General features: G+C 41.8%; 63 protein-coding genes and 1 tRNA gene (2 of these 64 running past the window's edge). 24 read left to right on the top strand and 40 right to left on the bottom strand.

The window, feature by feature from the left end; translation table 11 throughout:
• Together WCY03_RS10900 and WCY03_RS10895 are read left to right on the top strand one after the other, a co-directional pair.
• On the top strand, positions 1-328 hold the 3' portion of the coding sequence (locus tag WCY03_RS10900) for a DUF488 family protein (protein ID WP_345992850.1). 26 nt of this gene lie to the left of the window's left edge; the window shows 328 of its 354 coding nt (coding positions 27-354); its start codon lies beyond the left edge, outside the window; the stop codon is at positions 326-328.
• A 32-nt stretch (positions 329-360) separates the two neighbouring features.
• Positions 361-825 (top strand): DUF420 domain-containing protein, encoded by a 465-nt coding sequence (locus WCY03_RS10895; protein WP_345992849.1) that lies wholly within the window; start codon positions 361-363, stop codon positions 823-825.
• A gap of 20 nt (positions 826-845) precedes the next feature.
• Here WCY03_RS10895 and WCY03_RS10890 read toward each other — a convergent pair whose 3' ends face one another.
• From WCY03_RS10890 to leuC, 20 genes are all read right to left on the bottom strand, one after another.
• Positions 846-1,580 carry a DUF4395 domain-containing protein gene (locus WCY03_RS10890; RefSeq protein ID WP_345992848.1) on the bottom strand — a complete coding sequence of 245 codons (735 nt, stop codon included), beginning with the start codon at positions 1,578-1,580 and terminating at the stop codon, positions 846-848.
• A gap of 142 nt (positions 1,581-1,722) precedes the next feature.
• Positions 1,723-2,166 (bottom strand): MOSC domain-containing protein, encoded by a 444-nt coding sequence (locus WCY03_RS10885; protein ID WP_345992847.1) that lies wholly within the window; start codon positions 2,164-2,166, stop codon positions 1,723-1,725.
• Positions 2,167-2,655, bottom strand: coding sequence for a thioredoxin fold domain-containing protein (locus WCY03_RS10880; RefSeq protein WP_345992846.1), 489 nt, complete (start codon positions 2,653-2,655; stop codon positions 2,167-2,169). It abuts the gene before it with no gap.
• Positions 2,656-2,714: 59 nt separating this feature from the next.
• Positions 2,715-3,017 (bottom strand): thiosulfate oxidation carrier complex protein SoxZ, encoded by a 303-nt coding sequence (soxZ, locus tag WCY03_RS10875; RefSeq protein ID WP_345992845.1) that lies wholly within the window; start codon positions 3,015-3,017, stop codon positions 2,715-2,717.
• A gap of 47 nt (positions 3,018-3,064) precedes the next feature.
• Positions 3,065-3,517 carry a thiosulfate oxidation carrier protein SoxY gene (locus WCY03_RS10870; RefSeq protein ID WP_345992844.1) on the bottom strand — a complete coding sequence of 151 codons (453 nt, stop codon included), beginning with the start codon at positions 3,515-3,517 and terminating at the stop codon, positions 3,065-3,067.
• A 20-nt stretch (positions 3,518-3,537) separates the two neighbouring features.
• Complete coding sequence (locus WCY03_RS10865; RefSeq protein ID WP_345992843.1) at positions 3,538-4,710, bottom strand: c-type cytochrome; 1,173 nt, start codon at positions 4,708-4,710, stop codon at positions 3,538-3,540.
• The gene (soxC, locus tag WCY03_RS10860; RefSeq protein WP_345992842.1) at positions 4,691-6,019 is read right to left on the bottom strand and encodes a sulfite dehydrogenase; all 1,329 of its coding nucleotides are present in this window, start codon (positions 6,017-6,019) and stop codon (positions 4,691-4,693) included. The genes WCY03_RS10865 and soxC overlap by 20 nt, the downstream gene beginning before the upstream one ends.
• A 260-nt stretch (positions 6,020-6,279) precedes the next feature.
• Positions 6,280-6,561: a hypothetical protein gene (locus WCY03_RS10855; RefSeq protein WP_345992841.1), complete on the bottom strand. Its 282-nt coding sequence runs from the start codon at positions 6,559-6,561 to the stop codon at positions 6,280-6,282.
• The gene (locus WCY03_RS10850; RefSeq protein ID WP_345992840.1) at positions 6,558-6,725 is read right to left on the bottom strand and encodes a hypothetical protein; all 168 of its coding nucleotides are present in this window, start codon (positions 6,723-6,725) and stop codon (positions 6,558-6,560) included. Before WCY03_RS10850 ends, WCY03_RS10855 begins: the two co-directional genes overlap by 4 nt.
• A gap of 39 nt (positions 6,726-6,764) precedes the next feature.
• Positions 6,765-7,358, bottom strand: coding sequence for a DUF2231 domain-containing protein (locus WCY03_RS10845; RefSeq protein WP_345992839.1), 594 nt, complete (start codon positions 7,356-7,358; stop codon positions 6,765-6,767).
• A gap of 77 nt (positions 7,359-7,435) precedes the next feature.
• A complete protein-coding gene (locus tag WCY03_RS10840; protein ID WP_345992838.1) occupies positions 7,436-8,494 on the bottom strand; it encodes a hypothetical protein in 1,059 nt (352 codons plus the stop codon).
• 20 nt (positions 8,495-8,514) lie between these two features.
• Positions 8,515-8,784, bottom strand: a complete 270-nt coding sequence (locus WCY03_RS10835; RefSeq protein WP_345992837.1) for a DUF493 domain-containing protein — start codon at positions 8,782-8,784, stop codon at positions 8,515-8,517.
• The gene (moaC, locus tag WCY03_RS10830; protein ID WP_345992836.1) at positions 8,765-9,235 is read right to left on the bottom strand and encodes a cyclic pyranopterin monophosphate synthase MoaC; all 471 of its coding nucleotides are present in this window, start codon (positions 9,233-9,235) and stop codon (positions 8,765-8,767) included. The genes WCY03_RS10835 and moaC overlap by 20 nt, the downstream gene beginning before the upstream one ends.
• Positions 9,236-9,291: 56 nt before the next feature.
• Entirely contained in the window at positions 9,292-10,566 is a 1,275-nt protein-coding gene (locus WCY03_RS10825; RefSeq protein ID WP_345992835.1) for a response regulator, read from the bottom strand.
• Positions 10,567-11,739, bottom strand: coding sequence for a HAMP domain-containing sensor histidine kinase (locus WCY03_RS10820; protein WP_345992834.1), 1,173 nt, complete (start codon positions 11,737-11,739; stop codon positions 10,567-10,569). It abuts the gene before it with no gap.
• A gap of 57 nt (positions 11,740-11,796) precedes the next feature.
• Positions 11,797-13,491, bottom strand: coding sequence for an EAL domain-containing protein (locus WCY03_RS10815; protein ID WP_345992833.1), 1,695 nt, complete (start codon positions 13,489-13,491; stop codon positions 11,797-11,799).
• Positions 13,492-13,541: 50 nt separating this feature from the next.
• On the bottom strand, positions 13,542-14,303 hold the full coding sequence (locus WCY03_RS10810) for a response regulator transcription factor (RefSeq protein WP_345992832.1): 762 nt from the start codon (positions 14,301-14,303) through the stop codon (positions 13,542-13,544).
• Complete coding sequence (mobA, locus tag WCY03_RS10805) at positions 14,300-14,890, bottom strand: molybdenum cofactor guanylyltransferase MobA (protein ID WP_345992831.1); 591 nt, start codon at positions 14,888-14,890, stop codon at positions 14,300-14,302. The genes WCY03_RS10810 and mobA overlap by 4 nt, the downstream gene beginning before the upstream one ends.
• Positions 14,890-15,996 carry an OmpA family protein gene (locus WCY03_RS10800; RefSeq protein WP_345992830.1) on the bottom strand — a complete coding sequence of 369 codons (1,107 nt, stop codon included), beginning with the start codon at positions 15,994-15,996 and terminating at the stop codon, positions 14,890-14,892. Before WCY03_RS10800 ends, mobA begins: the two co-directional genes overlap by 1 nt.
• 10 nt (positions 15,997-16,006) lie before the next feature.
• On the bottom strand, positions 16,007-17,275 hold the full coding sequence (leuC, locus tag WCY03_RS10795; RefSeq protein WP_345992829.1) for a 3-isopropylmalate dehydratase large subunit: 1,269 nt from the start codon (positions 17,273-17,275) through the stop codon (positions 16,007-16,009).
• Between the two features lie 183 nt (positions 17,276-17,458).
• On the opposite strand from leuC, the gene WCY03_RS10790 reads away from it, so the two are divergent.
• Positions 17,459-17,812 carry a hypothetical protein gene (locus tag WCY03_RS10790; RefSeq protein WP_345992828.1) on the top strand — a complete coding sequence of 118 codons (354 nt, stop codon included), beginning with the start codon at positions 17,459-17,461 and terminating at the stop codon, positions 17,810-17,812.
• A gap of 21 nt (positions 17,813-17,833) precedes the next feature.
• Here WCY03_RS10790 and WCY03_RS10785 read toward each other — a convergent pair whose 3' ends face one another.
• On the bottom strand, positions 17,834-18,052 hold the full coding sequence (locus WCY03_RS10785) for a cold-shock protein (RefSeq protein ID WP_345979872.1): 219 nt from the start codon (positions 18,050-18,052) through the stop codon (positions 17,834-17,836).
• A gap of 225 nt (positions 18,053-18,277) precedes the next feature.
• Between WCY03_RS10785 and WCY03_RS10780 the strand changes: the two genes are divergently transcribed.
• The 3 genes from WCY03_RS10780 to WCY03_RS10770 all read left to right on the top strand — a co-directional run bounded on the left by WCY03_RS10780 (position 18,278) and on the right by WCY03_RS10770 (position 20,547).
• A complete protein-coding gene (locus WCY03_RS10780) occupies positions 18,278-19,423 on the top strand; it encodes an MFS transporter (protein WP_345992827.1) in 1,146 nt (381 codons plus the stop codon).
• Positions 19,424-19,553: 130 nt separating this feature from the next.
• On the top strand, positions 19,554-20,120 hold the full coding sequence (locus WCY03_RS10775) for an arylesterase (RefSeq protein ID WP_345992826.1): 567 nt from the start codon (positions 19,554-19,556) through the stop codon (positions 20,118-20,120).
• 85 nt (positions 20,121-20,205) lie between these two features.
• Entirely contained in the window at positions 20,206-20,547 is a 342-nt protein-coding gene (locus tag WCY03_RS10770) for a hypothetical protein (protein ID WP_345992825.1), read from the top strand.
• 55 nt (positions 20,548-20,602) lie between these two features.
• Here the strand turns inward: WCY03_RS10770 and WCY03_RS10765 are convergent, their stop codons facing one another.
• The 9 genes from WCY03_RS10765 to WCY03_RS10725 all read right to left on the bottom strand — a co-directional run bounded on the left by WCY03_RS10765 (position 20,603) and on the right by WCY03_RS10725 (position 28,810).
• The gene (locus WCY03_RS10765) at positions 20,603-22,336 is read right to left on the bottom strand and encodes an ankyrin repeat domain-containing protein (RefSeq protein ID WP_345992824.1); all 1,734 of its coding nucleotides are present in this window, start codon (positions 22,334-22,336) and stop codon (positions 20,603-20,605) included.
• Between the two features lie 110 nt (positions 22,337-22,446).
• Complete coding sequence (locus WCY03_RS10760) at positions 22,447-22,863, bottom strand: secondary thiamine-phosphate synthase enzyme YjbQ (protein ID WP_345992823.1); 417 nt, start codon at positions 22,861-22,863, stop codon at positions 22,447-22,449.
• The gene (locus WCY03_RS10755) at positions 22,863-24,071 is read right to left on the bottom strand and encodes an NAD(P)/FAD-dependent oxidoreductase (RefSeq protein ID WP_345992822.1); all 1,209 of its coding nucleotides are present in this window, start codon (positions 24,069-24,071) and stop codon (positions 22,863-22,865) included. Before WCY03_RS10755 ends, WCY03_RS10760 begins: the two co-directional genes overlap by 1 nt.
• A gap of 55 nt (positions 24,072-24,126) precedes the next feature.
• Complete coding sequence (gene nhaA, locus WCY03_RS10750; RefSeq protein WP_345992821.1) at positions 24,127-25,455, bottom strand: Na+/H+ antiporter NhaA; 1,329 nt, start codon at positions 25,453-25,455, stop codon at positions 24,127-24,129.
• A gap of 406 nt (positions 25,456-25,861) precedes the next feature.
• Positions 25,862-25,950: transfer RNA gene (locus tag WCY03_RS10745), tRNA-Ser, on the bottom strand.
• Between the two features lie 17 nt (positions 25,951-25,967).
• Positions 25,968-26,543 (bottom strand): histidine phosphatase family protein, encoded by a 576-nt coding sequence (locus WCY03_RS10740; RefSeq protein WP_345992820.1) that lies wholly within the window; start codon positions 26,541-26,543, stop codon positions 25,968-25,970.
• Positions 26,540-27,271 (bottom strand): adenosylcobinamide-GDP ribazoletransferase, encoded by a 732-nt coding sequence (locus WCY03_RS10735; protein ID WP_345992819.1) that lies wholly within the window; start codon positions 27,269-27,271, stop codon positions 26,540-26,542. The genes WCY03_RS10740 and WCY03_RS10735 overlap by 4 nt, the downstream gene beginning before the upstream one ends.
• The gene (locus tag WCY03_RS10730) at positions 27,268-27,768 is read right to left on the bottom strand and encodes a bifunctional adenosylcobinamide kinase/adenosylcobinamide-phosphate guanylyltransferase (RefSeq protein WP_345992818.1); all 501 of its coding nucleotides are present in this window, start codon (positions 27,766-27,768) and stop codon (positions 27,268-27,270) included. The genes WCY03_RS10735 and WCY03_RS10730 overlap by 4 nt, the downstream gene beginning before the upstream one ends.
• Complete coding sequence (locus WCY03_RS10725) at positions 27,758-28,810, bottom strand: nicotinate-nucleotide--dimethylbenzimidazole phosphoribosyltransferase (protein ID WP_345992817.1); 1,053 nt, start codon at positions 28,808-28,810, stop codon at positions 27,758-27,760. The genes WCY03_RS10730 and WCY03_RS10725 overlap by 11 nt, the downstream gene beginning before the upstream one ends.
• Positions 28,811-29,079: 269 nt before the next feature.
• Between WCY03_RS10725 and WCY03_RS10720 the strand changes: the two genes are divergently transcribed.
• From WCY03_RS10720 to WCY03_RS10705, 4 genes are all read left to right on the top strand, one after another.
• Entirely contained in the window at positions 29,080-30,684 is a 1,605-nt protein-coding gene (locus tag WCY03_RS10720; RefSeq protein WP_345992816.1) for a methyl-accepting chemotaxis protein, read from the top strand.
• A gap of 14 nt (positions 30,685-30,698) precedes the next feature.
• Positions 30,699-31,574, top strand: a complete 876-nt coding sequence (locus WCY03_RS10715; RefSeq protein ID WP_345992815.1) for a radical SAM/SPASM domain-containing protein — start codon at positions 30,699-30,701, stop codon at positions 31,572-31,574.
• Positions 31,575-31,688: 114 nt separating this feature from the next.
• The gene (locus WCY03_RS10710) at positions 31,689-33,035 is read left to right on the top strand and encodes an NAD-binding protein (RefSeq protein WP_345992814.1); all 1,347 of its coding nucleotides are present in this window, start codon (positions 31,689-31,691) and stop codon (positions 33,033-33,035) included.
• Positions 33,028-34,470, top strand: coding sequence for a TrkH family potassium uptake protein (locus tag WCY03_RS10705; RefSeq protein WP_345992813.1), 1,443 nt, complete (start codon positions 33,028-33,030; stop codon positions 34,468-34,470). The genes WCY03_RS10710 and WCY03_RS10705 overlap by 8 nt, the downstream gene beginning before the upstream one ends.
• Here the strand turns inward: WCY03_RS10705 and WCY03_RS10700 are convergent.
• Positions 34,467-35,855 (bottom strand): cobyric acid synthase, encoded by a 1,389-nt coding sequence (locus tag WCY03_RS10700; protein ID WP_345992812.1) that lies wholly within the window; start codon positions 35,853-35,855, stop codon positions 34,467-34,469. The two genes, WCY03_RS10705 and WCY03_RS10700, sit on opposite strands and share 4 nt — an antisense overlap.
• A gap of 170 nt (positions 35,856-36,025) precedes the next feature.
• On the opposite strand from WCY03_RS10700, the gene WCY03_RS10695 reads away from it, so the two are divergent.
• The gene (locus tag WCY03_RS10695) at positions 36,026-37,630 is read left to right on the top strand and encodes a methyl-accepting chemotaxis protein (protein WP_345992811.1); all 1,605 of its coding nucleotides are present in this window, start codon (positions 36,026-36,028) and stop codon (positions 37,628-37,630) included.
• On the opposite strand, the gene WCY03_RS10690 is transcribed toward WCY03_RS10695, so the two are convergent.
• Together WCY03_RS10690 and WCY03_RS10685 are read right to left on the bottom strand one after the other, a co-directional pair.
• Positions 37,613-38,041 carry a hypothetical protein gene (locus WCY03_RS10690; protein WP_345992810.1) on the bottom strand — a complete coding sequence of 143 codons (429 nt, stop codon included), beginning with the start codon at positions 38,039-38,041 and terminating at the stop codon, positions 37,613-37,615. The genes WCY03_RS10695 and WCY03_RS10690 overlap by 18 nt on opposite strands.
• Positions 38,038-39,003, bottom strand: a complete 966-nt coding sequence (locus WCY03_RS10685; protein ID WP_345992809.1) for an iron ABC transporter permease — start codon at positions 39,001-39,003, stop codon at positions 38,038-38,040. The genes WCY03_RS10690 and WCY03_RS10685 overlap by 4 nt, the downstream gene beginning before the upstream one ends.
• Before the next feature lie 146 nt (positions 39,004-39,149).
• Between WCY03_RS10685 and WCY03_RS10680 the strand changes: the two genes are divergently transcribed.
• Positions 39,150-40,478: a hypothetical protein gene (locus WCY03_RS10680; RefSeq protein ID WP_345992808.1), complete on the top strand. Its 1,329-nt coding sequence runs from the start codon at positions 39,150-39,152 to the stop codon at positions 40,476-40,478.
• Positions 40,479-40,486: 8 nt separating this feature from the next.
• On the opposite strand, the gene WCY03_RS10675 is transcribed toward WCY03_RS10680, so the two are convergent.
• From WCY03_RS10675 to WCY03_RS10660, 4 genes are read right to left on the bottom strand one after another with little or no spacing between them, the layout of a single operon-like run.
• Entirely contained in the window at positions 40,487-41,212 is a 726-nt protein-coding gene (locus tag WCY03_RS10675; RefSeq protein WP_345992807.1) for an ABC transporter ATP-binding protein, read from the bottom strand.
• Positions 41,205-42,023 (bottom strand): helical backbone metal receptor, encoded by an 819-nt coding sequence (locus WCY03_RS10670; protein WP_345992806.1) that lies wholly within the window; start codon positions 42,021-42,023, stop codon positions 41,205-41,207. The genes WCY03_RS10675 and WCY03_RS10670 overlap by 8 nt, the downstream gene beginning before the upstream one ends.
• Positions 42,024-42,032: 9 nt before the next feature.
• Positions 42,033-43,952 carry a TonB-dependent receptor gene (locus tag WCY03_RS10665; RefSeq protein WP_345992805.1) on the bottom strand — a complete coding sequence of 640 codons (1,920 nt, stop codon included), beginning with the start codon at positions 43,950-43,952 and terminating at the stop codon, positions 42,033-42,035.
• Positions 43,953-43,999: 47 nt separating this feature from the next.
• The gene (locus tag WCY03_RS10660; RefSeq protein ID WP_345992804.1) at positions 44,000-44,320 is read right to left on the bottom strand and encodes a hypothetical protein; all 321 of its coding nucleotides are present in this window, start codon (positions 44,318-44,320) and stop codon (positions 44,000-44,002) included.
• 61 nt (positions 44,321-44,381) lie between these two features.
• Between WCY03_RS10660 and WCY03_RS10655 the strand changes: the two genes are divergently transcribed.
• From WCY03_RS10655 to WCY03_RS10605, 11 genes are all read left to right on the top strand, one after another.
• Positions 44,382-45,716 carry an NFACT family protein gene (locus tag WCY03_RS10655; protein WP_345992803.1) on the top strand — a complete coding sequence of 445 codons (1,335 nt, stop codon included), beginning with the start codon at positions 44,382-44,384 and terminating at the stop codon, positions 45,714-45,716.
• Between the two features lie 9 nt (positions 45,717-45,725).
• On the top strand, positions 45,726-46,037 hold the full coding sequence (locus tag WCY03_RS10650; RefSeq protein ID WP_345992802.1) for a hypothetical protein: 312 nt from the start codon (positions 45,726-45,728) through the stop codon (positions 46,035-46,037).
• 49 nt (positions 46,038-46,086) lie between these two features.
• A complete protein-coding gene (locus WCY03_RS10645; RefSeq protein ID WP_345994088.1) occupies positions 46,087-46,842 on the top strand; it encodes a phosphatidate cytidylyltransferase in 756 nt (251 codons plus the stop codon).
• 3 nt (positions 46,843-46,845) lie between these two features.
• Complete coding sequence (dxr, locus tag WCY03_RS10640) at positions 46,846-47,910, top strand: 1-deoxy-D-xylulose-5-phosphate reductoisomerase (RefSeq protein WP_345992801.1); 1,065 nt, start codon at positions 46,846-46,848, stop codon at positions 47,908-47,910.
• 1 nt (position 47,911) lies between these two features.
• Positions 47,912-48,925 (top strand): HAMP domain-containing sensor histidine kinase, encoded by a 1,014-nt coding sequence (locus WCY03_RS10635; protein ID WP_345992800.1) that lies wholly within the window; start codon positions 47,912-47,914, stop codon positions 48,923-48,925.
• Positions 48,922-49,461 carry an alpha/beta hydrolase gene (locus WCY03_RS10630; RefSeq protein ID WP_345992799.1) on the top strand — a complete coding sequence of 180 codons (540 nt, stop codon included), beginning with the start codon at positions 48,922-48,924 and terminating at the stop codon, positions 49,459-49,461. Before WCY03_RS10635 ends, WCY03_RS10630 begins: the two co-directional genes overlap by 4 nt.
• A gap of 57 nt (positions 49,462-49,518) precedes the next feature.
• Complete coding sequence (locus tag WCY03_RS10625) at positions 49,519-50,529, top strand: DNA adenine methylase (RefSeq protein WP_345992797.1); 1,011 nt, start codon at positions 49,519-49,521, stop codon at positions 50,527-50,529.
• Positions 50,526-51,503, top strand: coding sequence for a tRNA (adenosine(37)-N6)-threonylcarbamoyltransferase complex transferase subunit TsaD (gene tsaD / locus WCY03_RS10620; protein WP_345992796.1), 978 nt, complete (start codon positions 50,526-50,528; stop codon positions 51,501-51,503). Before WCY03_RS10625 ends, tsaD begins: the two co-directional genes overlap by 4 nt.
• Positions 51,504-51,720: 217 nt before the next feature.
• Positions 51,721-52,224 carry a thiol peroxidase gene (gene tpx, locus WCY03_RS10615; RefSeq protein WP_345992794.1) on the top strand — a complete coding sequence of 168 codons (504 nt, stop codon included), beginning with the start codon at positions 51,721-51,723 and terminating at the stop codon, positions 52,222-52,224.
• 123 nt (positions 52,225-52,347) lie between these two features.
• Positions 52,348-53,094: a TIGR04219 family outer membrane beta-barrel protein gene (locus WCY03_RS10610; protein ID WP_345992792.1), complete on the top strand. Its 747-nt coding sequence runs from the start codon at positions 52,348-52,350 to the stop codon at positions 53,092-53,094.
• Positions 53,095-53,138: 44 nt separating this feature from the next.
• Positions 53,139-53,804, top strand: a complete 666-nt coding sequence (locus tag WCY03_RS10605) for a polysaccharide deacetylase family protein (protein ID WP_345992790.1) — start codon at positions 53,139-53,141, stop codon at positions 53,802-53,804.
• A gap of 3 nt (positions 53,805-53,807) precedes the next feature.
• Here the strand turns inward: WCY03_RS10605 and WCY03_RS10600 are convergent, their stop codons facing one another.
• From WCY03_RS10600 to WCY03_RS10590, 3 genes are read right to left on the bottom strand one after another with little or no spacing between them, the layout of a single operon-like run.
• The gene (locus WCY03_RS10600) at positions 53,808-54,596 is read right to left on the bottom strand and encodes a UDP-N-acetylmuramate dehydrogenase (protein WP_345992789.1); all 789 of its coding nucleotides are present in this window, start codon (positions 54,594-54,596) and stop codon (positions 53,808-53,810) included.
• A complete protein-coding gene (gene fliQ, locus WCY03_RS10595; RefSeq protein ID WP_345992787.1) occupies positions 54,597-54,863 on the bottom strand; it encodes a flagellar biosynthesis protein FliQ in 267 nt (88 codons plus the stop codon). It abuts the gene before it with no gap.
• Positions 54,863-55,726: an MqnA/MqnD/SBP family protein gene (locus tag WCY03_RS10590; RefSeq protein ID WP_345992785.1), complete on the bottom strand. Its 864-nt coding sequence runs from the start codon at positions 55,724-55,726 to the stop codon at positions 54,863-54,865. The genes fliQ and WCY03_RS10590 overlap by 1 nt, the downstream gene beginning before the upstream one ends.
• A gap of 191 nt (positions 55,727-55,917) precedes the next feature.
• Between WCY03_RS10590 and recA the strand changes: the two genes are divergently transcribed.
• Positions 55,918-56,212: the beginning of a recombinase RecA gene (gene recA / locus WCY03_RS10585; protein ID WP_345992783.1), read on the top strand. The gene runs 749 nt beyond the window's last position; the window shows 295 of its 1,044 coding nt (coding positions 1-295); its start codon is at positions 55,918-55,920; its stop codon lies beyond the right edge, outside the window.

Here is a 56,212-nt window from a genome sequence, read left to right as displayed (position 1 = left end):
TGAGACGCCGGAGCAAAATGACGGCTTTCGTATCCTTGTAGACAGAATCTGGCCAAGAGGGGTGTCCAAAGATTTTGCGCATATCGATTTTTGGGCTAAAGACGTCACGCCAAGTACGTCTCTTAGAAAATGGTTTTCGCATGATCCTTTAAAATGGGATGAGTTTAAAAGGCGTTATATCAACGAGCTCGACGATAATCCAAAAGCCGTAGAAGAGTTCATAAAATATCTGCAGCATGACAGAGTCACCTTTGTATTCGGTGCAAAAGACACGCTGCATACACATGCGATAATCTTAAAAGAGTATATAGAAAATAAAATCAATTGATGTTTTTTTAAATAGATACAAAGGAATAAAATATGTTCAGCTCAGGTTTTTTAGGTACGGCAGCACCGTTATATCTGGATATTGTTACCCTCTATTTTGCGATACTGCCGTTTTTGATGTTTTTGTGTATCTCGTTTGCGATCAAGAAAAAATATGACAGACATTTCATCTGTCAATCTATCCTTTTTGCAGTAACGCTGGTCGTCGTTGCGATATTTGAGGTCGGTATGAGAATGTCAGGCGGTATTATGGAGTTTATGAAGACGTCAGGTGTTTCTTACGGATTTATGATGACCTTTTTGATCGTACATGTGGGCATAGCTATTGTCAGTGTCGTATTGTGGTCGGCACTTATCTACAGTGCCGTAAAAAATTATAAAGTAGAGGCAAAAGGGGTGCCGGCATCACATCCCAGAATCGGACGGTACGTCTTTTTGGGAATGACGGTAAGCTCTTCAATGGGAATCGTTATCTACTATCTGCTTTTTATATATTAGCGGATAAAGAGTTTCGCAGATCAGTCGTCTCCGAACTCTTTTTCCAGCTGCTTCTGGTACGCTTCATCTTTCTCTTTTTTAAGCTGTGCTTTTGTCAAAACCGCTTCATGGAGAAATTCACCGAAGAAAGTTTTAGGCTGTTCGTAAGCCAAAAAGACGTAAGTTCCCACGATAAGTCCAAGCATCGCTAAAGCAGTGATCACTTTTTGCAGTGGATTGAAAGTCTGCACAGGATCCTTTTTGCGCAGTTCGCATACCCCTCCGGGACAATATTCCGCATTCTTTCTTGTGATGACTTTGTATATCATACAGCCTACACATATGGAAAAAGCGCTTTCCAAGAACATCAACGAAGCGCAGAGCACACAGATCAGGACTTTATAAAAAGTGATCTCCCAGTGAAGAACGAACCACCAGACCATGGGCAGCGAGATAAACCAGCCTATGGTCCATGCAAAGCGTTTTTGCAATCCGCCTACATATTCAGGTTTTTGATTTTGTACGAAAAATCTTCCCAAAAGCAAAGAGGGAACATATTTTGGACTTATCATTCTTAGCGTAAAGTCGACCCACAAAAATGCCAGATATATCCTTGCTACCATCGTATGGTTGAATCCTATACCGACAAAGATAATGATGGTCCCCATTACTCCGAGTATTCCTGCTGCAGCTCTGGCTTCTCTCTCGTTTACGACTGTAATGTCATACCCGGGAACCTTTTCTCCATAATCCCATAAAAAACTTTGTAAGCTCAAAAATATCCTTTTGTTACTTTATTATCTCGTCTATTTTGTTTAAAGAAGCTTATATGCTTCTCGTAAAGGCTCTTGTTTTGGATTCTATTTTATCTTTAATAAGAAAGAACCCAAAACAAGAGATCATAGATCTGCAAACAGATCAGACATATAGCATATCGTCTGTTTTTATACTTCCGGCATTGACGGCTTTTATAAATATACCTCTGTCGTCTTTTAGAAGCTTAGGCAGTTTAGGATCGATTTTAGAGAGTCCGTTGCATAAGGTGCAGTGCTGGGTTATCTCAAAAACAAGATCGCCGATTTTGAATGTTTCACCAAGATCCATATCTTTTATGTTTCCGTCTATGAGTATATTTTCTCCCAAAGCGCCGTAATCGATATCTATGCCGGCATCTTTTGCCAGTCTGTATGCATCAAGAGATGTTACTAGTATCGCACGGCAGATATCTTTGCCGTAAAACTTGTCACCGAGTACACCGCTGTCGTCCAAGATCAGCTCATTTTTGTTCAATCTGGAAGGTTCAGAAGCCCTGGAGATATATAAACTCACCACTTTGGCCAAAGTATTCGTTGTCGTTAACATTTATTTTTTCTCTTTATGTCCGATTTTGCCGACATAATCTTCAAAATCGATGGTTTTGAAAAGATTGCCGCTTATATATTGGAGCAGGAGAATGAATCTGTTTTTATCGATCACTCCCGGCTGAGCATAAACGATCTTTTCGTTCTTATCAAAAAAGATCGAAGTCGGATACATGTCGTATCCTATAAGCCTTGCAAACTCTTTACCGTTGCCTTTGAAACTCTTGTATACAACATGATCTTTGTCTAAGATATCAATGTGCTCATAGATGAACTTATTGCCTAAAATCTTTTTTACTTCATCATCATTTATTGTAAAGGTAAGCATCTCTTCACAGTACACACAATCTTTTCTATGCAGATAGAGAAAGAGATGTTTATGGGACTGATTTGCTTTTTTTACGATATCGTCAATATTGATATCTCTTGAAAAAAGTGATAGATGAAGTGTTGTTAGAAGCAAAAAAGCTTTGAATATTGATTTATACAAGTTTCTACCTCTGTTAATGGTGAAGAGATACGAAAACCGCAGTTTCCGTATCTTTTTTGTTATTTGATCTTTTCAGTCTTTGTGACCGTATTGCCTTTTAGGTCAACCCAGCTCATTACCAGTTCGTCACCTTTTTTTGCACCTTTAAAAGCGAATTTAAAGATAGGGTTTTTTGATAAGAATTGACTTGTAGACGCTTCGAACACTACTTTGCCGTTCACTTTTGCATCGATATGAGTAATGAAGTTCGCATTGTTTCTGTCGCCTGTTTTTTTCTTTGCTACATCGTATGTCATCATTTCATGTTTAGCCAGAGCTTTAACGTCAATAACATCACCTTTTAGTTTTGCTTTAATTTTCATAAATATTCCTTTATCTTTATAGTTTTCATATTTGCTGTAAAGGCGGATCAGCCTTCACAACCGCCAAGAGCAACACTAAGTGTTTTGCTGGTTGAATAAAGATTTCCGTCTTTGCCTTCAACGACTACAGTAATAGTTCCACTTTTTTTCATTTTCATTTTGATCGAATAATCGATAACGCTATCTGGATAGATTGTATAAACTATGACGGCGCTTTCAGGGTTGACGTTTTGGAATACTGCAACAGTTTTTGCATCGATATCCGTTTTAAAACTTACAGGGATCTGACCGCCGTTGCTTGCAACATCGGGAGTAGTAAGTTTTACTGCATCGCTTTTAGTTGCATTTTTTCCGTATAACTTTGCGATAGCGTCTTCAACAGTTTTTGCTGTCCATACATCCGGTTTAGATTTTCTGAAATCCTCAGCACTAAGAGTTGCAGGTACGGTAGCGGCAACAGCAGCCAAAGCACCTAGACTTAAAAATTTTCTTCTTTGCATTCTTTTTCCTTTTTTTTGATTTACTTGCTGGCGTTAACCATATAGTCGACTACAGCTTCAAACTCTTTGTCCGACAAACTTGTTCCGCCTTTTGGAGGCATACCGTTGATACCGTTGATACCGTTTTTATAAACTTCTTTTATACCTTTGACCAAGAAAGGTGCCCACTCTTTTTTATTACCGAATACCGGTGCTCCCATTCCGTCTGCACCATGACACATTTTACAAGACTCTTCATAGGCTTTTTTAGCTGCCGCGTTTGCGTCGCCTTTACTCTCCTGTGCAGGCAAATCTCTTGCGACTGACATAGGCGGTAAAAAGTCTTTCGTCTCTATTTTAATATGAGTAACTTTATTATCACCTTTAATACAATCTTTCATACAGCGGTTGGCAACAGTTTGTGCACCGATATTTTTCGGATCGTTAAAGAACGCGCGAGCGTTGTCCGTTCCATGCGGTCCGTCGATCTTAGGCACGAAACCGTCCTGATTAGGCATAACGATCTTCATAAACTTTTCTCTGTCTAAAACATAATCGTCATCAACAGGCTTGCCGTCGATCTTCATTTCGTTTATATTTAAGATATAAGCTACAAGAGCATACACTTCATCATCGGTCAAGCTTTTTGGAGCCGGATGAGGCATACCCTCTTTAATGTACCACCAAAGAGTGCTTGCCTGCGGCCAGTATGTTCCAAAAACACGCTGCGGACCTTCCATTCCAGGTTCGGTTCTTTGGTTTTTAAGTGTTTTTTGCCCTTTGTAAGCATTTCCTTTAGCAAGAGCGGGATATCCGCCTCCGCCTGAGCCGAAATCTCCATGGCACATAACACATTTTGCATCATAAAGATCACTTCCGTCAGAAACCGACCCGCTTCCTTCAGGAGGAGGGGCAAACGGAGTCACGGATGTTGCCCATGCGTCCAACTCGTTTTTAGTCGGTTTGCGTCCGTAAGTGTATCCGCCTTTTAAAGTATCCGTATTGACACGGTATACAGAAGTCTCGCCGTTTACGACAGGATATGTGACCCCGCCGTCAATAACAGCTTTTCCGTTTGCGTATACATGCGACACGCTTGCATTTGCGGCAGTATTCGAGCTAGGAGCCGCTTCTCCAAAACAAGCTGTCAATCCGATTGACACTGCAGCAATAAGTGAGATTGATGCTAACGATTTACGATCTAATTTGAACATTGTTTACCTCCCCGTTTGCCGTTACTTCCCAAGTAGCGATACTGTTTCTATGATAAACCGATTCGACACCCATATAGGCTACTTCTTGAGCAATAGTAGGCTGCATACGTCCGGCATCGTCCATAGCGCGGCTTCCGATAACAAGAGGTTTTCCTTCGTATCTGTACATGAAGCTGAATCTTGTCCAGGCTTTTGGAAGAACCAAACCTTTTAGTTTTGCAGGAGTCCAGTTCTTACAGCCGTCAAATGTGATATCAACACCTGTTATCGTGCCGTATCCGCTCCAAGCCAAACCTTCGATCTCGACAAGATCGCCGACTTTCAGATCGGTCCACGGTTTTTCAGGACATGGCGAAGTGATGACCGAATTCACTTCATTTGCGTAGAAGTGTTGAACAGCTTTTCCGCTTGGTTTAAGCGCCGTATATTTTGCCGTTTCCTCTTTACAGTAGAACGGTTCAGAGGAGAACTCTAAGCGTTTTAGCCATTTGACACACATGTTGCCTTCCCAGCCAGGAAGAAGCAAACGTACGGGATACCCTTGTTCCGGACGAAGCGCTTCGCCGTTTTGTCCCCATACTATCATCGCATCGTCAAGTACTTTGTCTATCGGTACGGTACGTCCCATTTCCGAGTTGTCCGATCCCTCTGCAAGCATCCATTGCGCTTCGGGTTTAAGTCCGAGATCTTCAAGGATGGTTTTGATGTAAACACCGGTCCATTGCGCACAGCTCATCATACCTTTTGCGAATTGGATAGAGTTGAATTGAGGCCCTCTCCACTCCGGTCCGCCGTTTGCAGGACATTCGATAAAGTGAATACGGCTGACGCTCGGATATCGTTTAAGCTGGTCCAGAGTAAGAACTAAAGGTTTCTCGACAAGACCGTGAATCATCAAACGAAATTCATTTGGATCTACATGGGCAACACCGCCGTGAGCTCTGCTGAAGAACAAGCCGTTTGGAGTTATTATGCCTTCTGATTCATGAATAGGACACATAGCGATTGAAGCATACCAGTTACCCGAAGATAATAGCTTTGTGTTCCTTCTGATGTTGTTGTGCTCATACTCGGATGGCATTCCGTAACGATTTTTTGTAACGGGATCGCCAAACTTTATACCCCAAGGTACATCGTTTATGATTGCCGGATCATCAGCCAGTGCTTTCGTGCCTGCAAATATGCTGGTTCCAGCAAGAGCAGTAGCGGAAAGCGCTGCCGATTTTCTAAAGAAATCTCGTCTATCTAATGTATGCTGCATATCATTAGATAAAGATTCTTGATTTTCTTGAGAATTTATATCTTTCATGTTTCTTCCTTTATAAGCTTCTAGATATAACCAATTCAGTCAAAAGTGATAACTAAAGAGTTGAACCACTATCTAAAACGCAATATGATTGTCGGTTTTATGTAACTTATTTGTTTGTATCACAATTATATCACATCAAATGATACAATAATTTGAATATTTATGTGATAAATTTTTGAGATTTCAAAAAGTTTTGTTACTAAACAACACATTAGTAAAACTTATTCAATTTAAAGCATATTGTTTATTGATTTTTTTTATTAATTATAGTTTTTATTGTCTACTATCCCGAGGATGATATAAGTATTGTTTATATTATCTATAAAAAAAGGTATGGTAAATCCTTGGTTTTCTATATCTTTGATATTCTCATCGTCAAAGTAGATAGACTGCTTGTATTTCTTTACTTTTGTCGGCATATTTATGATTATCGTGTCGAGATAAAGTTTAAAACTTTTTGCAGCCTGTATATCACTGCCGAAATAAGAGTCGAGTATGGCTTTTAATTGCTCCTCGTACAGTTGTGAACTAAGTATCTTCATTTTTTGTCTCCGTAAGCCAGCCATTGGTTTGTTCTTTTTATGGTTTGGACATATGGAGTGAACTCCGATTTTCCTTCGGTATAGTTTTTCAACTCTCTTTGCAGTTTCTTCTGCATATCGAGAAAAAATTTGTTTTGGGGTGTTTCTTGATCTTTATTTTGCATAGTGTTCTTTTATGTCAGTGTAGTCGGGAGATAGTGAAATTAATCACTATCTGCGTCAGCTTTTTTTTCTGAAGGTTTTAAATTTTGGATCTTTGCCGGTGTTTCTTTGGAAATAGCGCTTATCTTCTTCTTGACAAGACCGATAGCCGCTTCCGCATCGTCCGCCATCTGGAGGTCGTCGTTGTTGTTTACGTAATTCGTAAGCTGATACATCTGAAACGGCTGTCCGTATTCATATACGATCTCTCCGCCGTCTTTGCCTTGTAAAAATACGGTACCCGTTGCCCCAAGCAGTAAAAGAACGGCTAAGGCTTCAAGCCCGAACTTTTTCAATTTACATCCGAGCAGTTTTAAGAGTGCAATGACACCCATCGCTATAGCAAGGTACCCTCCAAGCGCTTTATGCTCTAAAAGCTCTTTTTTTCCTTCGGGACTTAGATAGTCATAGATCAGCGGTCCCGCATGTGTCCCGGTATACCAGACTCCAATGACGGCTAAAGCCGCTATCAGCGTAGCGCGGGAAGATATCTTTGACATTCCTTCTGTTTTGGTAAAAAGATAGATGACTCCGAATACCGAAGCGACAAGCGGCAGAATGATTGCAAAGTGTACAGTTGCTGGATGTAACATCATAAATAACTCCTACGTCGTTTATTTTAAGTTTCAGGATATTATATGACAAAAAAATATGAGATAACTTAATCTTATTTTTAATCTTTTTTATCAATCACATTTTTAGCTGATTTGATAGCATTCTCCAGTGCCGATCTTGCTACGCCCCAGGCTTGGATACCCATTCTTTTGGCTTCTTGTGCTCGTCCCGATTTTAAGACTTTCGAACCTCTTTGAATAGCATCTTTTTTAATGGCGCTGAATTTGTCTTTCATAACCTCCACGGTCTCTTTTGAGATATGGACAAGCTCTTCGAGGTCGTATTTCATGCTGCTTGCGACCTCTTCGATTATCTTTTTCGTTTGGATCGAGTTTGCAAAAGAGATACTGCTGAGGACTTGAGTGAAAACGGCGTCGGTATGGATCAGTTCATCGTAGGTGTTGTCGTAATCGCTTATAAGAATAGCTTTGACCTCGTCGGGCATATAAAGCAGCTGCTGTTTAAATCGATAGATCGATTTGATCAGGCCCGATTTCGTTCCCATGAGAGTCGATTTGAGTATGATACCTGCCTGATTCGGTGTTGCTTCAGCTACATCTACGGCCGTTTGGATTATATTGGAAAGTATTTTTCTGATCCTTATACTGTTTAAGGGGCCTTCGTTTATGGTTTCGTATGTTATCTCTTTTATGACCTCTTCAATGGTGTCTTCGGTATCGTTGTCGTTCTTTTCCAAAGCAGTGAGTATCGCGGATTCTACCATTTCGTTAAGCATGTCAAAAAGATCGATCGACTGCAGTTTTATCTGATGAAGTTTTGATATGGTCTGTTTGGGTGCACCGTTTAAGGCTTCCTCGATACTGTTAAACAGATCATGTTTGGAAGTTTGAAGCTCGTGCGATTTTTTATCTATGCGTCTTTGTATCTGCTCTTTTTTTGCAAGCAGTTCCTCTACTTCGTCATGCAGATACAGTGTTTCGGTATCGATCACCGTGGAGGTGATGATCTTGAGTTCATGCAGAGTCAGTTTCTTTGCATCGATGTTCCATTCCTGTTCTACATGTTCTAAAAGTTTTTGGATGCGTTCTTGCAGCGATGAACTTTCTATGTTTTTATAACTGGCTTTGATGTCTCTTTCAAACTGTTCGATGTTCATACCCGTTCCTTATTCTATATTTATAAGACCATCTTGATATGCTGATGATTTTTTAATGCTTCATATATAAAAGTCCTCTCATCTTCGTTGTTGATAACAAGATCGAGGTTCATACTGACATACTTTCCTTTTTTGCTTGTATTTGAGAGTTTAAGGATATGCGGCTTTTCCAAAATGATCTCCTTGACTGCTATTTGGATATGCTCCTCATGCTCTCCGATCACTTTATAACACCAGCTGCAAGGGTATTCAAGGACAAGTTTTTCCTTGCTATCGTTTATAATTTCCACTTTTTCCTCCCTCTTTGGATTCAAGCTGGACATTTTTTATCACCATCCCTTTGTCGATAGCCTTGACCATATCGTAGATCGTCAAAAGGCCGATGCTCACACCCGTAAGGGCTTCCATCTCCACACCTGTTTGTCCTGTCAGTTTTGCGGTAAGTATCAGTTTAAATCCCGGAAGCTGCGGCAGTTCTTCGACGTCGCAGTTTATTCCGCTTAGATTGAGAGGGTGACACATAGGGATGAGATCGCTTGTTTTTTTCGTTCCCATGATGGCGGCGATCACCGCAGTTTGTAAGACGGGACCTTTTTTCGCTTTTTCATTCACTATGGCGTCATAAGCATCTTGGCTCATCTGTATGATCCCGCTTGCGACGGCGATCCTTGTAGTTTGGTTTTTATCCGAAACGTCGACCATTTTCGGTCTGTCTTTTTCATCTAGGTGCGTTAAGTTCATTTTTTTTCTTTTCGTTTTTTAATATTATAGCAGACGGGATATTAATAAATAAAAACTTATTTTAGAAGCATATACAATTTATTTTCTATATCCGCCAAAATTTTACTAACCTCTGATTTTTTATCTAAAGAAATGGAAATAAAATCGAGGGTTATGGGTTCGCTTGTAAAGAGTTGTGTATAGTTATTTGTTCTATAAAACTCCTTTATTCTCTCTTTTACAGATTCGCTTATGTCGTTTTTTGCAATGGCGACATAGTGATTCGAGGTAAAATAATATATTTTCAAAGTATCGTTTTGCAATTCTTCTTGAAATGAGCTCAGGAGTTTCTTGGCGATAGTCTGGTAGATGTCATGTAAATTGACCGCTCCAAATCGTTGAATGAACTTTTCAATATGTTTGAGCCCGAAACAGATGATGGTGTATTCATCTTCGTTATCCATGTTTATAAGGGGACGGATATCTTTTACAAAAGATTCTCTGGTAAACAGACCTGTAAAATTGCTGTTGTTGATATTTTTCAATTTATCGAGTTCTACGCTCATCTCTTCAACGTTGAAAAAACATAAGAGTGTCTTGTTTGTTCCCTGTACGGACGTTACGTTGATGGTGTACCTTTGTGTTTTTTCTGTATCTCCCATTATTAACGTTCTTGTTGAGCCGTTATCTTTTCTTAATATATCGGAAATCGTCAGGTTGTCCGATGATGAGAGATCTTTGTCTTTAAAGATGGTTTTTAAAGGAAACTCTTTAAGGCTGTTTTTAGAGTCTTTGATTCGAAAATACTCTATAAATTTTGCATTTGCATATAAAATATCGGGTCCGTCTAAAATAATGACAGGTAAGGAGAGCTTTTCTAAAAGAATATCCTTTATCTTCAATTCTTCGGACAACTGATGTTCAAGAGCGGCTTTTTTCTTTTCGTTATGGAGGTTTACCACTATTTTAGAGATGGTCACAAAAAATTTTTTTATGTCCAGAGGTTTCATTATGAACTTATCCACGCCTATTTCGATCATCTCGATCAAATATTTCGAGTCGTTGTATGCAGACGTGATGATGATCGTCTGGTTGTCATTTATCTTTTTGATCTCTTTGGTCATTTCGATACCGTTCATTTCCGGCATCGTGATATCGGTGACGACTATGTCATATGGCTTTTTTTTATAAAGCTCCAGTCCCTCTTTTCCGTTTTGTGCAGTATCGACGTGTGAAAAGATCTTTTGCAACAACTTTTTTACTTCAGACGATATCAACAGATCGTCTTCGACATAAAGGAGATGGATGTCTTTGGCTATTTTTTGCAGGTTCAATATTAAGTTTTTTGTCATTTATGATTCCTCATTGATCGGAAGTTGAATGGTAAATTCGCATCCGTTCTTAATATTTTTCACGAATATATCGCCGTTTAGGTGTTCGTCTACAATGATTTTAGACATATACAGACCAAGACCGCTGCCGTTCTTTTCTTTTTTTGTTGAAAAATACGGTTCAAATATCCTTTGTAGAATATCGTCATTTATTCCTCCGGCATTATCTTTTAGCTTTATTTTTATGGATTCGTTGTTTTTTTCACACTTTATCGTGATGGACGGCTTGTCTGTTTTTTTGTCTTCAAATGCGTCTTTAGAGTTTGAGATTATGTTCAGCAGAACTTGGATCAACTCATTTTTAAACGTATATATAGAGATATCGCATGTGCCCGATATCTTTATCGATATCTCTTTTTTCTTCAGCTGTTTTTCTACCAGAGAAACGGTCTTTTCAATGAGTTCATTGATGCTGAAACTCTCTTTCATCTTACTTTCTTTAAAAAAATCTCTAAAATCATCAATGGTGTGAGACAGATACTCGACCTGCTTGTTGATGTTTTGCAGTTCTATCATCAACTCGTCAGTATTGAGTTCATTTAGGACCAGATCCAGTTCTATATTGTTTGCTATCATACCTATGGCAGTTATCGGCTGGCGCCATTGGTGAGCTATCATTTCTATCATTTCGCCCATTATGGCTTGTTTTGATTTGAGTATCAGCATCTGCTCATGCTGTCTTATCTTTTGTACGGCTTCTTGGATCTTTTTTTCCAAATCTTCGTTAAACTCTTCAAGTTTTTGGACTCCGTTACAGGCGCTTACGGCAATATTTATCTTGTTTTGAAAATTACCGAAAACAGATGCTATGGTTTCTATGTCTTTTCTTTTTTTGTCATATGAAAAAATAAAATAACTGTGTTTAAGGGGGAGTATTACTGCTTTTGTATCGTCAAGTTCTTCAACGATATATTTTTTATTCAGCATTTTTGATTTTGAAAAACGAACCATAATATCTTTTCCCAGATGTACGGAAGGTTTTTTATCTTCGAATCTTTTATAAAAAGAACCTGATAGCGCATTTGTCTTACGGGTAAAGGTTATGATGATCTCAGAGACCATTGTATCCAGATCAAGTGTATTACCGATAGAGTTTAAACAATCATATGCCATATTTAATTGTTTTATCGACATGCCTCACCTGCAAATGAATTTTAATAAGTATACATAAATTATATCAAAAAGCGTATCTTAGGCGCTTTCAATATAATTGATATCCGGACGGCCGATATAATATCCCTGTACGGCATCCACATCTAATTTTTTAAGTATGTCGTATATCTCTTTTGTGCTCACATGTTCTGCAATAACCTCTATGTTCAGTTTATGTGCAAAACCGATGATAGTCTGTACTAAAGTGAAAGCGGCTTTGTCGTTGACAATATTGACGATCAGGTTGCCGTCTAGTTTGATATAGTCCGGATTGATCTTTAAGATATATAAAAAGTTGGAATATCCGGTTCCAAAATCGTCAATGGCCACCTTTACACCATGTGCTTTGAATCTTTTTAAAAAAGATTCCAGTATATCCATATCCTCTATAAGATCACTTTCTACTATTTCAAAGATCAGTCTTTGCCCTATTTTGTTTTTTATGATTTTTTCTTCGAGTTTGTTCATAAAATCGTTGTTTTTTATATCTTGGTAGGTAAGGTTTATAGAAAATATATTTTTGCTCTTTGTGATTTCATCAAGAGCTTTACATACGAGTATCTGTGATATCTGATTATAGTAGCTGTGTTCTTTGGCGACGGACATAAACTTGTCAGGTGATAAAAGTTCATTATTATCATGTTTTATTCTCATTAGGACTTCATAGTTAAGTTGATCACTTTTTGTTTGAATAGGCTGGTATACAGGGATAATAAGATTGTTTTCAATACTTTTTTGCAAGATATTTTTTGTTTTAATTATGTTATACATCTGTGAGTTTACCTGATGATCGTCGTCGTAAAAAGCATATTTAAGATGATGTTTTTTTGCGTATAAAAGAGCCTGACTGAGCTTTTCAAGGATCCTCTCCGTACTGTTTACGATTCCCATCGTGACTGTTATATTAATATCTTTTACTCCTATAATGCTAAATCTTTTCGATTCTATATGTGTAGTTAAAAACTGTGCATCTTTTCTTATCTTTTCATCATCTTCTTGATCTTTATACAACAAAATAAATTCATCCGCAGACATTCTAAAAACATCATATTGAGAACTTGTCTCACAGGTATTTAACAGTATGACAAATTGAGAAAGAAGATCGTTTCCGTGTAGATACGAGTAGTAATTGTTTATGAGTTTGAAATCATTTATATTGATAAGAATAGCAGATTTGGGTACATTTTTTTTTTGCAAAACATCATGAAGGTATTTTTGATTAAATGCAGAGGTCAGCGTATCTTGATAGTAAATTCTTTTATTATTGTCTTTGTTTTTATCTATTTGGTATTTTAATTCATTGTAGTGGTGATGCATCATTTTATCTGCATGTATTTTTTTGACTTTTACAAGAAGCGTATGAAGAAATTTAGTTTGATCTATGGGTTTTGAGATGAATCCCGATATGCCGAGATCGATTAATTTGAGAAGTTCGTTCTCATTTTTATATGCGGAAATGATGATAATGGATTGTTCTGTATTTTCTTTTATCAGTTTTCTGCTTAGTTCTATCCCATCCATATTTTTCATCATAATGTCCATCAAGACAAGATCATATTTTTTTTCTTTATGCATTCGCAGGGCTTCGATACTGTCGTCTATGGTGTCTAAATCATTGAAAACTCTTCGAAGCATCTTGCTTATCTGCCCCATAACGACGGGATCGTCTTCGACATATAATACGCTTAGAGAGTTGCCTAAAACAGAGAGCTGTTTTACCATATCAATATTCAATATATACACCTTTTGTCAATTATGCCAAAAGTGTATGGTAAAAATGTCGCCTATTTGTCGCTTTGCTTCGAGACCAATCTATAACCGACGGAATGAATATTTGTTATCATCTCTTTGGGAAGTTTTTTTCTGAGTTTATACATGATCTTTCTGATATTTTCTATTTTAATGTCGATCATGTGAAAAAAAAGATAGCTGACGATCTCATCGTTTGAAACGGTCAGATTGAGTTTTGATACCAACAGCCGGACGATCAGCTGCTCGTAATTCGTAAGTATCAAAAGTTCGCCTTTGACGTAAATACTGTTTTGATCCTTATCGTAAAGGATATCTTGAGAGAGATGAACGGTATTTAAGAGATTTTCATCTTGATGCAGCGTATCGCAGACTATAAAAAGTTCATCAACGAGATTTGCGGCTGAAATGGGTTTGGATATAAAACGGCGAACGCCAAGGTTTATCAGGTTCAACAAATAACTGGAATCCTGATACGCCGAAAAGATTATGATCGTCTGATTTGAATTTATCTGTTTTATATGTTTTGTAAGCGTTACTCCATCCATATTTGGCATAGCGATATCGCTGAGCAAAATATCGTATTTCAGACCTTCGGAAAGTTGCTGCTTATAGAGATTCAGGGCTTCAGTTCCGTCATATGCGGAATCGACATGTTTAAATAGGGATGTAAAGAGTTTTTTCAAGCTTTTATGGAGTACAGGATAATCTTCTGCCATCAAAATATTCATATTCTGCGTCAATCGACGAAGTTTTTGTATCTTTTCTTTTATTCTGTTTTCCTGTAAACCTTTCATCTCAATATCTTCAATGCCGCCGCATATTCGTTTTTATTGTTCAGGTTCAAAAATGTTTCTTCATCTTTGAAATCCACGTACAGTGTATGTGAATCTTTTAAAAGCTTGCCGAGTTTGTGTTCGTTGTTTGTCAGCATCGCTTTAAAATCCGCATGCAGGTTTTTGCTGTAAAGACCGCACATAGGATGAATGCCTTGAGGAGTTTTTGCGATAACGGCGTCAAAACCCTCGTCCTTATGCTTTAAAATTTCCTCTATCTCTGTTTTGCCGACAAAGGGAGCATCGACGCTCAAAATGAACACCTGCTGTGTATGTAAAGCATCAAACAAAGCTACAAAGCCCGTGGTAGGAGCATAGATGCCATCGGTTTTTATATCTTCTATGAGATTCGCTTTTTCATTCTCTTTGAGAAAATCGAATTTGTCGGATGATTTACAGGATATATAAAGATTCGTAAATATCTTTTTGAGACGTTCGTATTGAAACTGTATGAGGGTGGGGTAGCCTCCAAAAGGCAATAGTGCTTTGTCTTCGCCCATGCGGGAGCTTTTTCCTCCGGCAAAGATGACGCATGGGATATCTGTCATTATTTGATGAGCTTTGCTTCGATACGGCGGTTTTGAGCACGTCCCTTTGCAGTAGCATTATCTGCGACGGGATTCTCTTCGCCCATACCGACGGCTTTGATTCTTTCGGACGAAACACCTTTCTTCTCGAGCATCGATTTTACGGCTTCGGCTCTTTTTAGTGAAAGCTTGAGATTATCCGTTTTTTTGCCGATGCTGTCCGTATAACCGATGATCTCGGCTTTGTAAACGGGTGCCGCATTTAAGAAATCCACGAATTTTTGGATATTTTTCTGTGACGGTTCATCGATATCGTATGAAGCATTATCGAAATTGATATGAAGGTTTACCTCTTTCATACAGCCCTCGGCATCGACTACGGTTACCTCTTTTGGGGTATTTGGACATTTGTCAAGAGAATTTTTCACTCCATCATTGTCATCGTCCGCATTTGCCAGTGCGGCTGCTTCGGCTTCGGCTTTCTCTTGGGCTGCTTTTCGCTCGGCTTCGGCTTTTTCTTTTGCCGCTTTCTCTTGGGCCGTTTTGTGCGCTTTTTCCGCAGAGTCTTCGACCACTATATTCTCTTGGTGCTGCTGCGCTCTTGTTTGGCCGAAAGCTATGTTCACTCCGGCGAGCAGAGCCAGATTGTTGTCCCATCTGTTGTCGTTGGCTTTAAGCATATAAACGGCTTCGAGTTTGAGAGATATATGATCTGTAAAAGGAATTTTCGCACCTACGCCTACATCGGCAAAACCCGAATCGTCATTGTGTGTCAGAGATGTTTTGTGTTCGCTCATGGTCTCATAGCCCAGTCCGGCTTTTACGAACGGGGTTAAAAGCGAAGTCTTTTCATATTCATAGACACCGTTTAAAGCGATACGGTAGATGTTCGTACTACCGTAATTTGGGTCAAAATCCGCATTGGAGTAGAGGATGGAGAGTTCAGGACTTACCGGCATGCCGATATTGTTGAGTTGAAACTCTCCGCCTAAAACTGCGTGGTTTTTGAGGTTTAGATTTCCTTCGGCTATATTGTAGCCGATAAGCGGAGTCACTTCATAGTCATACTGCTGTGCCAAAAGCAGAGCCGATGTTAAAAGCACAGGAATGGCAAACAGTTTTTTCATGTTCTCTCCTTTAGTTTTGGTTGTTGGGGTCCGTTATATATCCCGTTATTGCCGATACCGCAGCAACTGCCGAGTTTGCTAGATAGACTTTGGAGCTTCTGCTTCCCATACGGCCGACAAAGTTACGGTTTGTCGTAGAGACTGCGACTTCGTTATCTCCCAATATTCCCATATACCCTCCAAGGCAAGCCCCGCAAGTCGGATTGCTCACGACTCCGCCCGCATCGATAAGGATATCGATATAACCGAGTTTTGTCGCTTCTCTTAAGATCTTTTGCGTACCCGGAGTGATGATCAGACGCACATCCGGATGAACTTTTTTATCTTTTAATATCTCGGCTGCAACCTTTAAGTCACTCAATCTGCCGTTCGTACAGCTTCCGATAAATGCTTGGTCTATTTTGATGTGGTCAGCTACCGCTTGAGTTACGGAATGACCGTTAGACGGCAGGAACGGATAAGCAATAACCGGCTCTAGCGCTGCAACATCTATCTCAAGCACCTGTACATACGAGGCATCCTCATCGGAATGGTATATTTTCGGTTCACGCGCTAGGGTTTTGTCCGCCAAGAACTCTTTCGTGATATCGTCGTATGCCACTATTCCGCTTTTTGCACCCGCTTCGATGGCCATGTTACACATAGAGAATCTGTCGTCCATGCTAAGGTAAGGGATCGTGCTTCCCGTGAACTCTAACGTTCTGTAAAGCGCACCGTCAACTCCGATCATACGGATGATCTCAAGAATGATATCTTTACCCGTGGTATATTTACCCGGTTTTCCGCTTAGGATGACTTTTATCGACTCAGGAACTTTGAACCAGTTGCCTCCGGTGATCATGGCAAACGCCAGGTCGGTAGAACCCATACCCGTCGAAAAAGCACCCAAGGCACCGTGAGTACAAGTGTGGCTGTCCGCACCGATGATGACATCGCCCGGAACGACAAGACCTTTTTCAGGTAAAAGCGCGTGTTCGATTCCCATATCTTTTTCATCAAAAAAGTTTTTGAGGTTGTGTTTTTTTGCAAAATCACGGCTTACTCTCGCCTGATTGGCACTTGCTATGTCCTTTGCAGGGATAAAGTGATCGAGTACGATCGAAAATCCGTCCGGATTTGCAAGTTTGGTCGCACCGCTGTCTTCAAAAGCTTTGATAGATATAGGTGTTGTAATGTCGTTTCCTATGACCATATCGATGTTGGAACGGATGATCTCACCCGCGTAGACTTTGTGTCCGACATGACCGGAAAATATCTTTTCAGTAATGGTTTGTCCCATAATATAATTCCTTAATTTTACTGCATAAAATGAAGGAAACCCGTGACCGCTAAAGCTTGACACCAAAGTGCCAGAGTTTTTCATTTTGTTTTGCAAATTATACCCATTTAGAGTTGATGGCATTTTGAAATATTTTTATAAATCTGAAATTTTTGATGTTATTATTGTCGAAAAAGGATCGTTTTGTCTAAAATACTCGGAAAATGTCCATATTGCAAAGACGGCAGAGTCGAAGTACGCGCGATACAGGTTCAAGGTGCGCCGTTGAAGCTTTATGCCTGCACAAACGCTCATTGGCATTACGAGAGCGATTTTGCAGAGCTGACTTCAGATTCCACATGCGGTTTCAGGATATTTCAAAATCAGTTAAGACGCTGGAATAAAAAAGCTATCGGTGAAAACGAGATAAGAACGCTTTTAAAAGAGCAGCAGGTAAAAGTAAGACTTTACAGTGCAAATGCAAAAAAAGAGTATTTTAAATGGATAGTTGCGGATAGAGAGTACGGGGTATCCGTAGTTTGGGATGAGGATGTATAGACCGGAGTCTATACATGTAAATTACATCGGCGTAACGTTTTCCGCTTGAGGACCTTTTTGCCCTTCACCAACCTCGAATGTCACTGCTTGACCTTCAGCTAGAGAAACACGACCGGGACCTGTTCTGTTTACTTGACGAAAGTGAACAAATAGATCATTACCGCCGTTATTTTGTTGGATAAATCCATAACCTTTTTCTTCGTTGAACCATTTAACGGTTCCATGTAGCAATTCTGCCATAAAATACCTCTAGTAGGGAAAATACAATTCATAAACAGCACTACCTATCTATGAAATGGAGTCAAAGTCGAGGAAAGTCTATTCTTTTAGCAGATTATATAACGTAACACACTAAAGATGAATTCGAACCCCATCTTTCATCGAAAACATTATAGCTTTTTATTTAACACAATGCAAACAAATTTTTGTTATTAAATAGTATACTTACACAAAAAGAGTTAAAAAGTGCACAAAATAGGCAGATACACAAGGCTTACGCTCCTCCTTCTTTCGATGACCACAATGATGTCAAATGTCGCCATTGTGACGATGCTTCCCCATCTGAAGAACCATTTTACCGATGTAGCGGATATAGAATTTTTGTCGCGCATGATGATAACGCTTCCATCTTTGGCCATTGCTCTGCTGGCCCCCTTTATCGGTCATCTGGTGTATAAGGCGGGAAAATATATCTCTGCCGTTGCGGGACTTGTTCTGTTTAGTGCTGCCGGAAGTGCGGGACTGTATCTGCAGACCATCGAGGAGCTTTTGATATCAAGGTTTTTGCTGGGGATTGCCATAGGGATTTTGATGATCGTTACTACCTCTTTGATAGGCGATTACTTTAAGGGTGAAGCACGTCATAAATATATGGGAATACAGAGTCTTTTTATCTCTATGGGCGGAGTTTTCTTTGTGATTGGCGGAGGATATCTTTCCGATATCGACTGGAGATATCCGTTTGGCATCTATCTTATCGGCATAGTGCTGCTTCCTTTTGCGATAAGGTTTTTGGAAGAGACAGGTGCGCATAAAGAGGAGGACGAAGAGGTCGATCTCAATGCAAATATTTTTAAGATATATCTTCTGGCGTTCGCACTTATGCTTGTCTTTTACATTTTGCCGACACAGATGCCTTTTTTGATAGTCAACCATTTCGGGGCAAGCGGTACTTTGACGGGTGCTATCATTGCTATTGCTTTTGTTTCCAATGGGCTTGGAGCTTTGACGTTTGCCAGACTTAAAAAACATTTTTCTTTTGCGGCCGTTTATATTACGGGGATGGCGATCATCAGTGTAGGATTCGTACTCATCGGACTTGTCCGTGATGTCCGTCTGTTTTTTTTCACATCGTCGATCATGGGTTTTGGAGGCGGGATACTTATGACGAACATCTCGGCATGGATGCTGAGCCTCGTACATCATACGAAGCGCGTGAAATCTTCGGGGTATTTGACGAGTTCGCTTTTTTTGGGACAGTTTTTCTCCCCTATCGTTTCGCATCCCGTCGTAAGCTACTTCGGAGTACAGCATTTTTTTGTGGTCATGGGCGTATCGCTGGGATCGATCGTTTTGTTTGCCGGGATATATAAAAAACTAAAAGAAAGATGAAAAATAAGATCTTCTATCTAAAAACACAGTTTGTTTAAGTAAAGCTTTCTTTTTTTGTTATACTTTGAAGATGAATAAAACTACATTGGCAGCCATGTTGCTGTTTCTTGTTATGGGGATCTCGATATATATGAAGGAGAGTAGAAACCATTTGACCTATCCTCCGTTAAAGAACAATGCCGTCGTGCTCGCTTTTGGCGATAGCCTTACATACGGTTTTGGCGCTCCTATCGACTTCAGCTATCCTGCCGTGCTTGAAAAAAAGACGGGACTGCATGTCATAAATGCGGGCATTCCAGGTGAAGAGTCCCGAGAGGGCCTTATGCGCCTAAAAGGGCTCTTAAAGAAAAAACCCGACCTTGTCATTCTCTGCCACGGTGGCAACGATATCCTGCGCAAACGCTCTTTGGCAGAGCTCAAAAGCAATCTTTTACAGATGATTAAACTCATAAAACAAAGCGGTGCCGTCGTGATGCTGGTAGGTGTTCCCGATTTTCATATGCTGGGATTTAGAACCCTTCCTCTGTATAAAGAGGTCGCAAAAGAGACGGGAGTGATCTATGAAGACAAGATACTGACCCGCATCGAACTGCACAGAGAGTTCAAAAGCGATTATGTACATCCAAACGAAAAAGGCTATGCGATGATGGCCGATGCTTTTATCGAGGTTTTAAAAGAGAATAAACTGATAGATTGAGACAAAAAATCTTATTCAATGCTACACTATTGCATCGTTAGAGTGTTACAATGGCTGTATAGTAAATTGAATAAAGAGGTGTTTCATGATACTTATAGAGATGTTTACAGATTATATTCGCAACCGTAAAGACTTGAGAGAGTATGTAGAGATACGAAAGACCATTCATGAGCGCGGTGAATTCAACGATGATTCGCTCATCAAAATTCAAGAGAACCTTGAAAGGCTCAAAATCGACAACCCCGAGATCTACGAAAAGATGTATGCAGTTCTTGAAGAGGTGTTCAAACGTGATGTCGGTCAGATCGTAGACTATCCGCTTGATTTTGCCAGAGAGATTTTGAAGATGTATAAAAACAGATCTTCACAAAGCATCTATGAAGAGTATAGGGCCGTTCTCGAACACGAATATCAGACGATGAGCTGAGTATGGCGGCGCGATCGCTCACGCTCTTGCGAAAAGAGCGTGAGCGGGATGTGGTTTAAAAAAGACGATCAAGAAGTTTATTGACTCCCTGCTTTATGACCTCATGCTGCAGCTGTTCCATCATAGGGTCTTCTCTTGTCCCGACCTTTTGGACAGGAGCGTTTTGGTAGATTACTTTTGTCTCGGATTTTTGTTTGGCTATATCTTTTTGCGCCTGTAAAAACTTTCTCTGTTCCTCTTTCATATCGGCGTCGTTTTGCAGTTTTGTCGTTATATCTATCATCGCCGAGATGATGTTGTCGCTTATCCCCATTTTTGAGAGGATGTCTATCTCTTTGAGAGTGAACTCTTTGTAGGGTGTTTTTGTCCTGTTTATCAAAGAGATGACAAGTTTCTCGTTTTTTCCGCTTTGGATCAGTTTGCGGATATCTCCGACCTTCATCCCTTTTGGTCCTGTAAGAGCGAGTCTCAACGTGTCGTCAGGGATGAAGTTGACCGCGTTTGGATGTCTGTCAGTGTATGTTTTGAGTCCCTGCAGATCATTTTTTGCAATATATTCATTGACGTTTTTTCTTAGTTTTTCTTCAAGTTTTTTAAATCTTTTTTTCTTCGCTATCTCTTTTGTCGAAGCATAGTTGTACTTGGCATTTTGGATGTAGGAGATGAGATTTGAGTGTTTGTTTTGTATGGCGTATGCCATAGGTGTTTTTGTTTGGAAATCTTTTGCATCGGGATTCGCTCCGTTTTCAAGCAGATACTTCAGCACGTCGGTCTGGCCCATCATCGCCGCTACATGCAGCGGCGTCATTCCGTTATAGTTCAAGCTGTCGATGTCCGCACCTTCATCCAAAAAGAGTTTTACAAGGTCAAGATGCCCGTATCTTGCAGCTACGTACAGCGGCATCTGTCCGTCGAATGTTTTGGCGTCCAGCTTAGCTCCCTTTTGCAGAAGATAGCGGGCTACTTCCGTTTTTCCCTGCGCCGATGCAAGCAGCAACGGCGTCCATCCTACGGAGTTTCTGGCTTCAATGTTTGCGCCTTTTTCTATTAAAAACTTCACCGCGTCAAGCTGGCCGTTGTACGCACTGACAAGCAGGGGCGTCCAGCTCTCTTTGGTCGAGCTCTCTATCTTGGCACCGTGTTCTACGAGCAGTTTCATAAGAGGGACGTTCCCGTAATAAGATGCAGAATACAAAGCATCGACTCCGTTAACGTCTTGTGCATCGATATCTACGCCTTTGTTAAGGAGATATGTCGTAAGATCGAGATCATTTGCCCATAACGAAGACTGCAGAGGAGTCAGACCGGCATCTGTTTTGGCGTTGACATCGGCGCCGTGCTCTACCAGATATTTGGCGGTCTCAAAGTCGCTTGCCGCATGCAAAGGTGTAAAGCCGTAGGTCTCTTTGGCGTTGACATCGGCTTTTTTCTCTTCGACAAGATACTTTATGATCGCATTGCGTCGTACTTTGTCTGGCTGTTTGCCTGTGCCTCTTAGCGCTATGTAAAGAAGGTCGCCTCTTGGGTGTACCTTTGTCTTCACATCTATGGGATCGGCGGCAAAAGCGGCTTTGAACTGTTCAAGTGAGTTTTGCTGTATGGCATCATAAAACGGTTTGTATTTTGTGTACTCGTCCGTCACCTGCGCTATCTGCGCCGTTCGCGATGTTTGTTCTGTCTGCATCGTTCTTCGTTTGCCGGTGTCGTTTGCAAGAGGAGCGTTCGTAGCGCATCCCGCAAGCACCAAAGAGAAAAAAGACAATGATAAAAAATAGTTTACAATACGCATAAAATACCCCTTTTTAATGAGAGTAAGATTTTAACTTGTAAATATACGGTTGTCAATATACAAAGGTCAAGAGAAACGAAAAATAGCGTGATGTCGTAAAAGAGAAACTTTTATATCCCGCTTGCGGTGAGGACTATCGATCTGCTACCAGCATTTTCTCTGTGTTCGCCCAAGTAGATTCCTTGCCATGTGCCGAGATTAAGTCTGCCCTCTGTTATGGGAATATTGAGAGATACACCGAGAAGCGAGGACTTTGCATGAGCAGGCATGTCGTCTTCTCCCTCGTAGGTGTGCTTGAAGTAGGGCTTCTCATCGCAAAGATCGCTAAAAAGGTTTTCCATATCGCTTCTCACTTCCCGCTCGCAGTTTTCGTTGATACTTAGACTCGCACTCGTGTGTTTTAAAAAGATGTTGAGCATCCCGACCTTTATCTCTGTGAGGTCTATGGCTTGGAGTATCTCGTCGGTGATGATGTGAAAGCCTCTTGGACGGGGGCGCAGTTTTATCTCAATTTGAATGAAGCGCATCAAGATCCGCCTTTTATCCTGTTTTTATACCCTGCATTGATGCGAAAGTGAAGTCCTAAAAAGTAGGCATAGGTGATCGCTTTTTTGAGCAGGTATGCCGTGTAGCCTTTTACCTTTAAAAATCCGAACATCTCTCCTACTGCGTATTTGCCTCCAAGAGCCACGAACATTCCGCTCACATCGGCATCAAAAGGTTTGGAGGTTCTGCCCGTGATTCTGTCGATGATGACGTTTGCTACGTATTCTGCACTTTTTTCCGCTGTTTGAGCAGTCGGCGGGAGGATCTTTCCATGGATATCTTTAAGCTCCACGCAGTCTCCTATGGCAAAGACGTTTTTTGTGCCGTTGATGTTGAGTTCTTTGTTTGGAATGAACTGCTCGATCCTGTTCTTTTCGCCTTGAGTGTTTTCATTGAGCGTAGAAGCTTTGATACCGCCTGTAAAGACCATAAAATGGTAGTTAAGGGTATCGCCGTTTTTAAAGTAGATGGTTGTTTTATCCAGCTTTTCAATGAATGCACCCGTAAGAATGTTTACACCGACGTTTTGTAGTCTTTTATGGGTTTTTTCTATAATGAAACGGCTCATTCCCGGCAAAATAGTGTCGCTTGCGTCTATGAGGTATATCTTTATCTTTTTTGCGCGTTCGCCCAGGGTCTTGCTGTATATCTCGATGACATGCGCCATCTCCGCAGCTACTTCCACGCCGCTCAGACCCGCTCCGCCTATGGCGAGGTTGATCTCGTCGGTGCCGCTTATCTCTTCGTTTTCCAGTTTTTTGTAGATGAGGTTTTCAAACTCTTTTCTGAAGTTGTAGGCGCGCATGAGTTTTTTGACGCCGTAGCTGTTCTCTCTAAGCCCTTCTATAAAAGAGAAAAAGTTGGTCTGCGCTCCCGTGGCGATGATGAGGTAGTCGTATGAGATCTCTTTTTTTTCCGTCGTAACGGTTTGTTTTTCATAGTCGACGGCAGTCGCTTTTTCATAGAGGAAGTCGACTCTTTTTTTAAACCCGCGGCACCATTTGTCAAGATCTATGGCGATGTCATGGATATCAAAACGTCCCGCGATGTAGCCGTATGCCTCTGTCTGGAGGTAATGGTAGGGATTTTTGTCGATGAGCGTTATGTCGAGATCTTTGTGTTTTGCCAAAAATTCGATGGCGCGCAATCCGCCGTAACCTCCGCCGATGACCACTACTTTTGTACTCAAAAGACAACCTTTGATTCTTTTTTTACAATTATACAGAGTTACAGTTACAATTCAATCAGTTTTTCGATACAAATCTTAACCATAGATAGCCAAAAATTCCCGCAAACAAAGAAGCCGACAAAATCCCGACTTTTGCCTGAAATACAAGCTCACTATTTCCTGGAAATGCCAAATCCGCTACGAAAATAGACATAGTAAAACCGATACCTCCCAGAAAGGCCACACCGAAGATCTGATTCATAGTACTTCCCTGTGGAAGTTTTGCTATTCTTAATTTGATCGCTAGCCAGGAAACACCAAATATTCCTATCGCCTTTCCTAAAATAAGACCGAATACAACGCCAAGGGACACGGGTTTCATAATAGTAGTGCCGATAGCGGAAAAGTCTAGGGTAATACCTGCGTTTGCAAGTGCAAAAAGAGGGATGATGATGAGAGCCACGGGAAGGTGCAAGCCGCGTTCCAACCTTGCTGCAGGCGTTCCGACAGCGTCTATTCTGTCTTGTATATTTATCAAAATGGCTTTTTGTTTTTCGTGCATAGCGTGGTCTGTACTTACGGGATATTTATCATATTGATTCAACAACTCTCTTGTGTGTTCTGTAAAGTCCGAAGGAGTCTGTTTTGGTTTTGAGGGTATTGCCATGGCGGCTATTACCCCCGCTATCGTCGCATGTACTCCTGATTCTAACATAAAAAACCACATCAGCAGACCAACAATGAAATAGGGCAGGATCATATGTATTCCAAAACGGTTGAATGCAACCATGATCAAAAAGGCCGCTCCGGCTAAAACGAGCGGAAGAAAAACTATCTGCTGGGTATAAAATATCGCAATGACCAAAACGGCACCGAGATCGTCGACGATGGCAAGCGCGACCAAAAATGTCACTAGTGCGGTAGGTATCCTTTTTCCAAGCAGTACTAAAGCACTGATAGCAAAGGCGATATCCGTTGCCATCGGCACTCCCCATCCTGAAGCTCCCGGAGTGCTCGCGTTGATGGAAGAGTAAATGAGTGCGGGAAAAAACATGCCGCCAATGGCTGCTAAAATAGGCAAAATAGCGACTTTGATATTCGAAAGCTCGCCGGCTAGGATCTCTCTTTTTATCTCAAGCCCGATAATAAAGAAAAATATGGCCATAAGCCCGTCGTTTATCCAGTGGTGAATAGTGTGGGAGAACTGCCAAGAACCGACATTTAAATCCACTTTCGTGTGAAAAAAGTGAGCATATGCTTCCGTAAGAGGAGTGTTGGCAAGTATCAAAGCCAGTACGGTCATAAATATCAAGATCATACCGGTAGTCGTCTGTGCATGTATAAAATGTTCAAACGGTGTGGCGATTTTATTAAAAGCTCTTTCCCAAGGGGCGTATAATTTCATTGTTCATCCTTCTTGATAGAGTAGAGCGTGCTGCTTGATTATACAAAACACCTGTTTAACATATATTGAGAAAAAGTGGAGGTTTGTTTGCTTCGGTATAGTTTTCACTTTTCATATGTTTCTAGAATACTTGGAATAAATTTCGAGTTGATAACATATATAGAATTAGCATTTTTATTAAAAATATTTTCGATATTAGAAAAATATATTAGCAGATATTTATGGTTAAAAACAAGCCATGAAATGAGAAAAGAACTAAGAAAAGGAGTATATTTAAAATCGTATAATTTAGCTTTTAACGAGTCAGTTAATTCATCTAACGCCATTGTATTCCTTATTATTAAATGTAGAAATTATATCATTATTACATGTAAGTAAAATTTTTTCTGAAAGTAGTAAAAGAGTCTGGTGGACAGTGAGGGATTCGAACCCTCGGTAGGTTGCCCTACGGCCGCGTTCCAGGCGACTGGATTAAACCAGCTCTCCCAACTGTCCGCGTTTGAAGAGTGTGATTATAGCGAAAAATTTTCTATCTTGCTAAATTTCATCGTATTTATGTCTAAAATTATGTATGAGGAGTAGTCAAACCTGATGCAAAACGCCTCTTCGAGCCCTATTTTGTCGATAATGGAGATGAGCACCCTGATGACTCCCGCATGAGTTACGGCCAGGATGTTTTTTTTCTTCAGTGAGGGCAGGTAGTCTAAAAAAAACTCTTTTACTCTTCGGATGTAGGCTTCATAGTCTTCTCCGTCAAGCGCGTTTACCCACTGCATAAAATCTTCGTAGGCGAACTCTTCGCTTTGTATGATCTCATCGAAGCTCATTCCCTCGTGCCTTCCCCATGATTTTTCTCTCAAATCTTCGGTAAAGACCGGCTCGACCTGCAAGGCAAACGGCGCGAGCGTCTGGCGTGCGCGTTTGAGGTCGGAGCAGAACACTCCGTCGAACTTTGCATCTTTAAAATGTTCCGCCAGTTTTTGCGCCTGTTTTTCCCCTTCGGACGAGAGGGAGATGTCGATATGCCCGTTGTAGCGCATCTTGTAGAGGTCTTGTACGTCAGCATGGCGGATAAGGGTTATCATCATCTTATATGTTCTATGATGATGAGGTTAAGCAGCAGCAGTTCGGTCACCTCGATGGTAAAGCCGTAAATATCTCCGCTGAACCCGCCCAGACGTCCTATGAAAAACCTTGCCGTTAAAAGCAGAAACAGACCTGCCAAAAGAAAGGGCGCAAAGAAAAAATGAAAAGAAAAACCGAGCGCTGCTACGTATAAAAATGCAAAAAGCAGCTGCGGACGCGTGAACTCCTCTTTTGCGAGCGCGCTCATTCCGTTTTTTGTGATGTAGGGGAAAAAGTAGATGGCAAGAGAAGCGTTGAACCTTGCATACATCAGTACAAACGGAAGCAGATAATAGGCTCCAAACGACGCGACGGATGAAGCTTTTAAAAGTAGAAACACGACACTGAAGGTCATGCCCATCCCGCCGACATGCGGGTCTTTCATCACCTCCACGGCTCTCTCTTTACTCACAAAAAGTCCGTCTATCGTGTCGCTGAAGCCGTCCATGTGCAAAGCCCCGGTGATGCCCACCCAAAGAGCAAAGACGATGATGCCAAGATGAAACGGCGGGACGTAGGGTGCTAAAAGCGCCGAAGCTCCCCACAGGATGAGCCCGATGATAAACCCGACAAGCGGGTAGGACATCGCCGCATAGCCGTTTATCCCTTTGAAAAAGTCGTGGACTTTGAAAAAGGGGATGACGGTCATCATGTTAAATGCGAGGAGAAACCCTTTTAGCGCTTTTGTCATTTTATCTTTACCGCTATGCCCGCGATGTTGTTGTAGACCTCTTTGCACGCGGCGGCGAGATATTGCGATACTCGTCCGTTGATATCCACGAAATCGCGTGTGAGTCTGTCTGCGCCGACGACGCTGCAGCCCACGTCGTTTTGCACAAAGACTATCTGCGCGTCGAGTTTGCTTAGTATGTCTATCTGTTTTATCATGTCGTCTTCGGTAAAGCCGTGGTAGAGGAGATTGTTTATCCACATGCTCACGCATTCTATGAGCACGATCCCTTTGAAGTCATGTAAAACCGACGGCAGGTTTAAAGGCTCTTCCACGGTCAAAAAGCGTTCGTTTCTCTGCAGCTTGTGCGCTTCTATGCGGGTCTGCATCTCGTCGTCTACGAACTCTGTCGTAGCCAGATAGATGGGGATGTGTTTGGATTTTTTGAGTACATAGTTTTCGGCATTCTTGCTTTTTCCGCTTTTGATACCGCCGATGAAAAGAGCTCTACATGCCATACATTATCGCCTCTATCTCTTTGACTATCTGTTCGTTCGTAAGCGCGTTTGAAAATCCGTAGGCAAGCGCGGCTCCCGCTCCCACTCCCTCTTTTGCTTCGCCTTCGTCGTATTTTTTCAGTATCGGTATCTCTGCGGATGCGAAGGAAAACTCCGCATACAGAGCATTTGGAGTGTAGCTCAGCTGCGAGAGTATCTTTTTGATGTCGGAATTTTTGTCTTTTGCCACCCATGCGGTAGTGGCAAGAGTCAGGTTGTCGGAGTTCAGGCGCATAAGCACGTCTTCTCTGAGCTTATCGGCTACGAGCAGACATGCCGCCATCTGTGTTCCGCCCGCGAGCACGACATGAAATCTTTTTGTCGCTTCAAGCAGAAAACCTGCGCAGAAGATGAGCATATTGTCGCTCGCGGTACCGAGCTTTTCAAAACTGCTCATCTTCTCATTTACGAGTGAAAGCGCTTCATCGAGGGTCTTTTTTCTGATCTTGTTTGGTACATTTAAAAAGCTTGAAGAGAAACACTCCTCAAGTTCATACCCAAGAGCAAGAGCAGTTGCGGCTGCCGTGGTCGTACCGCTTGGCGTGCTCTCGCCGAGGATGAGGTAGTTTCCTTTTAGTTCATACTCGCGTCCGAACTTCATCCCTTTGTAAAAAAGCTCCTGTGCATTTATGTCCGCACCTTTGTTAATGGCTTTTGAAGGAGATATTTCAAAATCATGGATACGGCAGTTTTGCGGTTTGGTATCAAGTCCGAGATCTAAGATCTCTATGCTTGTAAAAGATCTCAGATTGTGTACGGCACGGGTCATAAGAGCGGGTGTGGGAACGCCTGTGGGCGTTTCGGCAAGCTCGCCGAGAGAAAAAACTTTCTGATTAACAATAAATTCGGCGTCAAGAGCAGGCGTGAGAGGGATCTTTCCCGGAATACCCGCTTGTGTGATACCCTCCAGCTCACAAGTACGAGTAACACTTGCCGCCAGTAAAAAATCTGCATTGCCTTTTGGCAGAGATGATAAAGAGTCATCAAAAATATTTTTTATCATTTTTTTCCTTTTGCGAGATTTTATCAAAAAATCTCCGATTTGTGTGAGGCGCGTAGATTGAGAGCAGGAAACAGAGATAAAAACATTTCTTTTGTTTTATAACGTTAAATTTAGAAATTTTAAGATATTATGTTATATTAAGTAATAATCAAAATCATTAAGACATTGACGATATATTGTTCTTATATTGATAAAATGTCCCGAAATTTTGCAAGATATTGCATTATCTTCAATAACGCTAAAAACAGCAGGTTTTAAAGGGTGAGAATATGACAATCAAACAAAAATTAGCATATGGCATCGGGATTATCGTTGTCGGCATTTTGGCAAACATAGTTGTTGTGTATTCAAACGTCGATGACGTATATAATTTAAGTAAAACAACCGCAAACGAGTCAGTTCCTTTCGCGTTGCGGGCAAGTGACGCCAAATATCAAACATCGCAGGTTCAGCAGTTTTTGACAGATGCTTCCTTGACTCAGGATCCAGAATCGATTAAAGAAGCAGAGAATGCTTATAATGAGTTCATGAAAGATATGGATCAGTTTTTAAAGATGTATGAAAACGAGCACAACAAACAGCTGATACAAAACATAAAATCGACCAAAAAAGATATGGACAATCTTATGGCAGCCGGGAAAGATATGGTAAAACAGTATGCCATCAGTAAAGAAGCCGGCGACAAAGAGATGGAAAATTTTGACAAGAGCAGCGAGCTTATGATGGCGGGAATAGACAAGATCAGAGATTCTCAGACAAAAGAGGCTCTTGACAATTCCGAATCGACCATGCATAAAGCGAATTTTACAAAAGTCTTTTCTCTAATCATTGGGTTTATCAATATCGCTATCGGTCTTGCGGTAGGGTATGTCTTGATGAAAAATATCGTGAGCTCTATCAAAAATTTCGGAGAAGTGATAGACACTATCGCCGATAATCATGATTTCAGTCGTGCTATAAAACTTTCAGGCAACGACGAGCTTTCGGAAATGGGAGACAAGATCAACCATCTTGTTCAAAATCTGTCTAAATCTTTTCAAGAGATCAAATCTGCTTCAAGTGAAAATCTTTCGGTTGCCGCGGAACTCTCCTCTACCACTTTGGTGATCGGACAAGCGGCCGAAGAGGAAGCAAAAGTCGTTAATGAAACCACTGCAGAGTCCAATTTGACCAAAGAGGCAATCATCACATCTTCTCATGAAGCGCAGGCGGTGCGTGAGAAAGCCATAAGCGCGCGCAATACGCTTAAAGAGGCACAAGAAGCGCTTAGAGATACGAACAAACAGCTTCTGCTTACAGTAGAGATTGAGGGTGAGATAAATCATAAGTTAAATACGCTTTCAACCGAAGCAGCACAGGTCAAAGAGGTGCTAAACGTCATCTCCGACATCGCGGATCAAACGAACCTGCTTGCGCTTAATGCGGCTATCGAAGCAGCGCGTGCGGGAGAGCATGGACGCGGGTTCGCCGTCGTTGCCGATGAAGTGCGCAAGCTTGCAGAACGCACGCAGAAAAGCCTTGTAGAAACCAACGCTACGGTAAACGTCATCGTCCAATCCATTACCGAGATCACGGAGCAGATGAACGGTAATACAAGCCGCATGGAGGATCTGGCACATTCATCTTCTGATCTTGACCACAACACCGAAGTGGCAGTTCATACACTTTCAGATACCGTTCATGACATTGAAAAACTGGCATCCGATTCTCAAAAAAATGCCTCGACTATCGAAAATATTATAAGCAGAATCGAAAATATACGCCAGCTATCGTCGTCTAATGCAAGAAGCGTCGAAGAGATCGCTTCGGCCGCCGAACACCTGCATAAGATGACTGAACATCTAAGCAGTCAGATATCCATTTATCGTACGTAAGTGCGATAATAAAAATGTATTTTCACCGGGTACATATCGAGGTCACAAACATCTGCGGCCTCTCCTGCAGTTTCTGTACCCCTAAAAAACAGCCTCCAAAAACCATGAGCATCGCCTTTTTTGAAAAAGTGCTTACCGAGTTGAAACCGTATACAAGAACACTGGCTTTTCATATCTTGGGTGATCCTCTTACCCTTTCAAATCTTGCTTTATATCTTGAGTCAGCATATCTTCAAGGCTTTGAAGTGGAGCTTACAACAAGCGGGTACTATTTAAAAAAAACTCCCTTTTCCACACTTTTTCATCCTGCAGTCAGACAGATAAACATCTCTCTTAACAGCTATAACAAAAACTCTCTGAACATGGGATTTGAAGAGTATATGCAGAGTGTAATGAAAATCTGCAAGGAGAAGTTAAAAAATCATCCCAAACCTTTTATCAATTTGAGAATTTGGAATCTGGACGAGCACTTTTCCGAACTTTCGTTTAACAAAAAGATTTTTGACTATCTACGGCAGCACTTCGATATAGAAGTTGACGAAACCAAGATATATGAAGAAAAGATAAGATCGATCCGTATAGACTCGAAAATAGTTCTAAGATTCGACAATTATTTTGAATGGCCTTCGCTTACCTCTTCGCATCAAAGCCATGGTTCATGTTATGGGCTTAAGTCGCATATAGGAATCTTGGCAGACGGAACGGTCGTCCCTTGCTGTTTAGACGGTGAAGGTGTCATAAATCTCGGAAATATCGGAGAAATACCCCTAAAAGAGATATTAAAAGCAAACCGCGCACAAACTATGATCAAAGGTTTTGCACAGATGAAAGCCGTCGAAGAACTTTGTGTAAAGTGCAGTTATAAAAATAGATTTCAAAATTTTTTATAACTACATTTGCGAGTTTTTCGATACAATAATACGCAGATATTTAAACGGTCTAAGATGTCGCACGATAGGTGTTAATAGGTGTTTATAAATGATTGTAAAAACAAGAAGTAAAAGTTGAATATAGTTATAGCAGGTGCTGGAAAAGTCGGGTTCTTTTTAGCAAAAGAGTTGATGGAAGACAACGAAGTCACTTTAATCGACAGTAATGAAGGGACGATCAAAAATCTGGAAGACAGTCTGGATGTTTTGACCATTTACGGCGATGTCGAAGATCCGAACCTTTATAAAAGCATCCAAAAAGACGTGGATCTTTTCGTGGCTGTTACGAATTCGGACGAAGTGAATCTTCTTTCCTCTTTGATAATCGATAACATCGTCGATGTAAAAGAGAAGATAGTCAGATTAAGAAACAACTTCTTTATAAACGACAACATCAAAAGAAAACTTAGCATATCCACCATGATAACTCCCGCCATCGATGTGGCGCACAACTTCAAACTGCTGGTCAACTTTCCGCATATAAGCAACATAAAGACTTTTGAACAGACCGAAGCGCTGCTGCTTTCCATCAAAGCCTATGAAGGATTCGGAAATATCTCTATTTTTGATTTTATCCATAAATACAACAATAAGATCGTCGTCGCAGGAATAGAGCGGGCAGGAAATTTTTTCGTTCCCGATGAAACGGAAATTCTCAAACCAAACGACCTTATATACTTTTTCGTTTTTTCCGAGGTAGTGGATTCTATCAGGGAGAAGGTCTGTAACAAGGTGGAGAAACAGTCTTTGAAAAACTGTATTATTTACGGGGCCAACCAACTGGGCATAGAGATATCCAAAGTTCTTGCCAAAAAAGGTCTCAACGTAAAACTTGTCGATAAATCATTGGAAAACTGTCAAAATGCAAACACGATATTGAAAAACAGCATAGAGGTCATAAAAAGCAATTACAACAATCTGGACGCCGTTTTGGATAACTTCACGGGAGAGATCGACGTTTTCATAGCTTCGACGAACGATGACGAGTTCAATATCATAAAGTGTATAGAAGCCAAGCAAAAAGAGATCAAAAAGGTCATCGGAATATATAACAACAACCAGTATGCGACCTTGATGAGAAAGCTGGGTATCGAAGTTATCCGCGGTGAGAAGATGAACGCTTACTTTACGATACTCGAACATATCAATTCGACAAAGCTTGTTTCACAAAAAGCGTATTGTAACGGTGCAGGAACCGCTTGTCTGAGAAAGATACTTCCGAATTCAAAGCTTATAGGTACAAAACCGTTCATAAACGATAAACTGAACAAAAAAGGAAGTTTTTATATTTTAAGGGATGAAAAGTTTATTTTATACCAAAATATAGGCAAACTGCAAGAAGATGATATTATCATCGCCTTTATGCGGAAAAAAGATTCCAAACTCATAACAGCATGGTTAAAGCAAAACGACAGTGAATAAAAAAAATATACTCAAGTTCGTTTCGATAGTCGGGATAGTCGTATTTATCACGTTGCTAATTCCTCCGATCGTAGGATTTTTTTACGGCGAGGACGTAAAGAAATATCTGCTGATCATTCTTTTATTCCTGGCGATAAACGTGGGGATGTTCCTTTATCTTAAAGATCATGACATAAAACTCAGTATAAAAGAGAGCATCATCTCCGTCAATATAGTCTGGCTGCTCATAGGCGTCGCCGGTGCAATGCCCTATCTGATATATACCGACATCGGGTTTGCAGGTGCTTTTTTTGAATCGATCAGCGGTTTTACGACCACGGGAGCGACCGTATTTCAAAATGTGGAGATACTGCCCCACAGTATACTTTTTCACAGAAGTCTGACTCACTGGATAGGCGGTATGGGTATTATCGTACTGGGGGTGGGACTGTTGCCGCTTTTAAATCCCAACGGTTCGCTTACGCTTTTTAAAGCCGAGTCGACGGGTATCTCTTTAGACAAGATATCACCGAAGATCAAAGACACCGCCATAAAGCTCTGGGAAGTATATTTTCTGATAACGTTTGCGGATTTTGTACTTTTGATGATCTTTGGCATGAACTGGTTTGATGCCATAAATCATGCGTTTGCGACCATCTCCACGGGCGGATTTTCTACAAAGAACGATTCCATAGGATTCTTTAAAAGCGACGCCATCATCTGGGTTACGACGTTTTTCATGTTCATCTCGAGTATAAACTTTTTGTCTCATATCCGTTTTCTGCAGGGTGACAAGCATGCGTACTTGAACGCCGAAGCCAAATGGTTCGGGCTTGTTGTTTTGTTCTTGTCGATACTTTTGGCAATAGTGCATGCGGTGAGCGGGCATATCGATTTTTATACGTCGCTTTTGCACTCCTCTTTTTCCGTAGTATCCGTGGCAACATCGACGGGATTCGCTACGCAGGATTATGAAAAATGGGGCAATATCTCCATAATGCTCATTTTCTTTGCGATGCTCTTGGGCGGAAACACGGGCTCGACGGCGGGCGGGGTGAAAACGATAAGACATGTCCTGTTTTTAAAAAATATAGTTTTTGAGATCAAAAAAACGCTGAACCCAAATACGATATCTTCGATTTTCATAGACGATAAAGAGATCAAGAGCTCTACCATACGTTCTATTTTCGGATTCTTGTCCCTGTTTTTTATAACGATATTTATCACCATGGGTTATCTGTATGCAAGAGGATATGACGAGATGACTTCGTTGTCGACGGCTATTTCGATGGTCGGAAATATCGGGCCGGCATTTGGGCTTACGGGTCCCAGCGGCAATTACGCATTTTTCAGCTGGTATGACAAGATCGTTCTCTCCTTTTCCATGATAATCGGAAGGCTTGAGTGTTATACGGTGTTCATAGTCTTTAGCAACTTTTTCTGGAAAAAGTTTTAAGGCTTGTTCAGCATCCTGTAGATGTAGTCGATATCCGTATGTTCTTCTATATGCCCGGCAAACGACTCGATAGCGGATCTTTTATACTCTTTGAAATTATAGCCCTTATAGTTCTTGTTTATCTGTGTAAACAGTTTTTCTCTCAAAGCATCGCTGTCAAATAGTCCGTGAACAAATGTTCCGTAGAGGTTTTTCTGTTTTTGAAAGAGTTTTTTGGCGGTCGCGTTACGGATCTCATACCCTTCGATTTCACAGTCAAAAATATTGTAAAGCTCTTTTTTGACGATCTTTTTCTCTTTAAAGACCACATCGCCCTTGAATCTGCCCAAGCCTTTTGTCTCGAGTATTTCCGATTCGACCGCATTGGGATCGAGGATGCGTTCAAACATCATCTCATAACCGCCGCATATGGCGACGATAGTCGTTTTCTTTGATCTCAATATCTCGAAAAAACCTTTTTCTTCAAGCCATTGCAGATCTTCGACCACTCTTTTGCTCCCCGGCACTATTATCATGTCATAGCTGTTTGCCGAAGCGGGAGTCGAGATAAAAGAAAGCTCTATCTGTTCATCTGCTACAAGCGGTTCGAAATCGGTGAAATTGCTTATATGAGGAAGCTTTATAACGCCGGCTTTTATAATGGCTTTAGAGGTGTTTTGGTCGTAGCCGAGTATAGACTGGCTGTCTTCAAAACCGAGATTGAACGGTTTGTATGGGATCACCCCCAAGACCTTTATGCCAAAACGCTCCTCTAAGATATGGATGCCGTCGTCAAAAAGTGTAATGTCGCCGCGAAATTTATTTATGATGACGCCGAGGATGTTTTCTCTGAGAAATTTTGGCAAAAGCGAATAAACACCGACGATGGAAGCAAAGACGCCGCCTCTTTCTATATCGGCGACAAGGATAATTTTTGTGTCAAACTCTTTTGCGATGAAGATGTTTGAGAGATCTTTATCCATCAGATTCAGCTCGACGGGGCTGCCGGCGCCTTCGGCGACGATGCACTCATACTCTTTGCGGAGTTTTTTAAACGCTTTTTTCGCGTACGGTTTTAGCGAGTGGATATCTTTGTAGTATTCACGTACGCCGATATCCGATACTGCTTTTCCGTTGATGATGAGATGCGCGCTGTTTTTTGAGCCTGATTTTAAAAGAATGGGGTTCATAAAGTGCGATGTTGCGATTCCTATCGCTTCGGCCGCAAAATACTGAGATACGGCTATCTCTCCTCCGTCGTCACAGACACGGGAGTTGTTCGAAACATTTTGCGCTTTGAACGGAGAGACTTTCACACCGCGTTTGTGCAGAAGATAGGTCAGTGCGAACGAGATAGTGGATTTTCCCGCATCGCTGCTTGTACCGAAAACGCTAAGAGAGTTCATTAACCCCTGCCTTTTTTATATTGATATATATATAGATTATATACTTTTTATGCTGTGATTTTCTCTATCTGTCTTAAAAAATCGATGTAATTTATCGGTAACCAAATATTTGTAGAATCCCAAACGAATGAGACCGATGTATCTTAAATTTTAACCAAGGTATAGTGAAAATGACTATAAAACAGAAGATAAGGGTAGGACTGGGTATTATCTTTTTCGGGATATCCGTAAATATTTTTGTCGTGTATTCGAACAACATAAAAGTGTACAAACTGAGCGAACTGACTGCAGAGGAATCCGTTCCTTATGCCCTGTACGCCTCTGATGCTATCTATCAGACGTCACAGTTTCAGCAATACATCATTAAAGCCTGTCTGACAAAGAACCCCGGGCTTATAAAAGAAGCCGAAAGTGCATACGGCGCGTTTATGAAAGATATAAACAGATTTGAGACGATGTTTAAAAAAGTGGGCAATAAAAAAGGGCTCCAGATAGTAAAACCGATACAAAAAAATATGGATATCTTTCTTCAAAGCGGTAAGGACATGATAGATAACTACGGTATTAGTGCAGAAGACGCCGCCTGGAGTCTGGAAGTATTTGACAAGCAATCCGTGGAACTGATCCGGGATGTGAACAAGCTTAAAGATCTGCAGGTAAACGAAGCGATAAGCAACTCCAAGCTGACTATGCAAAAGGTGAACTTTACAAAGATATTTTCGATGTCGATAGGATTGTTCAATATTTTCGTCGGTATGATCGTAGGCGTCATACTCTTAAGATCTATCCTGACCTCTATCAAAAATTTCGGCGACGTGGTCGAAGTGGTCGCAAACAATCATGATTTCAGCCGCGATATAAGCATCTCCGGCAAAGACGAGCTCTCGGATATGGGGCATAAAATAAACACCCTCGTATCGATGCTGCGCAACTCTTTTGACGAGATAAGATCGGCTTCAGGCCAAAATCTTTCGGTCGCCTCGGAACTCTCTTCTACAACCTCTCAGATAGGAAAATCCGTAAAAGAGGAGTCGCAGATCGTATACCAGACGACCAGTGAATCGAACTCGACAAAAGAGATCATTCAACGCTCAGCTCAAGAAGCGCAGGTGGTCCGCGAAAGATCTATAAGTGCCAGAAGCGCTTTGCAAGAAGCGCAAAAATCACTCAGAGACACCAATGCGCAGCTGTCGCTGACGGTAGAGATAGAAGTCCAGATAAACGAAAAGCTCAATGCACTTTCAGAAGAAGCGTCTCAGGTTAAAGAGGTGCTAAACGTCATCTCCGACATCGCGGATCAAACGAACCTGCTTGCGCTCAACGCGGCCATCGAAGCAGCGCGTGCGGGAGAGCATGGACGCGGGTTCGCCGTCGTTGCCGATGAAGTGCGCAAGCTTGCAGAACGCACGCAGAAAAGCCTTGTAGAAACCAACGCTACGGTAAACGTCATCGTACAGTCCATCAACGAGATCACGGAGCAGATGAATGACAACAAAAACCGCATAGATGCACTTGTGGAGTCTTCGTCTGAGCTGGATAACAATACGGAGATGGCGGTAGGCATCCTCTCAGATACCGTCGTGGATATAGAGAAACTGGCGGTCGATTCGAACAAGAACGTTCTTTCCATCGAGAACATCATCTCTAAGATGGAGCATATAAATTCCCTCTCTGCCTCTAATGCGAAAAGTGTCGAAGATATCCACTTAAAAGCGGAGCATCTTTCAAATACGGCAAAACATCTAAGTACGCAGATATCAATCTATCATACATAGCCTCATAGCTTCTTTCCAGTTCGGATTAAAGTTTTTGGTAACGAATTTTTTAGAATGAGGCACAAGGCATTTCGAGCAGTCCTGATGGATGGCATCCCCGTAGATTCCCTCTCCTCCGTTCTTTGAAGCGACGGAGCAAAAACTGTATTTTGTTTTGTCTCCCACTTTTTTGATCCCCTCATCTTTGAAACGAAAATATGGACAGGCGCAAAAATAGCAGTTCAAATAGGGCGTATCGTGACATTTTTCGCCCTTTTTGTACAAAGGACAGAACTCCTCTTCGTTTTCTGCCATGTTCTCATAGACGAAGTATTCGATGATTTGCTCCTTTGTGTACCCTTTTTCTGTCAGTTTATCGATGATCTTCTTATGCTTTATCGCATGCTGTTCGTACCACTGGGAGTAGCTCATTTTGTGTTCCTTGATATGATGAGGTAGATGAAAAAAGGAGCGCCTATAAAAGCGGTGACTACGCCTATGGGAAGTTCGCTCTGGGTATTTATCACTCTTGCGAGCGTATCGCACAGCACCAGAAAGAATCCGCCGAAAAGAGCTGTTTTTAAGATGCGTCTATTTACCGTCGAAGGGTAGAGTTTTGCCACGGTATGCGGTACGACGAGTCCTACGAACCCGATAGGACCGCTTATGCTCACCAGTACGCCGATAGCAAACGACGAAAGAACAAGAAGAATAAGGGTCACTTTTTTGGTATCTATCCCTTTTAGTTTCGCGTCTTCATCCGAGAGGCTCAGAAGCTGAAGCTCAAATCTGTACAGATAGACAAAGATAGTCAGTACGGCGGCGATGATGCCCAAGATAAAAGGGTTCTGCCAGCCTATGTTGGAAAGCGATCCCATGGTAAAGCGGATGAGCATATCGTTTTGTATGGAGTTTCCAAGATAGAATATCACCATAAGCGCCGAAGTGAAAAACAGAGAAAGTGCGATTCCCAAAAGCAGGATGGACTGATTCTGTGAACTCTTTATATATCTTGAGAGCCAAAGAAGCAGAAGCACGGTTGACATCGCACCCAAAAATCCGAACAAACTAAGTGCAGCCATGCCAAAAGCGACGGCGGCTATGCCGAGTTTGATAGCGATACCCGCACCGAGAACGGCCCCGCTGGATATGCCAAGAGTGTAAGGCGTCATAAGCGGATTACGAAAAAGCGTTTGAAATAAAAGCCCGCTGAGAGAGAGGATGACACCGGCAAAGAACGCGAAAAATTCGCGGGGAAGTCTGAGTTCAAAAAATATTTTAAAGCTGAGCGTATCGTAGTTGAACAGTTCGTTTACGTGTATGGGCGCGCTGCCGAAAAACGGCGATAAAACGAGAACCGAAAATAGCAATAACCATAGAAGCCGTCTACCCATATTTTACCTATAATATCATTTCATAAAAGCGATTGCTTATTCTACCAAAAATAGTTTGATAATAAATTTTTAATATTTTAGGAGTATACTTCAATTTAGACATAATAGTATAAGTAAAATTTATTATGCGAACAAAGGAGTCGATCATGAAACGGATATCTGTGTGTAACGCTGCAATAGTGGCGATGTTGCTTGCGGTCGTAGGCGTCGATAATGCGTATGCAGTTCCGAGTTTTGCACGTCAGACGGGACTTGACTGTACGGCTTGTCATACGGTGTTCCCGGAACTGACTAAAGTGGGACGGGATTTCAAACTTCGCGGTTATACGATGGAGGGCGGAACGACGAAAATGCCTCTTCCTCTGGCTGCGATGATAATGGCGGAAGTTACGAACGTGTCTGATAGCAGTAACGGATCGGTCGTAAACGGTAACGGACAAAACAGAAACGGCGAGCTTGTGATCCCGCAGATCAGTCTCTTTTACGGCGGAAAGATCTACAAAAAGGTTGGTGCGTTCATTCAAGTAACCTATGACGGGACGCTTCTCCCGCAGGATAAAGCCGTATCGCCGTATACGGCCATGGATAACGCCGATATCCGTTATGCCGATTCTGTCATGTTACATGACAAGGAGCTTATATACGGGATAAGCGTCAACAATAATCCGAGTGTGCAGGATCTATGGAACTCTACTTCGGCATGGGGATTTCCGTATGCATCCTCTTCTGTGGCACCGGCACCTTCTGCAGCTACGCTTATAGACGGCGGGCTCGGACAAGTAGCTGCGGGCGCAAGTGCTTATGTGATGTGGGATGACACGCTTTATGCGGAGCTGGGCATATACCAGACGATACCAAAAGGAGGGATACAGGGAGTGTTTGGCTGGAATAACGGAGGATCCGATCCTGTAGTGTACGGAGACGCACCTTACGGACGCATCGCATTGCAGCATGATTTCGGCGATCACTATCTTATGGTAGGAAGTTATGCGATGACGACAAGAATAAGACAGGACGGTACGGATAAACTCGATACGTATCGCGACTGGGCTGTAGATGCGGAGTATCAGTTTGATTATGACAAACATAATGTCACCGCGACCGCCACCAGGATATGGGAGGGCGCTAATCTTGATGCAAGTTATGCGACAGGAGGAGCCGATAACGGTTCAGACTCGCTTACTACGACCAAGGTAAGGGCAAGTTACCGTTATGATCACAAGTACGGTGCTTCGCTGGGATATGTCACGACATCGGGAAATGTAGATGCCACGAAATACGGCACGGGTACAGGGTCGCCGGACAGCAGTTACGAAATAATCGAAGCAGATTATCTGCCAATCAATAAAATTAAGTTCTCTTTGCAATACACTATGTACGATAAGTTTGACGGTGCAAGGAAAAATTATGACGGCGCGGGACGTAATGCCTCGGATAACGACACCCTTTATCTTATCGGATGGTTTATGTTCTAGAGATCCTGTTATTCATATTTGACCGCCAATGCATGAAAATCCACACCGTAAAGTCTTTTAAGATTTTCGGTCTGGAAAAAATCTTTTTCAAAGTAGAGGGCGTTTTTATCTTTGATGAAAAGTACGGGGTTGTCTATGTATGAAGCGAGATGCAGGTCGTGGGTGATCAAGATGATCTGATGAGATCTTTTGAGCTCCTTGATGCGGTTTGCGATCACTTTTGCGTTATGCGGGTCGAGGTTCGCGCTGGGTTCGTCGAATATAATGATCTCACTCTCCTGCGTGAGCGCCTGTGCCATAAGGACAAGTGCAGTCTCCCCTGAGCTCAAAGAGCTCACACGGTGATCTTTTAGATGTTCTATGCCCATGAGCCTCATGTTTTTTTCGGCGATCTTTTTATCGCTTCGGGTATAATCAAAAAAACTTTTTTTGTAGCTAAAGCGCCCCAGAAGTACGAACTCAAATACGTTCACGTAGTGATCGTAGATATCCAGTTTTGCGGGTATATAGGCGATAGTTTTTGCCCTCTCTTCAAATGACAGCTCTTTGATCTCTATACCTTTTAGCCTGATCTGCCCTTCATACGCGATAAGGCCGCAGAGTGCTTTTGCCAGAGTGCTTTTGCCCGAACCGTTTGGACCGAGTATGCTGAGATGAGCGCCGATATCAAGGTTTACTTCCTGCAAGATCACCTCTTCGGAGTATCTGCATGTAAGCTGCTTTATCTCAATCATTCATCTCCCTGCAAAGTCTTTTTATCGTAAGAGAGACTCTTTGAGAGGGGATATGGAGATAGTTTTCATCAACTATCGATATTTTTTTGTTTTTGGAAGCTTCGGTAGGAAGTGTGTACCAGTTATGAAGAGCACGTTTTACATCGACGTTTGGCTCCGTTGCTTTTGAGTGCAGGATAATGATCTGCTGCGGATCGAGGGCTATGACGTTTTCATAGCTGAGCACGGGCTGGCTGAGGAGCTTCGATGTGTAGGCGTTTGTATTTCCGCATGCTTTGATGATATCTTCGAAAAAAATATCGTGCCCCGCTATATAGATGCCGCCTCGCAGATCCTCTTTGAGACCGTAAACTATCATCACGGAGTGCGGTTTTTTAGCTTTCTTGGCATCTTTTAACGCATCGTTGATCTCTTTTATGAGTTTGGCGGCATTTTTTTGTTTTGAGATGGTTTGTGCCACTTTTGAAATGGAGCTTTTTATCTCATCTATGGTCTGAAGTCGCAGCATCAGGGTTTTTATGCCGAATTTTTGCAGTTTTTGCAAGACGGCAGAGTTAAAATCCTGACCGATCACCAAAGTGGGCCGGGCGGAGACGATCTTCTCAAGATTCGGATTACCATAGCCTCCTATGACGGGAAGTTCTCTCGCTTCTTTGGGGTAAAGCGAGTACTCGCTTGTCGCGACCATCTCTTTACCGCCGCCAAGCCCGTAAACAATCTCCGTGATGGAAGGGCTCAAAGAGATTATTCTCTCATCACCCCAAAGGGTGAGCATAAAAAATAAAATGCCAAAGATCGTTCTTATGCTCAAATCTTTTCCTTAGAATCTTAGTTTCAATCCGGCAGTCGCGGTGGTGGTGAAATTTACGGGATAGATAGCGTCGTCTTGCACCCACAGGCCGTTCTTTTGGTTGAACAGATTGTTTATTTTAGCAAAAACTTCCCAAGTTTTCTTTGCATAGGTCACAGAGAGGTCGGTGTTCATGTAGGCATCCTGTTTTTGACTGAAATCGTTGTTGAAGTCGTTTGCTGCGTAAGCTTCTGACCGATAGATCTGGGTCAGAGCAAGCGTGGTGTTTCTGTTTGGCAGATAGCAAAGCGTCGCTTTAAGACTGTGATCGCTAACGCCGGGAAGTTTTTTGTTCGTATAGTCGTCGCTTCCCATCTTTTCGTCGTCGATGAGTGCTTGAACATAGTTGTAGTTCAGCGCAACGTTGAAGTGTTTGTTTATGACAAGTTTGTCGTACAGATCCGCTCCATATTTATGCGACTTGTCTATATTCGTGTTCTCTCCCGTAAAGGCTCCTGTTTTATGGTAGTAGATCTCATTTTTCAGATCGATATAATAAAAAGAGATTTTAAACTTGTTGGTGTTTGTGATATTGTTATAACCAAAAGTGAAGTTATTGGCTTCCATTGGAGAGATAAAACTGTTGAATGTCCCTCCGTAATCGAAGAACTTGTCGATATCGGGTGCCTGATAGGAGTGTGAATAGTTCGCAAATACAGAGCTTTTTTTATCCAAGGCATAGTTATATCCGAGTTCTCCTCCGTGCAGAAGTACATGCTTGTTGAGATCTGAAGAGGTGCTCTTGTAGGTGTATGCTACGTCTTCTAAGCGGTATCCGGCTTTAAAAGTGGCTTTTCCCAGATAAAACTCGCTCATTACAAATCCCGCATTGTTGTTTTTTCCGGTTTTGTCGCTTGAACTTTTTCTGTCTCCGAAAAATCCGTCATAACCGATGCTCAGACTGACTTTTTTCGTGATATAGTCCAAAGAGGTCTTTACAGAATCGGAATCATAATAGGAAACAGAGGCATATGTCACATAATCAGATTTTTTCTTTTCATGCGACGCATCGATGTGTAAAGCAAATGCATCGTCGATATAGTAGTCCGCTCCCGCGCTTAGAGTATCCGTATCAAAAAGCTGATGGGTCGAGGGATAAAAAGAGGCGCTTTTTTGCGTAGGGTCGGAGTTGTAAGCATTTTTTGTAAGGTAGCTTGCGTAGATGACGTCGGTCCTTGCAAAACTTGCTCCCAGACGCAGTTCAAGCTTTTGCGTCAAAGCGTATGAAAGGTTGAAAGTGCCCGTAGAGAACTTGTTCTTGTCTTTGTTTCCGCTAGAGTCTATATATCTCGTACCGTCTGATTTTTGCGTTTCGCCGCTTGCCGATACAGAAAATCTGTCATCGCTGTGGCCGAAGTAGAATGAACCGTCGGCTGTGCCGTATGTCCCGCCGTAAAATGCAACCTCTTTATCATTGTTCTGTTTTGTCGTTATGTTGATGACGCCTGCATTGGCTCCGTCTCCTCCGACGACGATCCCGCTTGATTTGATGATCTCTATGCGTGCGATCGAAGAGGGGGAGATAGACGCGAGAAGCTGTGCAAGACTGTCGATGCTGTTAAGTCTTCTGCCGTTTACCGTGACGACGACGTTTTGGTTTCCGTTACTCGTGCCGTATCCGTGAAGATCGATGAGCTGGGAGAACGGGTTTCCGTAAGAGGGCATTGTAACTATGGAAGTCTGCTGGTTTAAGAACTCATAAACGTTTTGTACATGGGCCTTTTGTATGTCTTCGGCAGTATAGACCTCTACGGCATCGGTCGATCTGAGCTCATCGGTTTTTATGGCGGTCGAGTCGATCCTCAGCGGTTCGAGCGTCACCGTGTCTTGTGCGTAAAGCGAACCGATGAGTGATGCCAGGACCAGTGATGTTTTGATACTGTTTTTCATTTTTTTCCTTGAATGTTTATTTTTTTGTTATGTGTAAAGAAAAACACTTAAGGCGGTGAGATGGAAGTATTTAGCGTGACAAAGATCTGCGGCTTTGATTTTTGTTTTGGATGGAGTTTTATGGCTTTTTTGGTGCGTTTTTTATAAAAACAGTTACAATGGCAGGGCTTTAAAGAGAGCTCTGGTATTGCTAATGTACAGGAGAGTTCCTCCTCTTCCTCTATAGCTTCAAGTTCCTCCCCGTAAAAGCTGTTCATATGAAAAGTCTGCACGCGCGAGCATTGGGCATTGAGTGTTATTTGGTTGACAGTTGCAGTGATGGCGCGCAGGGTAAAATAGTTTTTACCGAAACCTTTTGGCAGCTTCATGACTCTCTTTTGATTTTTCAAGTATTGATTTTTCGAAATTGTACATAAAAGTGGCTAAAATATGCTTATGAAACTTTCCCATTTAAAGCAGCTTATCGTATATTTTAAAAAATTCGAGAAGATAGGTGCCATATACAGAGTGTCCGATACCATCATTAAAGTGGTGTTCGACCGAGACGACGAAGTCTATTTCGATATGCAGCGTTCGAATTCCGCCGTTTTCAAGTGTGAGAGCTACACCCGTTCAAAAGTCTACAACGCGCCTTTTGACGTCGTTCTTGCAAAACGCTTCAACCGCTGTGAGATCGAAGACGTTGCTCTTGTCAAAGGCGATAAGATACTGCGCTTTGCAACGGTTCAAAAAGGTGCATACAAAGAGATAAAGACATACCTTCAGTTCGAATTTACGGGAAAATACACGAACGTCATCATTTTAGACGAAGAGGAGAGGGTTCTTGAAGCTTTGCGCCATATAGACCTTTTCTCCTCATTTCGCGAGGTAAAAGTCGGACAAAAACTGCTGCCCCCTCCCGCAGCTCCGTTTGCCGCCAGAGAATATCCGATAGAAGATATCGAAAAGTTTTTGTATGATGTATATAGCGAAAGAAGCGAAAAAAGGCTTGAATCGCTGAAAAAACAGAAACTTTCATTTTTACAGAAAAAACTTTCGCGTCTTGAAAAGTTCTACGACGAACTCGAAGACGAGTCCGTATTGGAGCGCGAAGTACGAGAAAATGAGCATTTCGGAAATCTTATTCTCTCTAATCTGCATCTGATCAAACCCTATCAAAAGCTTTTATACGTAAAAGATTATGACGGAAGCGATGTACAGATAGGTCTGGATACTTTATTTGCAGTTCCCTCGGATATAGCGAAACATTTTTTCAGACTTTCGAAAAAAGCCAAGCAAAAAGCCAGAAATCTTCATATCGAGCGCGCTTCGTTAGAGGAAAAAATGGAGTTTTTGAAACATTTTATACAAACGGTAAAAAATGCCCGTGATATTTCCAGGATCGAACTTCTGTTCCCCGCAAAAAAACAGGAAAAAAGAACGAAACAAAACGAATCGATCGAACAGTTTTTTATAGACGGTTATAAAGTGATGCTGGGAAAAAGCGAGAAAGGAAACATCGAACTTTTGCAAAAAGCAAAAGCAAAAGACACTTGGCTGCACCTCAAAGACAGACCTTCGGCTCATGTCATCATAGTCACCGATAAACAATCGCTGCCGCAGCATATAATCTATGAAGCCGCCAGACTCTGCGTAGATTTTTCATTATTTGAAAAAGGGCGCTATTTGGTCGATTATACCCAAAGACGAGAGGTAAAGATTCAAGATGGCGCAAATGTGCTTTACTATAAATACAACACAATAGAGGTTGATAACACTCTTTAGGAGGGTGCTATGGCAATAGGTCCGGTCGGAAATGCTATCTATGTAAATCAGCAGACAGCAAGCGTGTCGAGTGAACATACGGCAAGAAACAACCGTATCGATATGCAAAATTTTACAGCGGGCGTTGCTGTCACTCAAGAAGAAAAAGAGGTCAAAGAGGTCCGCCCGGCAGAAGAGAACCATAAGGTCGATGAAGACCGCGAGCATCAAAGACAAGAACATGATGAAGAACAAAAACGCTCTCCAAAAAAAGAGAACCTTGATAAAAAAAAGGAAGAAAATGATGACGGGGAGATACATCATTTAGATATTAAAGTCTGATTGGATATAATTAGTTATCAAATTTTGAAATGGATTTTTCATGCAGATAATGGATAAAGTAGGTTCTAATAAAGAGAGGGTCGTGACCGGACTTGGACTTTTGGCCGCAGTTTTAGTGATAGGGTTTATAGACAGTTTTTTACTTACTTGGCTTGTTTTGGGAGTGGTATACCTGCTTGCTTTCAAAGAGGCGAACGAACTTTTTGGAATAAACAACAATTCACTCTTTTTTTACGGTGCGCTTTTATGGCTTGTAGCACTTTTTTATCCTTATGGAGACGATCTTTTCGTCATAGCCGGTGTTATATTCTTCGGAGCCGTCGCATACACTCAAAATATTCCATGGAAAAACTTTCTGCCGTTTTTATATCCGACTGCAGGGATGCTTTTCTTCTGGACGCTTTATCAAGAGTACGGCATGGTATCGCTTTTATGGCTGATCGTTGCGGTAGCGGGAACGGACGTAGGGGCGTACTATGTCGGAAAAAGTATAGGCAAAACGCCGTTTTGCGTAACGAGCCCCAATAAAACGATGGAAGGCGTTGTCGGCGGATTGGTAGTGGCGACCGTGCTCAGCTTTTTTATCGGTATAACGTTCGTGGATATGCAAAAAGCGATCATCATCTCGTTTTTAGTATCGCTGTCGTCTATTTTCGGCGATCTTTTTGAGAGTTATCTAAAACGTCAGGCAGGAGTCAAAGACAGCGGGACCATATTGCCTGGTCACGGCGGAGTACTGGATAGAATAGACGGCTATCTTTTCGGCGCCATCGTCATGCTTGTTCTTCTTCGCGGTCTGGTATAAAAATTGATAATTCTCGGATCAACCGGCTCCATAGGAGTCAATACGCTCGCTATTGCGGAGCGTTTTAATCTTAACGTAGATATTCTGGCGGCAGGAAAAAATATCGCTCTTTTAAACGAACAGATAAGGGTGCATAACCCAAGAATAGTCGTTATCGCCGATAAGGATGATGCGGCTCGCGTAAAGCATCATGACGTACGTTTTGGCGAAGAAGCGATACTCGAAGCCATCGAGAGTTCAAAAAGCGAACTGATGGTAAACGCGTTTGTCGGGTTTTTAGGACTTCGTCCTACGCTTAAAGCGATAGAAACAGGCAAACGCGTGGCTTTGGCAAACAAAGAGAGTCTGGTCGCCGCGGGAGCTTTTATAGATACTTCCAAGATACAGCCCATCGACAGCGAGCATTTCGGACTCTGGTATCTGCTGCAAAACAGAGCGGTTTCAAGCATGACCATCACCGCAAGCGGTGGAGCGTTTCGTGACTGGGACCTCAGGGATCTGCCCAATGCGACGCTCGAAGATACCCAAAAACATCCGAACTGGTCGATGGGTCAGAAGATAACCATCGACTCTGCTACGATGGTTAACAAGATGTTCGAGCTTTTAGAGGCCAGATGGCTTTTCGGCGAAGGAAAATACGATGCCATCATCGAAACAAAATCGCTTATTCATGCGCTTGTGAACTTTAAAGACGGCTCTACGACGGCACATATAGCCAATGCTTCCATGCAGCTTCCCATCTCTTATGCGATCATGAACAAGGTCGATGCGCAGATACTAGAACCCGTCGACCTGGTAAAAGCCGGTTCTTTGGAGTTTAGAGCCATAGATAAAGCGCGTTATCCGATCTGGCAGATCAAAGAGGAACTTTTAGCCAATCCTAAACGGGGGGTCGTCATAAATGCGGCAAACGAAGCTGCGATCGCAAGGTTCATAGCAGGCGAGATAGGCTTTATGGATATTTCAAAGCATATTTTAAAAGCGTATGAGCACTTTTTGGATGAGCCAAAAAGCGTCGATGATGTCTTTATGCTAAATAAAGAAGTCAGAAGATTTTGTAAGGTCTGACATGCCAAAGAGCAAAAGAGATTTTTTCGACTATCTTATCGATAAATTGTCGTCGTGTAATAGGTTTGTAGTCATTTTGATCTCTACATTCGTCTCCACGTTCCTTTCCGTTCCGCTGGTCTATATCTTTGTATTGTTGTTCAAATGTGAATATAACTACGTTTACTTTTCTTTGTCGATTATTCTGCCGCTTCTTATAACACCCTTTATGACATATTTTATTTTGAAACTGGTAAAGAACCTGAAGTTCGTTAAAGAGCATCTTCAAGAAGAGATAAACAAAAATAAGAAAAAAGATATCATGCTCTTTGAACAGGCACGTTTTGCGTTAATGGGAGAGATGATGGCAAATATCTCTCATCAGTGGAAACAGCCTTTGAATACGATATCGCTGGCAGTCGTTGCGGCAAGAACGTCAAGCGGGAAAAAAGAGGAGATGGACAAATACTTCACCATCATGGAAGATAACGTAGATTATCTGGCATCTACGGTAGATGACTTTATGTCGTTCTTTGATAAGAAAGTTTCTTTGGAGCTTAGAGAGCTTGAAGAGCTGATAAAAGAGATCAAGAGTATAATCTGTTCACATATCGACAACAAAAAGATATCTTTGGAGATAAAGATCGATGAGCAAAGCAGACATGCCATGATGGTCTCATCCGTTACGCAGGTTATTTTAAATCTTTTAAACAACTCAAGAAATGCTTTAGAGCTTTTAAAAAAAGAGGGCAAGAAGATAGAGTTGCGTTTTTCAAGTCAAGATGAAGGGATCATCATCGAGTGCATAGACAACGGCGGAGGTATCGAAGAGAGTATCCAGCATAAGATATTCGATCCCTATTTTACGACAAAACATAAAAAGAAAGGTACGGGTATCGGTTTGTTCATGTCAAAAGAGATTGTGCAAAAAGTTTTTGAAGGCGATATAATCTTAAAATCATCCGATGCCGAGGGTACGCATTTTTATATTTTCATACCCTATTCGGATCACTGTATAAAAGGGACGGCTTCATGAAAGCATTGATACTTCACGGCTGGGGCGGAAGCGATTTTCCGCATTGGCAGAGCTACCTTGCGGGTGAGCTTGCAAAAGATTACGGAACGGTCTGTTTCCCTCTTTTAAAAGATAAGGATGCGCCGAAAAAAGATGTTTGGATGCAGCAGGTTAAAGAGATACTTCAAGACTTCAAGCCCGATACGGTAATATGCCACTCTTTGGCAAACACGCTTTGGTTTCATCTGTGCCATGAGGCTGAGATGCAAAAAATAAAAAACCTTTTTCTGGTCGCGCCGCCGAGTCTTACCTGCGAACTTGAAGAGTTGAGCAGTTTTTTTCCTGTCGGAATCCCAAAGGAACTTTATGCAAAAAGCGTTGTTCTGATTACATCGACAGACGATCCGTATATAGATGAAGAGGAAGCCGGACTTCTGGCAAAAAGTTTAAACGCTACGCACATGACCTTGAAAAATGCCGGACATATCAACGCAAGCAGCGGCTATGGAGAGTGGAGGGAGATAGTCGAACTGGTGAAAGGCGCAGATGAAGTTTGACGACCTGTATGATTGTGATGAAACGATCTGGAAAATTGTTTTAAAAAGAGATGTCATATGAACTATATAGGCTCCAAATCAAGATTGTCCGTTTTTTTAAAAGAGGAGATCTCAAAAGTTGTGGAGGGGGAGCTTATCGAGAAAATATTCTGTGATATCTTTGCCGGTACGGGTATAGTCGGCAGAAGTTTTAAGAGAGATGTAAAAAAAGTAATCAGCAACGATCTTGAAAACTACAGCTTTGTTTTAAATAAAAACTATATAGAGAACTCTTCGGACATGGATGAAAAGCAGAGATACATTGATGAACTTAACGCTTTGAATCTTAGAAACGACGGATTCATATATCAAAACTACTGTCTGGGCGGAAGCGGAAAAAGACAGTACTTCAGCGATAAGAACGGCAAGAAGATAGATACCGTGCGCTTGCAGATAAAAGAGTGGTATGAAAATAAAACTATAGATGAAAACATGTTCTATTTCCTGCTGGCATCGCTTTTGGAGAGTGCGGATAAGGTCGCCAATACGGCTTCAATGTATGGAGCGTATCTTAAGCACCTTAAAAAGACGGCTCAAAAAGAGATGATACTTGAATCTGCGCATTTTGAAACGGCCGGTTCGGGGCATAGAGTTTATAATGAAGATGCAAACGAACTGATAAGAAAGATAGAGGGTGATATCTTGTATCTGGACCCGCCCTATAACCATAGAGAGTACGGTGCAAACTACCATCTGCTCAACACCATTGCTCTTTACGACGAATTCGAACCGCGCGGTAAAAGCGGTCTTAGAGAGTACAAAAAGAGCCGATACTGTAAAAAAAAATATGTTCATAATACTTTTGAAGAGCTTATAAAGTATGCAAAGTTCAAATATATCTTTTTGAGTTATAACAATGAAGGACTTATGAGCGAAAAGGACGTGAAAGAGATAATGTCAAAGTATGGAAAATACGACTTGGCGACAACCGAGTATAAAAGATTTAAAGCCGATAAAACGGAAAAAAGAAACCATAGAACCGGTTCTACTTTCGAGTATCTTCATATTTTGCAAAAGGACGGATTTTGATATTAAGCATAGAAAGCTCATGTGACGACAGCGCCGTAGCGATCACCGAGATAGCCACACGTAGGCTTGTGTTTCATAAGAAGATATCTCAAGAGCTGGAACATTCGGTCTACGGAGGTGTCGTACCGGAACTCGCTTCGCGTCTTCACGCCGAAGCGCTTCCGCGTATCCTTGAGCTGTGCAAGCCGTACTTCAGCGAATTAAAAGCCGTCGCCGTCACGACAACGCCCGGACTCGCCGTCACTCTCATCGAGGGCGTGACGATGGCAAAGGCCGTAAGTATCGCTTTGGGTATTCCTATCATCTCGGTTAACCATCTCAAAGGGCATATATACTCTCTTTTTATAGAGAAAGAGACGGAGTTGCCTTTGACGGTACTACTTGTGTCCGGCGGACATACGCAGGTCATCGAAGCAAAGAGCTTTGACGATATGAAAGTTGTGGCATCTACGATGGACGACAGTTTCGGCGAGAGCTTTGATAAGGTCGCAAAGATGATGGATCTGGGTTATCCCGGAGGGCCGGAAATAGAAAATCTTGCAAAAGGCGGAGATAGAAAAAGATATGATTTTACGATCCCCCTTCATCAGTCTCCAAAGATCGCTTTTAGCTATTCTGGGTTGAAAAATGCCGTAAGACTTGCGGTCTTAGAGGGAACGAAAGAGGATTATAAAGATATCGCGGCTTCGTTTGAACACATAGCCGTCGCCCATCTTACTCAAAAACTAAAAAAATATTTTAAAGCGAATCCTCCAAAAAAATTTGCTATAGTTGGAGGTGCAAGTGCGAATATGTATCTCCGCGGGCAGATAGAAAAGTTGATAGCTCCGTACGGTGCGGCACTTTTGCTTTCGGAGTTGAAATATTGTTCGGATAATGCGGCTATGATAGGCAGAGTGGCGGTGGAGATGTACGAAAGGGGAATGTTTACTCTCCAAAATGAACTAAAGGTGAGTTCAAGAAGCGAGTTATAATCTTAATAAAAGCTTAGGGCAAAAGTGATATTGGTTAATTAAGACAAAAATTATCCGATTTAAGTAAACTTCTGTTGCCATTTGATAGAGCTTTTTAAAAAAGTGTGAAATCTCTATCGACAAAGATAGTCAATGGTGTTTAAGCAAATTTAGTGTTAACTTAACTGAGGGAACTTGTTTCTTTAAAGTGTAAAATATGTAAATATAAGGAGTCGATATGGCAACTACAATGTTAAAAGGTAATACGGTTAATTTAGCAGGCAATGAAGTAAAAGTAGGTGATAAAGCACCTCAAGTCACAGTGACTAACTCAGATGGTCTGGCCGATAAAGTAGTAGGCGGTGCTCAAGGTAAAAAACAACTTATCGTTGTCGTACCCTCTTTAGATACTCCTGTATGTGCTACTGAGACTCGTCAGTTCAACGCAAAAGCCGCTGAGCTAACTGATGTTGATGTAACTATCGTATCTATGGACCTGCCGTTTGCTGCCGGACGTTTTTGTTCGACTGAAGGTATCTCTAATCTGACAGTGGCTTCAGATTTTAGAAACAAAGACTTTGCTAACGCTTACGGCGTACTTATTGCTGACGGTGCTTTGGCCGGTGTTACTTGTCGTGCTATTTTTGCTGTCGATGCTAACGGTATCGTTACTTATAAAGAGATCGTTCCTGAGATCACTGAAGAGCCGAATTACGATGCAGCTCTTGCAGCAGTTAAATAATTAACAATCCAAATTTCTTCTTCTGAAAAAAATTCCCCTATTGCTCAGAGCATCTTGCTCTGAGTTTTTTAAGATTTACTTCGATACACTTACTTTGTATAAATTTCAATATAAGGCTTTATTATGAAAAAAATGATATCCATGTTGGCAGTCGGTGCAGCTCTCGCGTCTGCTTCATATGCAGATATAACAAGAGTCGAGATGGGTGTAGGTGCCTGGATGCAAACCCCTAGAGGAGATGCCTCGTACAATCCCTCTTCGGGAGTCGGCGGTAGCGATACGCTGAAAAAAGATCAAAAAACATCGGCATATGTATGGTTGTTCATAAAACATCCCATTCCGGTACTTCCCAATCTTCGTCTGGAATACTCCACGTTAGAAGCAAAAGGAACACCGACGGGAACCTGGGGCAGCTATACTTTTACCGGCGGGACAAGTAAGCTCGATGTAACCCAGTACGACATAATCCCTTATTACAATATTTTAGACAATACAGCGTGGATAACACTGGACCTTGGTCTGGATGCCAAAGTGATAGATGCGAAGTACAGTGCGACTCAAGCAGCGATCGGGACTTATGAAAATAAAGCATCCGTAGTGATCCCTATGGCGTATTTAAGGGCGAGAGTGGAGATACCTTCAACAAATATCGCAGTAGAAGGCGATGTAAAATATGTTTCTTACGGAAGCTCAAAGTTTTCCGATGTAAGAGCGAAGATTGATTATACTTTTGATTTTATGCCTGTCGTACAGCCTGCGATCGAAGTAGGGTACAGACAAGAGAACATCAAGATTGACTATAGCTCTGCCGATGTCAAAACAGATATAACCTTTTCAGGGTTTTATACAGGTCTGATGCTAAGATTCTAACCGTTAAACAGAAGATATAAAGAGCAGAGAAACGGGAGCGGACAATGCCGAGAGTTTTATTCTTTATCGTATTTTTATGGCTTGGCACGGTTTACGCCGATGTTATAACCTCTTTTGATCCGCATGGAAAAAAAGAGGTGGCGTTGACCTTTGATGCCTGTGAGACAAGAACACCCTCATATTTCGATCCCGTGATTTTAGAATATCTGCTCGCAAACAAGATTCCTGCCACCTTTTTCGTGAGTGCAAAGTTCGCGCTTAGAAACCCCAAAGAGCTGGCAGAAGTATCCCGCTATCCTTTTATAGAGATAGAAAACCATTCCTACCATCACTATGCCCATATGGAATCGCTTTCAAAAGAGAAGGTGGTAGAAGAGATAATGTCAACGCAGAATATCATAAAAAAAGCAAGCGGTAGAAAAACAAAATACTTTCGGTTTCCTGCAGGCAATTACGATAAAAAGACACTTGATACGGTTGAAAGCTTAGGATATAAGATTGTGCATTGGAGTTTTTCCAGCGGGGATCCGGACAAGAACATACCTGCCGAGCGTATCATAAAATGGGTCACAACGGCTGCAAAACCCGGCTCCATATTGATCTTTCACATAAACGGACGCGGATATACCACGCCAAAAACGCTTCCCGTAATAGTCGGGGACCTAAAGAGGCGAGGATACCGTTTTGTCAGGCTTGATGAGGTACTTTGATATTTACAAATAGTTTTTGTCAACGATAATTATCTCGCGCTGAAGCTCTATGCTAAAGGTGTCTTTTACCTTTTCCTCGACAAGGCGTATCAGCTCTATGGCATCTTCAAATCTGCCCTCGCCGTGGTTTACCAAAAAGTTTGCATGAACAGAGCTGAACTCCATATCTCCGAAGCGTTTGCCTTTGAGACCGACAGCTTCTATCAGACGTCCGGCATAATCTCCTTTTGGATTTTTAAAACAGCTTCCCGCGCTAGATTCTTTGGGCTGGTTCGAGCGCATATCCGTAAAAAGTTTTATTTTTTCTTCGTCGAAACCTTTGTTCAGTTGAAACTTCGCTTCGAAGACGACATCTTTTATGTCGGTATATCTGTACCCGTGGTCTATTTCGCTTTTTTTTATTTCGCCCTCTTTTGTGATGATGGAATCCAAATTGTTAAAGATCTCAAACTCTTTGAGCCCCGCGTTCATTTTAAGCATTCCGCCCAATGTTCCGGGAAGGCGGGAGACAAATTCAAAGTCGGCAATATTATGCTTTTTACAAAAAGAGACTATTTTCCCGCTAGGCGTCGCCGCGCCTATCACTAAAGAACCATTCTCTATTTTTATATAGTCGTATTTTTTGCTGAGCATCATAAGCGGAGGCGGGTTGGTGCCGATAAGCACATTATTCGAAGCCCCCAGCAGATAATGCCCCTGTGGATAGTTGAAATCTTCTATCATCACGACATCGAGTTCCTGCCCGATCTTTATGGAGCTGAACTGTTTGAAGTTTATCTTTTTTATCATCATCTATTGAACGAAAGTAGGTATCATATTTATGATACTTGTAGCAAAGTCGCTTATCTCATTCATCATCCAAGGCATAGTAAGAATGATTATGACGACAACGCCGATGATCTTGGGAATAAAGCTAAGCGTCATCTCGTTGATCTGTGTCGTGGCTTGAAATATACTGACTCCAAGACCGATAAGCATTCCTACCAAAAGCCCAGGCAAAGAAAGCAATAAAGCGATCTTGAATGTCTGGACTCCAAGAGCGATGAGTTGTGAATCCATTAAGAGTTTCTCAAACTTTCATATTGTGTAGGGATCAGGTAATCCTCTATTTTCACAAGTGTATCATAAAAACCGTGCCGAAAGCCAAGTTCATAGAGTTTGTCGATCGCTTTATATTGCAATTCGCTCAGACTGATAGAATCATCGTTGGCATAGAGTTCAAGGTACTTATCGAGTGTAGGAGCATCGACACGCACCAGATCGCGTTCGATCAGCATCTTCGAGAGCCTGTCTTTATGTCCTCTTGCAACATCGACCGCTTTTGTCAATGTTTTCTCGTACTCTATCGCTTTATTGAGCGGTAAAGAACGACGGATCGCCATTCCGCCAAGCGGAAGCGGCAGACCTCCGCCACTGAGTTCTTGCCAGACATCCCATATTTCGCGTTCAACTTCAAGTTCATCCGCATAGGTGAGGATGCTTTCATGTATGAGTACTCCCGCATCCACTTTGCCGCTCTTTACGGCTTCTTCGATATCCAAAAAGTTCATATAGGTAATGCGTGCATGGGGATAAGCTATGCGAAAAAGCATAGCGTTCGTCGTATACTTTCCGCTTAATGCAACCTTGAAGTTTTTTTTGAGTTTCGCACCTTTGGGCTTGATGAGTTTAGGGCCGTATCCTTCGCCGAAACTGACGGCGGTACGAAGCGGCGCATACTCCTCTCTTACATGCGGATAGAGCGCGAAACTGATGGCCGCTATGTCGTATTTGCCTTTTAAAGTGGCTTCATTGAGTGTTTCTATATCGAGAGCGATGTTATCAAAGCTGACATCTTTCATACCGACCCAGCCAAACTTTATCGCATAGTACATAAAGATATCGTCCGCATCGGGGGAGTGAGCGATTAGCATTTTTTTCAAAGTTAAATCCATTACGTTATAAATAAATTTAATTTTAACCAAATAACGCTAAAATTACACATTATTTTATAGGTAATGCATACATATAAGATAAAATATGACATAATGCAATATTTTTAAAAATATATTTCATATTGAAATATGATTAGTCTAATAAATTTTCGGGCACGTCCCATTAAAGTGAGCAAAGAATGGATGCAAACAAACAAAAATCATTAGACTTAGCATTAAAACAGATAGATAAGACCTTTGGAAAAGGTACGCTGATGAGACTCGGCGACAAAGAGATCGAGCCGATAAAAGCTATCAGCACCGGTTCTTTGGGGCTTGATCTTGCTCTTGGTATAGGCGGAGTTCCGCAAGGCCGTATAATCGAGGTTTACGGACCGGAGAGTTCCGGTAAGACGACATTGGCGCTTCAGATAACGGCAGAGTGTCAAAAAGGCGGCGGCGTGTGTGCGTTCATCGACGCTGAACATGCCCTTG

It is taken from the genome of Sulfurimonas sp. HSL-1716 (assembly GCF_039645975.1).
GTDB lineage: Bacteria > Campylobacterota > Campylobacteria > Campylobacterales > Sulfurimonadaceae > Hydrocurvibacter > Hydrocurvibacter sulfurireducens.
The sequence above is the reverse complement of the archived record's forward strand: the minus strand, read 5'-3'. Positions and strand labels throughout refer to the sequence as shown.

What these genes read in the sequence shown, in the direction of transcription:
- WCY03_RS10895 (WP_345992849.1), top strand. Translation starts at nt 361, where the DNA reads ATGTTCAGCTCAGGTTTTTTAGGTACGGCAGCACCGTTATATCTGGAT.
- WCY03_RS10885 (WP_345992847.1), bottom strand. Translation starts at nt 2,166, where the DNA reads ATGTTAACGACAACGAATACTTTGGCCAAAGTGGTGAGTTTATATATC.
- soxZ (WP_345992845.1), bottom strand. Translation starts at nt 3,017, where the DNA reads ATGAAAATTAAAGCAAAACTAAAAGGTGATGTTATTGACGTTAAAGCT.
- WCY03_RS10870 (WP_345992844.1), bottom strand. Translation starts at nt 3,517, where the DNA reads ATGCAAAGAAGAAAATTTTTAAGTCTAGGTGCTTTGGCTGCTGTTGCC.
- WCY03_RS10865 (WP_345992843.1), bottom strand. Translation starts at nt 4,710, where the DNA reads ATGTTCAAATTAGATCGTAAATCGTTAGCATCAATCTCACTTATTGCT.
- soxC (WP_345992842.1), bottom strand. Translation starts at nt 6,019, where the DNA reads ATGAAAGATATAAATTCTCAAGAAAATCAAGAATCTTTATCTAATGAT.
- WCY03_RS10855 (WP_345992841.1), bottom strand. Translation starts at nt 6,561, where the DNA reads ATGAAGATACTTAGTTCACAACTGTACGAGGAGCAATTAAAAGCCATA.
- WCY03_RS10850 (WP_345992840.1), bottom strand. Translation starts at nt 6,725, where the DNA reads ATGCAAAATAAAGATCAAGAAACACCCCAAAACAAATTTTTTCTCGAT.
- WCY03_RS10845 (WP_345992839.1), bottom strand. Translation starts at nt 7,358, where the DNA reads ATGATGTTACATCCAGCAACTGTACACTTTGCAATCATTCTGCCGCTT.
- WCY03_RS10840 (WP_345992838.1), bottom strand. Translation starts at nt 8,494, where the DNA reads ATGAACATCGAACAGTTTGAAAGAGACATCAAAGCCAGTTATAAAAAC.
- moaC (WP_345992836.1), bottom strand. Translation starts at nt 9,235, where the DNA reads ATGAACTTAACGCACCTAGATGAAAAAGACAGACCGAAAATGGTCGAC.
- WCY03_RS10825 (WP_345992835.1), bottom strand. Translation starts at nt 10,566, where the DNA reads ATGACAAAAAACTTAATATTGAACCTGCAAAAAATAGCCAAAGACATC.
- WCY03_RS10820 (WP_345992834.1), bottom strand. Translation starts at nt 11,739, where the DNA reads ATGTCGATAAAACAATTAAATATGGCATATGATTGTTTAAACTCTATC.
- WCY03_RS10810 (WP_345992832.1), bottom strand. Translation starts at nt 14,303, where the DNA reads ATGAAAGGTTTACAGGAAAACAGAATAAAAGAAAAGATACAAAAACTT.
- mobA (WP_345992831.1), bottom strand. Translation starts at nt 14,890, where the DNA reads ATGACAGATATCCCATGCGTCATCTTTGCCGGAGGAAAAAGCTCCCGC.
- WCY03_RS10800 (WP_345992830.1), bottom strand. Translation starts at nt 15,996, where the DNA reads ATGAAAAAACTGTTTGCCATTCCTGTGCTTTTAACATCGGCTCTGCTT.
- leuC (WP_345992829.1), bottom strand. Translation starts at nt 17,275, where the DNA reads ATGGGACAAACCATTACTGAAAAGATATTTTCCGGTCATGTCGGACAC.
- WCY03_RS10785 (WP_345979872.1), bottom strand. Translation starts at nt 18,052, where the DNA reads ATGGCAGAATTGCTACATGGAACCGTTAAATGGTTCAACGAAGAAAAA.
- WCY03_RS10775 (WP_345992826.1), top strand. Translation starts at nt 19,554, where the DNA reads ATGAAGGAGAGTAGAAACCATTTGACCTATCCTCCGTTAAAGAACAAT.
- WCY03_RS10770 (WP_345992825.1), top strand. Translation starts at nt 20,206, where the DNA reads ATGATACTTATAGAGATGTTTACAGATTATATTCGCAACCGTAAAGAC.
- WCY03_RS10765 (WP_345992824.1), bottom strand. Translation starts at nt 22,336, where the DNA reads ATGCGTATTGTAAACTATTTTTTATCATTGTCTTTTTTCTCTTTGGTG.
- WCY03_RS10760 (WP_345992823.1), bottom strand. Translation starts at nt 22,863, where the DNA reads ATGCGCTTCATTCAAATTGAGATAAAACTGCGCCCCCGTCCAAGAGGC.
- nhaA (WP_345992821.1), bottom strand. Translation starts at nt 25,455, where the DNA reads ATGAAATTATACGCCCCTTGGGAAAGAGCTTTTAATAAAATCGCCACA.
- WCY03_RS10740 (WP_345992820.1), bottom strand. Translation starts at nt 26,543, where the DNA reads ATGATGATAACCCTTATCCGCCATGCTGACGTACAAGACCTCTACAAG.
- WCY03_RS10735 (WP_345992819.1), bottom strand. Translation starts at nt 27,271, where the DNA reads ATGACAAAAGCGCTAAAAGGGTTTCTCCTCGCATTTAACATGATGACC.
- WCY03_RS10730 (WP_345992818.1), bottom strand. Translation starts at nt 27,768, where the DNA reads ATGGCATGTAGAGCTCTTTTCATCGGCGGTATCAAAAGCGGAAAAAGC.
- WCY03_RS10725 (WP_345992817.1), bottom strand. Translation starts at nt 28,810, where the DNA reads ATGATAAAAAATATTTTTGATGACTCTTTATCATCTCTGCCAAAAGGC.
- WCY03_RS10720 (WP_345992816.1), top strand. Translation starts at nt 29,080, where the DNA reads ATGACAATCAAACAAAAATTAGCATATGGCATCGGGATTATCGTTGTC.
- WCY03_RS10715 (WP_345992815.1), top strand. Translation starts at nt 30,699, where the DNA reads ATGTATTTTCACCGGGTACATATCGAGGTCACAAACATCTGCGGCCTC.
- WCY03_RS10700 (WP_345992812.1), bottom strand. Translation starts at nt 35,855, where the DNA reads ATGAACTCTCTTAGCGTTTTCGGTACAAGCAGCGATGCGGGAAAATCC.
- WCY03_RS10695 (WP_345992811.1), top strand. Translation starts at nt 36,026, where the DNA reads ATGACTATAAAACAGAAGATAAGGGTAGGACTGGGTATTATCTTTTTC.
- WCY03_RS10690 (WP_345992810.1), bottom strand. Translation starts at nt 38,041, where the DNA reads ATGAGCTACTCCCAGTGGTACGAACAGCATGCGATAAAGCATAAGAAG.
- WCY03_RS10685 (WP_345992809.1), bottom strand. Translation starts at nt 39,003, where the DNA reads ATGGGTAGACGGCTTCTATGGTTATTGCTATTTTCGGTTCTCGTTTTA.
- WCY03_RS10680 (WP_345992808.1), top strand. Translation starts at nt 39,150, where the DNA reads ATGAAACGGATATCTGTGTGTAACGCTGCAATAGTGGCGATGTTGCTT.
- WCY03_RS10675 (WP_345992807.1), bottom strand. Translation starts at nt 41,212, where the DNA reads ATGATTGAGATAAAGCAGCTTACATGCAGATACTCCGAAGAGGTGATC.
- WCY03_RS10665 (WP_345992805.1), bottom strand. Translation starts at nt 43,952, where the DNA reads ATGAAAAACAGTATCAAAACATCACTGGTCCTGGCATCACTCATCGGT.
- WCY03_RS10660 (WP_345992804.1), bottom strand. Translation starts at nt 44,320, where the DNA reads ATGAAGCTGCCAAAAGGTTTCGGTAAAAACTATTTTACCCTGCGCGCC.
- WCY03_RS10655 (WP_345992803.1), top strand. Translation starts at nt 44,382, where the DNA reads ATGCTTATGAAACTTTCCCATTTAAAGCAGCTTATCGTATATTTTAAA.
- WCY03_RS10650 (WP_345992802.1), top strand. Translation starts at nt 45,726, where the DNA reads ATGGCAATAGGTCCGGTCGGAAATGCTATCTATGTAAATCAGCAGACA.
- WCY03_RS10645 (WP_345994088.1), top strand. Translation starts at nt 46,087, where the DNA reads ATGGATAAAGTAGGTTCTAATAAAGAGAGGGTCGTGACCGGACTTGGA.
- WCY03_RS10635 (WP_345992800.1), top strand. Translation starts at nt 47,912, where the DNA reads ATGCCAAAGAGCAAAAGAGATTTTTTCGACTATCTTATCGATAAATTG.
- WCY03_RS10630 (WP_345992799.1), top strand. Translation starts at nt 48,922, where the DNA reads ATGAAAGCATTGATACTTCACGGCTGGGGCGGAAGCGATTTTCCGCAT.
- WCY03_RS10625 (WP_345992797.1), top strand. Translation starts at nt 49,519, where the DNA reads ATGAACTATATAGGCTCCAAATCAAGATTGTCCGTTTTTTTAAAAGAG.
- tpx (WP_345992794.1), top strand. Translation starts at nt 51,721, where the DNA reads ATGGCAACTACAATGTTAAAAGGTAATACGGTTAATTTAGCAGGCAAT.
- WCY03_RS10610 (WP_345992792.1), top strand. Translation starts at nt 52,348, where the DNA reads ATGAAAAAAATGATATCCATGTTGGCAGTCGGTGCAGCTCTCGCGTCT.
- WCY03_RS10605 (WP_345992790.1), top strand. Translation starts at nt 53,139, where the DNA reads ATGCCGAGAGTTTTATTCTTTATCGTATTTTTATGGCTTGGCACGGTT.
- WCY03_RS10600 (WP_345992789.1), bottom strand. Translation starts at nt 54,596, where the DNA reads ATGATGATAAAAAAGATAAACTTCAAACAGTTCAGCTCCATAAAGATC.
- fliQ (WP_345992787.1), bottom strand. Translation starts at nt 54,863, where the DNA reads ATGGATTCACAACTCATCGCTCTTGGAGTCCAGACATTCAAGATCGCT.